Origin of the sequence: Dysgonomonas termitidis, assembly GCF_042654545.1 — a bacterium.
Lineage (GTDB): Bacteria > Bacteroidota > Bacteroidia > Bacteroidales > Dysgonomonadaceae > Dysgonomonas > Dysgonomonas termitidis.
In genome coordinates, this window is record NZ_JBHSGN010000058.1 from 1 (window position 1) to 54445 (window position 54445).

A 54445-nucleotide genomic window follows, 5' to 3' on the forward strand; every position below is an offset into this window, starting at 1 on the left:
ATGTTGTATGCCGGCTGTATCTTCATAATAGGAATCATTATTGGAGTATGTCCTTCGTCGCATATTTTTTACTGTTTACTGTTTACTGCTAACTGATTAATTCGGTTCTCCTACCCGTATGCTATACTTACCAGCCGTATAACACCAGAGGTTTATTTCCACAGCCTTCCCTGCCGGAATGCTCACCGATACATTGCCGTAGTCGTTAACATACACATCGCCTGTAGCCGGCAGCGTGACGGTTATTGCCGCCGCGCTGCCGTTATAGGCGCGTATGCACATCTCCGCCCCTGTAGGGATAACGCCCGTTACAGACAGTGTGCTGGCGGCGGCCAGCGTCGCATTTACATTGCCACCATTGGCCACCGGTATGCCGGCCAAAGTAGCCACATTCTGCGACGCGGATTCGAAAGCGTAGCGCGTGGTCATTGCCGATAAGGAGTTTATAAGCGCATCCCAGCCTATTACCTTCATCTGCCCGTTAGCCAGCACATTCACATAGCCTTTATTTGCTTCCTGGTCTTCCGTTCCCAGGACTATCCCGGCCAGTAGTTGCGTCGCGATGTCCACCACGTCGGCGCCGACATCCGCCCAGTCGAACACGGCAGGCTCCGTATCCTGCGTATTAGCAAGCACAAGGCGGTGATTATCGAAGTCGTTGCGCACCCATGTGGAATTAAATATTTCGGCTGCCGTGTGGTCGCCGCCATTAGCGTCCTTGAATGTCGAGGCGGCGGGGTCTGCGGCATTATACACGAGATCGGTATATCCGGGCCAGATATACGAGATCGCGTAAACTGTCAGCGTCTGTTTATCCGCATTCGTCAGCGGGCTGCCAAGCTGCCCGAAATCGTTGTGCGGCAACGCACCCCCGGTACCCTGTAGCTCAGCTATGCGGGCCGAGTTGTATTGTATCTGCGCCAGCAGGTCGGCGTCCGCCTGCTCGCGGGCCGCCTCTTCATCCTGCATAGTCTCCGTCAGCGACTGGTTGCGGTCATTGATATACTGGTTAAGGCCGTTGATATTATTAATATCCACGCCGTCCGACTTGTGGAAGAACGAATCCATCCAGTCCCAGAACTGCTCCTGTGTCGGGTAAGATCCTGTCGTAAACCACGACTTTAATGTTTCTAAAGGTCGAATCATGAAAGTGAAAAATTAAAAGTGAGAAGTGAGAAGTGAAAAATATTCTTCGTTCTTCGTTTTTCGTTTATAACTTAATAATGTATGCCAGCACATAATACGGCGGGCGGTTTTCGTGCGGCTGCCCCTCGCCGGAGGATGCCGTAGTACCGTAATCATCGAGAGAGTAGGCTGAATGTAGGGTACCCCTGTCCATGTCGGCCATTTTTCCCGGTACACCCTCGTGTACGTGCGGGCCGTTCTGTTCGGAGGTTAATGCTACCTGCTTGCTTCCGCCTGTTTTGCCGATGGCGTCATAATCCTCGTCGTTCGGGTTGTAGCCGACAACGAATCGGCCGGAGAGGTTTACCGGGCTCTGGACGCCGTCGCACAACGCCCAACCGGCGGGTACATTGGCCGGGGAACCCGACCACATAACGATAATCCCGGCGGGCAGGCCCTGCAATCCGGAGAGCGTCTGGTTAATGGCGTCGATAGCCGACGCCAATGCCTTGTTGGTAGCGATGGGTGCAAAGTCGGCCCAGTTCCGTTGCTCGTTACCCAGCCCGAACTTAACCGTGCGGGAAATATATACTTGCGGGAAGTGGTAGCCTGAGGCGTCCACATCGCGCCGTATTTCTTCCACATATACGGTATTTAATTTCGCGCCGCCGGCGAATGGCAGTATCTCGCCGTTAATAACTACATATCCCGGCGTTACATTCACGCCCTCCTCCTGGCAGCCGGAGAGTATATATATTCCGTCGCCGCCCAGCGCGGACAGTTGCGCCACCAGCATTATCATCTCCTGGCTGAATTGCATCGTGTCGCTCGATAGCGGGAATTGCGATTGTCCTAAGTAATTTACATTGTTCATTTTTTTAGTTACGAGTTACAGGTTACGAGTTACGAGTTGCTTGCGCAATTCTTCATTCTTCATTCTTCATTCTTAATTATTATCACATATCTCTTCCCCGCCATCTTATAATATCGTAGCAGCGAGTTCAGCCGGTTGTATTCGTCGCCGGTAAGGTTCAGCGAGGCGGGCAGGATCACCGCAAAGTCGATACCGTCCGCGCCGATGAACGCCTCACGATTTAATATAAATATACCCAGCATAATGGGCCTGTCTTCACTTTCGAGCCAAAGAAAGCGGCCCCATTCATTCTCCGGGGCGTCGGTGATCCGGATGCGCCGGAGGCTGTAATCGAAAGCATCGTTAAGCACGGCCTGCAAGTAACATACCTGCCCGTTGTGCCCCAAATTATAGGCTATATCGCCCCGGAAGCCAAGAAAGGAAATATATAGCAGCGACACAGGCTTTAACGCCCCGTTCAGGAAAGCCGCCAGCACGGGGTTGCGTAGCATCGGCGGCAGCAAGAGCAATGCCAGGCGGGAGTAGGATATTCTGTACCAGTTCATTTTTTTTTAGTTACGAGTTACAAGTTACGAGTTACGAGTTATTTTGACTGTTTACTGTTTACTGTTTACTGCTAACTGTCATACGCTATCATATTAATTACAATATCGCTTTCATTATATGCTCTCAGATACCCGGCTACGGGTGTCAGCTTCGCATTTATAATATCGAATGCGAAAGCCCCGCCGCCCGGATGGCTATACGCCGCTTTCAGTTCCGGGATCACTACCCCCTCGACGCCCTGCAAGGTGTCGACCAGCGCCATGTTCGAATATTCGCCGTTGAAGGGCAGGTTTTCGATATAGCCAACAATCGCGACGCGCACAGCATCCCGCACGCGGTCGGCCAGCAGCATAGCATTGTAATAGATATCCACCTCGCACCTGTACGCGTCGGGTGACAGGTTCACCAGGTCGATGCGCACGCCGGCGTCTTTTATCCAGTCGATATATTCCTTCACCTGGGCGGCTGTCGCATCAGGCAGTTTGTCGCGTAAAGCATCGCCCCCGGCTATCTTGATCAGGATTTTGGACGAGTCCGGCGGTTCCACGGCTGCCGCATATTTAACGACCTTTGCTGCCTCGTCGATCACCGGGTAAATGTCGCTGTCTTCAGGAAGCAGATAACCGTCCTGGAAGGCAAGCGTTTTGTTCCGGTACCATTTCAGGCGGTGCGGCTTTTGCGCCGACAAAGTATCTTCCACCTCGCGCCGGTGGATGTCAAACAGCGTCTCCAGTGTCCAGGTAGAAGCGGCCACGACGAAAAACAAAATGCTTTCGATGGAGACAACAGAAAACTGCTCCTCGAATGTCTTTGTAGCGTCCAGTTCGTATTTATCCCGGATGGCCGGATCGGATATCCAGGCGTCGGTCATTTCTTTTTTTATTTGTTGGATTGTACGGGCCATATATTTTAGTTATGAGTTATAAGTAATGAGTTATAAGTTACGAGTAGACGAGATACGAGTTATTTACTGCTTACTGTTTACTGTTTACTGCTAACTGTTAACTGACTGCGAAGTCGATTCCTATCCCCATATACCCGATACCTCCGGGCAGGTCTACCGCACCCGTGGCCGGTGTTAGTCCACGCACGTGGTAGTAGTTATACACCTGGCTGTCGCGCGGGGAGGCGGTGGCCAGTTCCGCCCCCGGCTCCAGCGCGTCGGTGATGCTCCGGTTATTGGCTACTGCCAGGTCGAAGACGCCTTCCAGTGTACCGCTCTCCTGGAGGGAGAGGTCGGGAAGGGATTGCGAGTTCAGGGCTTTAGTTTCCATTTCAGGAATAATGTGATTAAACCAATACCGATCACCGCCATAAATACCTTGCCGAACCAGCCGCACACAATCTGCCAGTTTGTTTGCCTGTACACTTCTACCGTTTTTAGTTCCTTGTCCTCCAGTTCGCTCACCCTATTTTGCAGATGGAATATCTCCGTTTCCTTCTCTACAATTAATTGGCTCAGGCTGTCGCAGTTGGCTGTCACCTTTATACTGTCCCCGCTGATGCGCTCTACCGTTACGGTGGCCTGCCCCTGCTTTCCGGTGTATTTCGCACCGATGGGCAGGTCTGCCAGGCTGCCGAAGTTCAGGTCGAGCGACGCAGCCGAGGCCGGAACCGTCAGCAGGCGGGCGCGCTCCCGCTCGACGCGGCTGGTACTGTCCGCCCGGCTGTTATTGGCAATAACCGAATGTTCGCTTTTAGGCTGCGGGGATTTGCAGGCAAATAATCCAATCAACATCACTACGAATGTTATTATAAGCCAAATTCTCTCTTTCATTGTCCGGAAAATTTAAAGTCATTCAACCTGTTCAGCCAGCCTTTCAGGAATACCCTTTGCGTCGGGTCTTTTTCCACGATATTTTCAAAATGCTGTTTCCGGCGCAGCCATAGTTTTTTAAACAGCTCCGACTGGTCGGGGTATTTGTTTATAGCGTCCAGTGTCTTAGGGCCTACAATACCATCTGCGACGACACCCAATACCTGTTGCGGATATTTGATACCATAAACGCCGGAACCCCAAAGCCAGTCTACAAGAAGATTCGCTATCGACTGGTTGTCTATCTCATCGGCCCGCCATTTATCCCAAAACATCGGCTTAAGGATATCGCCCCATTCTTCATCGGTCATGTTCTTAAGATCCTCGATAGTCGTTACCGGAAATCCTTTTTTCTTCCTGTAAGCCGTGTATGTTGCCAGAGTGACATCCCTGTTTGTAGGGCCGCCTTTATCGTTGGGATGATTTACATAACCGCCGCTCCAGCGGTTGATAATCGGAATCAGTAATTTAATTTTTGCCATCTTCTTTGTCTTTGTTTTCGTTATTAAATATTTTCGCCCGGTATGAATAATCTATACCGAACACTGTTCCTACGAATGTCAGTATCTCGCCGAACGCGATCAATACGGAATTATCGATCACGCCCCGCGGCGGCACGCAGAACCCGGCGATCAGTAATCCGCAGCCCACGATAATGAGAAATACCGAGATGCCTAGTTGCACTTTTAGTTTCATATTTCTTCCTTGTTAATCTTAGTAACTATCTGTTCTTTAATATCATCATATTGTATCCCGACACGTGCAAGGCTGATCTCGATTGTCTTGCGTATTTCCTCTGTATCCCGGCCTCCCCTTATCATAAGCAGCAGGTTTGCGCCGCATACAGGATCTTCTTTTATCTCGCCTTTATTTACCGACAGTACGATGTATGCATCCTGTATTTGCCGTTCGCCGACAACCAGCCCGCCGGTGATCCTGCCCCGGCTGTCATGTTTTACGTTTATCAGCAGATCGTTGCCCGTATCCAGTAATATACCCTTTTTCATCAGTGCGTTATTTTATTGTCCTCAATATCATCCTGTTTGGTAACTATTATCTGTTGCCCCGCCCATGCCGCTGCCGCCGTTTTCAGGGCTGCCCCGCCATCGTTAGGAGCCGGAAGCCATGCCGCGAATACCTGTTTAAGCATATTGTTATCGTTTTCGAGGGCATTGATCCGCTTTGTCAGTTCCGGCGCATTGACCAGGCCGTCGTTGCCGCCGCCGTTGAAAATTATCTTTCCGGCCTTGGTTTCCACAAGTTCCACATCCTCGGCGTTGATAAGGAATGTTACAACCTCCTGCCCGTCGATAATGCCAATAAGGCACGTAGAACCAACAGCCGGTTTTATGTCCGTATAACCAAATCCAAGGGCAACATCGCGATATTCCCCACCGTCGCCGGTTCCCCTGGCGTCCATGGTCTTGTTTTCCCAATCCACGGACACACACTCCACAAAGCGGATTTGCGCCTGCCTCGCTTCCTGTGTCTTACGGCCTATATTTTCAGCAAACTTGTCTATCTCACTCATAACGCGGCTTTGTTTCCTATCGTAATTTCCTGGCGGATGCCTCCGGGACTAAAATCTTTCACAACCTTGTCTATGTAGTAAAGGCCGTCCATGTTTTTATAAAAGAGGCTTTTCAAATCTATTTTCATGCCCTGCGTTGCGCGTGGTATACCAAAGAGTGTAATTGTACCGTCAAAGCCTTTTGTTTTCTGCAATTCGACGATACGTTTCGCCCTTACTTTTATTTCTTCCAGTGTGAGGTACGGCCAATTCCGTATTTGCACCGTCCCGGACTTGTCACCCTCCTCGTATGTAATGTACTTGCCGTTTCGTTGCAGGGACTTGAATTTTACCTGTATCTTTTCCTCGGCCTTGCTTTTCCTGTTCAGGTTTTCACTTACGGCGTTTTTCTCCAGCAATACGTTTATCGTGCCGCTTTCCTGTGAGTTGCCGTCGGTAGCGTGCAAAACCTTATCGACGAAATAGGTATAAATGCCAAGTTCCTTTTTTAGATTTTCGAGTATGGCAATAGGCGCAACGTCCGTATATTTTACCGTGCCCAGAGGAACGTCCGGGCAAACAACCTTATAGCCGGGCGCGATGGTTTCGAGCAGTTGTTTTAGTATAATGCCTTTTTTACTGACTGTTACCGACCCGCGTTTCAGCCTGAACATTTCATCCTCCAGCTTTATCCGGTACGGCACGCCGTCGGCTACGTCGGAAATATAGCCCTCAAACTCCACCGGTACTTCTCCCGCACCGTACCCGAACCTGACCGTTACCGGGTCGCCGATCTCAAAGAGCCTGTTTGCCTCAATCCTTTTAAAGTCGCGCACATTCCGGGGGAGGACAATTTCGGCCGTTCCTGTAAATTCCTTCCAGCTCTTTTCGGTGTGGATTTCAGAAACCCGGCGGATGCCAAAGCCCGCCCGCCCGCGCGACTCCCGGAACAATATCTCAGCCGCCATTATCAGTGTACTCATAGCAAAAACAGTTCAATCGGTTCATCACTCACGGCGTCGATCTGAAAGGGTATGGCGTTCCAGCGTCCGACAATAGGCCGGATAGAAATATTGGTAATCGTGATGTTATATATTTCTTTGTGCCGGAAGATGTCGCCAAGCACGGGGATAGAATCGCAAACGTTGTCCCACCGCACGAGCGCGTTTATTTGTTCCTGAGTCGTTTCTCCCGTACCGTCGCGCCGTTGCAAGGCTATGCCGCGTATGGTTATATCCCAGTCGCCTTTGCCGTATATCTCTTTCACTGTGCCGGTACTGCCCAAAACCGTCGTTTTGGTGATGTTGGCCTCGCGCGAAAATTCGACTATACACGAATGCGGCAAACGGTAGGTGCCGTAACGGCCCTTTACCACATTGCCGTCGTGTTTGTCGTACATATTGTACTCGCCGCCCTCAAACGTAATTGCGCCGAAAACAGGTGTGCCAAACTCGGACATTACCGTTTCGCTTTTGCTCTCCGGCAAAAAACGGATGTCCGGGAACTCATCGGAGACGTAAGGCGCACTTTTGCCCCACGGTATATAAATAGGGCTGTTAATGCCGAAGATATGCCGGATGGCGTCAGCGATAAATAAAGCGTTGTTTCTTTCCTGTCCTGTCATTTAAGTGAAAAGTTAAAAGTGATAAGTGAAAAATATTTTTCGTTTTTCATTCTTCGTTTTTCCTTTAAGACACGATTGCCAAACTATCGGATAGTTTGTTGTTAATCACCTTGCAGACCTCCTCCGCCATTTCCCTGGTACCTCTAAAGCCGGTGAAGTTGTTGGTAATATTCATCACGATGCTTTTACCACCGCCACTGCCGGAACCGCCAAGGGTGACGCCGTCTTTCGAGCCTTTGCCGCCTTTTTTCTTTCCTCCGGTCGCCAGTCCGTCTCCGGTTCCGGCGGGGGGTGCCCCCTGTTGCCCGCCAGTCTGGAACATTTCGAGAGGGCCGGCGACCTTGTCGGTTTCTTTGTCCTTCTGTGATTCTGCCCACGATGCCGCGCCTTTTGCCGCACCCTCGTCGTATAAGCCGGAAATACTCATGTTCGAGAAACTTTCTTTGGCTTTCATTGCAGCATCATATCCGGACAAATCCCTTGCGCCTTGCTTGGCCGACTCCCAGGCCCCGGAAAAATCACCCGTGAAAAGTTTATAGATAGCCTCACCCATGGCGCCAAGCCCGGAAATAATACCTTTGATACGGTCTATTACAAAATCCTTCAGGATGCCGCCAAAGCCTTTAACAACCTCCCAGACACCCATAACCACTTTGCGGAAGCCCTCAAACTTATTCCAGCATACCACAATAGTCGCTATAAGGGCCGCAATGCCGGCGACTATCCACACTACAGGGTTCGCCCAAAAGGCTGCATTTAACAGCCATTGCGCCGCCGTTTGCAGATGGGTGGCAATAGTCAGGCTTTTCACAAAGGTTATCAGTTTGGAGATACCGGTTGCCGCCGCCGCAACGTTGGCAATAGTGAAAGCGATAGTGCCAAGGCCGATGACAAAAGGCGTTATCCCGCCAATCGCATTAAAGAGGCCTATCTTCAGGTCGTTCACCCATGCCGTCATGCGCGAGATACTTTCCGTCTGCGAATCCATCACAATGGCGGCACTTTCGGAGGCCGCGTTTGTGCCGGTTATGGCTTGCGTCATTTCCTCCTGGGCGTCGATGCTGTTCAATAAAGCCATGGCGGACTTTTCGTTTTCTATACCGAAAATCTGAGCGATAAGAGTAGCGTCGCCCTGTGCCTTTTTCAGTTCTCGTAAGCGGGTTGCAAACGGCAATGTCTTATCCGAAACAATATCATAGTCAACGCCAAGCTGCTTCAACTTCTCTTGCGCCTTGCGTGGTATGATATCTATGCCGCCCATCTTGCCGAGAACGTTACGCAAGCCTACGCCAGCTTCCGAACCTTTGCTCCCGGCTTGCGCCAAAGCCTGCAACGCGGCGTTTGTTTCTTCAAATGAAAGGTTTGCATTTTTGGCCGCTATACCGGAATTTTTAAGAGCCTCGGATGTGTCCGCCACTTCCGATGCACCCTCATTGCCGGCCGCCGCCATTACGTTCATCATGCGTGTCATTTCGGCCGCCGCCTGTTTCGGGTTGGTGAGGTCAACGCCAAATTGCAGCATGGACGTTGTCAGGGCGTCCATTGCCCCTACCGCGTCGTTTTGCATCAGCTTGCTAAGGGTAGAAACGTCGTGCCCCATCGACGCCAAAGCGTCGTTATCTTTCGCGACGGCAGGCCCGAACTGTGCAATGATAGACCCGAAACTTTCCAACTGGGCAGAGGCGTCGCCGCCAAAGTCTTTTGCAAGCTGGCGGGCGCTGTCTCCCAGTCGCTCCATTTCCGCATCGGTTTGCCGGGTGATGGATTGCACGTTTTTCATCTGCACCTCAAAGCCCATACCCGGTTGCATCGCCTCCTCGAACTGGTTTGTCAAATCCCGTATCGAATCCGCCGTGGCCTTCAGGTCCATAGCCGACAGCTTCTTTATTTCTTCCCCCGCGTTGTTGGCCGCCTCTGTAATGCCGTCGATAGCCTCCGCCGCATGTTCCGCCGCGTCGGTCACTCCTTCTACCGGCGACGAAATGTTGTCGGTAAATTCAGCTATCCATTGTGTTACTATCTGGCTCATCTTTAAATATGATTGCGGCGGCCTCTAAAATGCCTTTTTTGATTGCGATCGATTGTATTTCTATTTCCGTTTCCTTCAGGAACTTATATTTAGCATAGCAGGTAAGCCATTCATCCTCGGACAACTCTTTTGCCTTTACGCCGAAAGTATGCTCTATGACTAAGTCTATTTGCGCAAAGGTGTTTCCCTTAAATGACTTGTAAGCCTCCTCTATGCTTTGGTAAAAAGCTGTTTACCCTGTCTTGATATGGCGGTTAAAGCCGTTAAAACATGCTGGTAAACGACGCCGTCTTCGAGTTCCTCCGGATTGAACCGGGAATGCCTGACAAGCATGTTTTTTATCATCGTGTCGGTTACCTCGTTAATATTGTCCTTGCACGCGGCCAAACTGTCTATAAGGTCTTTTGACGGTCGCCGGGCTATAAACTGGTAGCGTTCGTCGGCGTCTATGGCTACGTCTATTACATACAACTTCCTGTACTTCGCCTCCAGGTCGTCAAACTCCGGCTGGTCTATTATCCAAAGTTTTTCACGCGCTGTTTTTTCTTTTGCTTCGCCTTGCGCCTGCGTTTCCCCGCCTTTACCGGCTATTACGGCCGCGCCAAGCCCGGTGGCTAATATTGCCGTGCCGCAATCACCGGCAGAGGCCATTGTTACCTTTTCCTTTACCGCATGTGCAAAATCCGTGCTTGCCAGCATACCGGCGGCAAACAAAAACACCAGGCCCATAAGGGCAAAAACTATAAATCTTTTCATTTTCTTGTTATTTTTTTAGTTATGAGTTACATTTTTAGTTACGAGTTACGAGTTACGAGTTACAGGTTACGAGTAATGAGTTGCTTTTTTCTTGTAACTCGTAACTGCCTGAAAGGCGCAGTAACTCGTAACTGCTTACTGTTTACTGATGACTGTTTACTGTTAAATTATATTCCAGTCGATGTGGGAAATAATCAGTTTGAATTTTCGTGAGATGGTTTTGTCGCCTTGCTTCACCTCTACGCCGTTGTCCGTAAACTCACAGTTGCGGATGCGGTCTTTGTAGATAATGCCCTGGTACTTGTATGTAACGGCAATGTCGAACGGCGCGATGTCCTGTATGCGCTTGCCGGGGCCTAAAGATTGTTGCAGGGCGATAACCTCCTCCATGTATAGCGTGACGGAGCATTCCGCCTCGTAGTTGCCCTCGCCGCGTCCTATGGGCATGCCTCCCGCCCCGCGCGCGTTCTCCTTGTCTACGTTGTCGTTGTATGACAGTTCGGTTATACCCTCTGCGTCGCGGCCAAGCATGGTAAGGGTGACGTTGTTCCACCCCGCCATTTTCCCGAACCTGTTTATTAATAATCCTACTTGCATGATGCTAATTATTTAATGTGAAAATATGCCGATGTGCCAATATTTTCAGTTATCATTATTTTACCGCTTTGCGCCTCCATTGGCACATTTGCATATTGGCACATTTACTAATTGTTTACTGTTAACTGCTTACTGCTAACTGTTTAAACTGACCGGGTAAAACCGAGGTCGACCTCAAATTCATGCACAACACCATCGGCGACAAATTGCACTTTGATGTTAAAAGGCCTGGTAGATACGGCCGCCTGCTTCGGATTGATGTATATATCGAAGGCGGCAATGTCGCGTGCTCTTACCATTTCTTCCAGTGCCTTGCGCACGCGTCCGTCCCAGTCGGTTATGGTTGTATTCTTGATGTATCCGGTGCCCGGGTCGCTTTCCACCTTCGAGCGTATACGCGGGATAAGCGTGGCGCGGATAATGCGCGCGCCCTTGTTCCATATCGCGTTGCGTTCGGCATAGCAATAGTCGCTGTCTGCCTCGGTGCATGTATGGGAGTCGGAGAAGAAATAGCCGCCATAGCCCGCAAAGACTCCAACGTAGTTATAACCGAGTTCGTCGAGTTTCTTCTGGTCGGCTCCCGAAAGGGTTTCAAACTTTTTGCCGTTACTCAACGCGGCGGATAGCCAACGCCCGGTTTTTACGTCCGTCAGCGTGTAATCCTGTTCCGCCTTGCGGGCTTTTGGTTTTACCTCGATATCTACGGAACCGAGGTTCTCATGTATCGAGCGCACCAGGAGCATGCCCAGGGCGGAACCGACGGCCGCATGGTTTTCATACGCGTCGTCGAGCGCGACAATTGCCGGGTCTTGCGCCCAGACAGGCATAATTGTCTCGCTGTCATATTCGCGTAGCGCCGGATAATCCGCAACCGTCGCCCCGGTGAGATACGCACCTTTGCCCTCGATCACGGCTACATCTATGTAGATAAAATCTTTTTTGAGATCATCTGCGAGCAATTGCATACCCGTAACCGCAACACCTATGTCGGCGTCGTCCGTCAGTCCGGCAACCCCGATCGTGTTAACGTTCGGGATGGAACGCAAGGCCGCTATAAATTCCGTCAGGTTTTTCAGATCGCTTTCTTTGGTCGCTTTAGGTACTGCGATAACATGTACGGAGGTTTCCGGCGACAAACGGAATATTTCGGACAGGTGATAGTACGAAAGTTCCTGGTTTGCCGTGTCACTTTCGGCGGTTATGCCCCTGGCCTCCGCGTCTTCTATTTGCAGAAGCTCATAGGCCTTGTACAATTCCAGTTTATCGGGAATAGCACCGGCACCGATAACAAGAACCGCGACGCGGCCGGCGGGTTCTCCCCCGCCAAGCCCGCCGTCAAGTTTATTTATTTGTGCACCTGTAAAACTCATTTTGCAGTCTTTTTAGAAGTTGTTGTTTTTGCTTTTGCTGGTGCCGGCTTCTTTCCGGTTGCGTTTGCGATCATTGTCCGCAAATCTTCGTCAGGGGTTTCGGCGTAGAATGCTATATCAAGCTTATTATCCCTTATATAACCTTCGAGCCCGGCCCTGTCCATGTTGCCGATATCGGCGGCCCCGGCCTCCTTGCGGCGGAACGTCTCAACGTCCAACTCTTTTTTTGCCGCATGGTTTTTGGCGTGTACTTCGTCAAAAAACGGCTGTCCGTCTGTAGTTATATATACTTTGTCCACTTTCGGGTAACGTTTAAAAACGCTGTCCGCCGTCTTTTTCAATTCTGCTGTATCCATATTGTTAATTTGTATTTTAGTTACGAGTTACGAGTTACAGGTTACGAGTAATGAGTTGCTTTTTTCTTGTAACTCGTAACTGCCTGAAAGGCGCAGTAACTCGTAACTGTCTACTGTTTACTGCTTACTGTTAACTGCTTACGAATTCCCGGAAACAATAGCCCCGAAGCCATAGTCGACAACGCGGTCTACGAGTCCGTAAGTTTGTGTCCTGAACTCCGATGTAGGGTGTGCGTTACGTGTGTCGGTGTGCTCATCCTTATAGAGTATCTTCACGCTGTCGAGGTGATAGACTGCATTAGGCGCATAAAAGAATGTCGACGCATATTGGTCGCCGGCGATTTTTACGGAACCTTTCGGTTTCTTGTTTCCGTCGGCATCGAACAGCGGCGCGGCGTTATTGTCAAAGAATTTGAAGCCCATCACACTCTTTACTTTCCCTGTGCGGACATCAAAAAAGATTTCCTTGTTAGAGAAATACGGGGCCGCGTCGCGGTCGAGGATAAGGTCGGTCGAGTGCTTGGCGTTGAGAATTAAATTCAATTGGTCGACCAACGGCAGGTTCAAATCTTTTACCATTTCCAGATACTCGACAACATCGCGGAATGTACAACGCTTGCGGCCGGTTCCGTCATTATTACCGGTTGTACGCATTACCGGCATGTTCGGATTGTCCGAATCCTCCGGACAAAGTTTCCACATTGTGTGGTCACGGATACCGATCTTGAAAGCCTCGGTATGTTTTACCCGCACCTCCGCGCGCTTATCGTAAGGTAATGCGCGGATTTCGTCGTCGTCCACTTCAGTCGGGTCTGTGTCGTACCATTCCCACGGGACAATTACCTTTTCCCCGTTCATCTTCTGGGGATTGAAGGCTGTCACGTTATTCACATAAAAACCGACGTTGTTGATTAACTTGTTGTAGCGGAGGCCGTCGGCCGATATAGCCTTTTTCGGTGCTCCGGGAATAACGCCTATGAAGTCGTCTTTATAGTTGCGGAATTCCTGTAATAGTTGTGGCGCAACATACTGTGTCAGATGTTGCCCCGGTGATGAAGTTCCCATATATTATTAATTTGAAAATTTGAAAATTAGCATATTAGCAAATAAAAAAGCTATTGGCCATTAGCTAACAGCTATTAGCTAAATTGGCACATTGGCATATTTGCTCATTGACTCATTGACTCATTATTTCAGGTTGTTACGTACCAGATAATTGCTATACAATTCGTCGTATGTGTCGATGTCGTCTTCCATCAATGCCGCCAGGGCGTCCGGATCTTCTTCTTGCAGTTCCTCGAATGTTTTGCCCTGGTGCTTTACGGTTCCGGTAGCGGTTTTTCCACCACCTGTGTTTGTCGGAATTTTAGCCACCGGGGAAAGCGACGCCAGCAACTTGCTGTTTTTGTCGTAGTTCTCTGTTAATGCCTCCACCCACATTTTCTCGTTGTCGGCGGTGATGCGCTTGTCCTTTACGGCGGCCTCCACCTCCGCTTTGTTCCTCTTTTCGTCAGCCTCTTTTTGCTTTCTTGCGTTTTCGGCTTTCAGGGTCGCCAAGTCCGCCGCCGCGTTTTGCGCGGATGCAATGGCGGCCTGTATTTCCGCCTCTGTTGCATTCTCGGACAATCCAAGGGCTTTCGCCATTGCTTTTAAATCCATTGTTTCTTCGTTTTTATTATCGTTTATAATTGGAATTATAGACGCTGGACAACCGCAAGCCATTATCATGGCGTTTGTGTCCGCGTCTATTTTTGTATTTTCTTTTACGGAGGATATAAAGCCGTTCGCCTTTGCTTCCTTTGCAGTCATCCACCAGTCGCCGGCCTCCCATTGCTTTTCAAAGGTTGCCGCGTCCGTAGCTTTGGCCTTGAATATGTTAAAGTAGTTAGCCTCTATATCCGTTACAAGTTTCAGATATGAGCCTATTTGTTTTGCGGTTCCGTATGCCCCGCCCGATGGTTTGTGTATCATGAACATACCGTTTTCGGGCTGTTCGAAAGTCTCGCAAATAGCCGCTATACGTGTATAAGCGGAGGCAACGAGCGCGCCACCCTCGCCCGTTACCCTGCCTGTAAATACACTTTGTATAATATTGACTATTTCCTCCGCATCGAAGCAGGAACCGCCGGGGCCGTTAAGATATAAATGGGCGTCTGCAATGCCGTTTTTGGCTATCCCGTCTATCATAGTACGGAATTGCTCGCAATCAGTATCCCAACCTATTGTGCCGGTTATGCGTATTAAGGCCGTTTGGCCCTGCGCCGATGCGTTTATATTAAAAGGTATTTTTTTATCCATCTACATGCTGAATCTATTTTGTTATTTGTGCGCTGTTGACAATACAAAAGTGTATGCAAAAAAAGAGGCCCGCAAAGATGTTTGTAAGCCTTACAAACAATATTGTATACCTTACAAACTTCTTTTATTAAGGAGGTGCAAAAACACATCTTTGCCCTGTAATAGTTAGCAGTTAACAGTAAACAGTAAACAGTAAGCAGTAAACAGTAAGCAGTTACGAGTTACTGCGCCTTTCAGGCAGTCACGAGTTACAAGAAAAAAGCAACTCATTACTCGTAACTCGTAACTAAAAATGTAACTCATTACTAAAATATATGGGCAAAAAGAAGCAACCGGAAAAACCGGATTATATCAAGCTAAGGCGCACGGCTTATGAGTATGTCGTGGAGCAGGGCAAGACGCAAAAGGAGGCGGCGCAAATACTTGGCGTGTCTGAAAAGACAATGTCTGAGTGGGCAAACGAGGGCGGATGGCGTGAGCTGCGAAAAACAAGGCAATCGGCCGCAAGTACCGCCCGCGAGAATATCCAACGTATTATTAGTTTGCTTTCCGATAAGCGGCTCAATATTGAATATCAGATTACGGAGGCTATCGACGCCGGCGACGCCGACCTGGAAATACGGCTAAGAAAAGAGGCCGGGCGCATATCCAACGATATGGCATACCAAAATAAAGCCCTCGGAGAACTCAACAAGGAAAAGGGCGCAACACTCGGTATGTATGTAGATATTTTCGACGAGATATTCCGCGCGTTGAAATCATATAGCCCGGAATTATTCGAACAGACAATTGAGTTTCAAACCCTGTATTTGCGACGCAAAAGCAACGAATTAGGCTAAAATGGCAAAGTCTCAAAGGAAACGCGACCAGGAAAAGGTAGACGAATATATAAAACGGCTCGAACTTGCCCGGAGTGCGACAACGGTGGACGTGCACGAAACGTTGACCGACAAAATGAACCGCATCCAACGGGCCAAGACCGATGTTAAATATTTAGTCAAAACCTATTTGCCGCATTATGCAGAGGCCGAAAGCGCGGACTTTCAGATAGAGTTTGCCGGCCTTGTGGCACATAATCCGCTTTTTATGGGCTTTGCCGAATGGGGGCGCGGGCTTGCCAAGTCCGTGTGGTGTAATATTATTATTCCGCTTTGGCTATGGGTACGCGGCGAGGATGTTTTCTTTTGCCTGATGTCGGACAGCAAGGAACGGGCGGAGGAGTTGTTGTCGGATATACAGGCGGAACTGGATGGCAACCCGCTTTTGATAAATGACTTTGGCGAACAAAAAGCCGACGGCGATTGGACTATCGGCAACTTCAAAACCATAGACCAACGCTTTATTGGCATGGCGTTCGGTATCAAAAAGAAAGTGCGCGGGATACGCGTCGGCAAACGCCGCCCGAACTTGTGGAGTATCGACGACCTGGAAACGCCGGACACCATCGGCAACCCCAAGCGGATGCGCAAGCAGGCGGAGATCATCGAGCGCGATGTGATCCCCACAATGACAAACAAGCATCACCGCCGGTTATTGTATGCAAACAACCGCTTTGCGCGCGTTATGACGCAAACGATATTGCAGGAACGGCACCCGCACCCGAAATGGTTTGTACATCAAATCAAGGCTTACAATAAAGTAACGCACGAGCCGGCGTGGGACTATTACACCGCCGACTATTACAGGCAGCAGGAAGACAATATGGGCATCCCGGCGGCTTATGCTGAATATTTGCACGAAACAAAGCTGGAGGGTAAGATATTCAGCGAGGATAAAATACAATGGTGCAAACTCCCGGACTTGCGCGACTTTGAAATAATTATATCGCACTGGGACATAGCATATACCAACAACGAGGACAGCGACTATAACGCTGTGAGGGTTTGGGGGCTTAAAGACCGCAGATTCTACCTGATCGACTGCTTTGTAAAACAGGTGGAAATGAAAGACGCCTGTAACTGGATGTGCGAGTTTAAAAAGTCATTGCCCGGCGGTGTGAATATCCTGTTCCAATACGAGTCGCAATTCTGGAATAAGGAAGTACAGCGCAACATCGAGGAAGCAGAGGACGAACACGGCGTTTTCCTCAATATTATGGGTGTTGACATACCGCGCGGGACGAATAAGCTGGGGCGTATCATCAGGCTGGTGCCATACTTCCAGAACTCCCGCATTTATTACAATATAGAGCTAAAGAGCCAAAGCGACACGCAAATAGGTATTATCCAGCTTTGCGCCATCGAGGAGGGCAGCGACGAACACGACGACGCGCCCGACGCCGACCAGTACGCCATATCTACGCTCGATAAATACACCACATCATCGCGGCAGGAAAAGTCCGGCGGAAAACCGTTTAAAACCGGAAAAATGAAACATAGATACGAAATCCCATGAGATATGTAGAAAAAGAAGACCTGATCGAAGTTATCCAGGAGCGCATGCTCGACGACAGTGTCGAACTGGATGACGCCATACTGGACGGATTGGAGGAAAAAGCCATTTCGTTCACTATTACTTATATATCCGGGCGTTACAAGACGGATGAAATTTTCGGCACGCCTGTTATGCGGCACCCGGTGTTGGTACAGGCCATCGCCATGATAGTCGTGTACAGGGCTGTGCGTCGTAATGCCGCGCGCAAAGTGCCCGAAGACTACACCGATATATATAAGGAGGCAAAAGAGATTTTGAACAATATCCAAAGCGGTAGGCAGACATTGCCCGGCATGCCGGAGATAACAGGCGATGACGGCACAACGGCTACGCTCATGTACGGAAATACGACAAACGACGATTTTTTTATATAACAAGCTACTAGCCGTTAGCCATTAGCCATTAGCGGCTAACAGCTATCAGCTATCAGCTAAAAGCTGAAAATATGAATTTTATAGATAAGGCGGCGACATGGTTATTGGCAAAGGCAAGCAGGAACATTGTCGTTGCCGAATATTACAAACGGAGCGAAGGCAAGCGCGTAGACTATAAGCGGCAGGCTACCGTTATGTCGCGCAAGCAGATAAAAGACTGGACAAACGGCATGATCGCGGCCACCGACCCGGACAACCCGAAGCGCGGCGACCTGATGCGATTTTACGAAAACATGAAGTTGGACGGGCACTTAAAGAGTTGTGTCGAAAACCGCATCTTACCGGTGCAATGCGCGCCTTATAAACTGGTAGACAAAAGCGGCAACGAAGACACGGAGGCGAAGAAACTGCTCGAAAAACCATGGATGCTCGACCTTACAAAACTTGTCTGCTCCGAAACCTTCGAGGGTACAAAGCTTATCTGCATGTTCGACATCGACGTCAACGGCGAGCTGAAGCAAGTGGAGGAGGTACCGCAATCCAACTTCATACCGCAAAAAGGGGTTATCCTGATCGAGGAATACGACAGCGACGGGATCAGTTACCGGGAGGGCGCATATAAAAATTATTACTTCCAGGTGGGCGGCGATTGGAGCCTTGGCATTTTCGCCGGCCTGGCAACGGTTATTATTGCTAAAAAATTAGGGCTTGGCGCATGGATGTCGTATGTGGAAAAATACGGGGTGCCGCCGATCTTTGCCATCACCGACCGGATGGACGACAAACGCCGCGACGAACTGTTCGAAATGTTGCACGAGTTCCGCATGAATCATTTTGCGGTATTGCAGGGAAATGAAAAGATAGAGACGCCGCAAGGCTACAACGTGGATGCTTACAACACATTCAAGTCCCTGATGACGGACATTTGCGACCGGGAGATCGAGAAGGCGATACAGGGGAGCTCCGGGCTGAACAATGAAAAAGCATTCGTCGGCGCGGCCGAAGTACAGGAACGCATTTTAGGTTACAGGCACAAAGTCGACAAACTGAAATTCAAATACTACTTTAACACGGAGGTTAAGCCCCGGCTTGTAAAGTTAAGCCCTGCGTATGCTCCGCTGGCAAACCTCACATTTGAGTACGACGAAAGCGAGACGCTTACATTAAAAGAGATATTGGAGGCCGTCAAGGCATTGTCGCAATTCCTTGAGTTTGACATCGAGGAATTGAAGAAAATCACAGGCCTGCCAATTACAAAATTGCGCGCCGCCATAGGGCAACCCCCGGCAGATCCGGAACCGGAACCCGGCGGCACCGAAAAAAAAAAGAGTAAGGTAAGCGGTTTTTCGCTCTTAGCCCCTTACGCGCGCACGGCTTCCCCTTTGAGGGGCGGGGGGCTTACGGTAATACCGATCTATGCCGGCACATGGGACAAAGCGCAGGACGACCTGATAGAGAAAATCAGGAGTGGCGAAATCAAGCCGGAGGAGATAAACAAAGATTTCCTCCTGAAAACATACGACAGGCTGAACAAAGCTGCGCAAACCGGATACGGCAAAGAGTATTACAACGACGCCACCGCGCGCAAGCTGCGTGAAAACCTTTTGCGCTTTTCGGCCACAAAAACCCATGTGCAACAAAAGGAAGTGGAATTATACAGTAATTCCATCGACAACAAAAAGTTGTATGAGGCGGAGGCCGGGAAATATTTAAACCTCCAGAACGGGCACTATCTGGACGTGCAGGCGGCATGGGCGGCACGCAAGGCACAGGCCGCACGGCAGTTCCAGGACTGGATGCTGGGCAAAGACCTTTACCAGCGTGTAAAATTCCGCACGATGAGAGATAAGGACGTGCGTGCGCCGCATGCGGCGTTAGAGGGCATGGTTGTAAATATCGACGACCCGTTTCTGGACGACCACATGACGCCGCTAGACCCTAACTGCCGTTGCTGGTGGGAACAAACGCGCGAGGTATTAACCAACTTCACGCCCGATTATACACCCGATCCGCAATGGTCGGGCAACCCTGCCAAGACCGGCGAGATTTTCAACGACAACAACAGTTACAACCAAAAGGTCGAAAACAGCGAAACGCGTCTGGAGATACGCAGGCAGGCGGAACTTGCAAAGGAATATCTGCCGTATAACCGCGTGATAAAGGCCGGCGACAACAAAGTGTATGTTAATGACTTCGCCGATACAAAGGATTTGCCGCAAAATATTGAAGCCTCCAGGAAGTTAGCTGAAGGGTTGAATAAAGACATCTACATTCGTCCGCATATCAATGTCGACGGCGTAAAAAATCCGGAATTATCTGTCGGGAATAAAAACAGGAAAGCAGACCTGAAAACAATGTCTGAGGGAGCGAGTGTTAAAAATTTCGTTCAGAATCAGATAAAAAAAGCAAGCAAGCAAAATGCCAGTATTGCTGTTCTCGACATATCGGCCTACGATGGTTCGGTAAGTCAGGTTATTTCCGAGATATACGGCGCAATGAGGGGCGGACGCAATAAAAATATAAAAAGCATTGTGTTGATCAACGGCAACGAAGTGATACCGGTCGCCCTGAAAAAGCAATAAGGTAACAGCCGAAACCATTACCTTATTGTACAGATTCTTGACCCGGAAGCCGCGAATCGTTACAAAGATACAATTATTATGGCAAAAAAAAATAAAATACCCGATTTTTCACGTAAGGCTCAGAGGCTTATAAAAGCGCGGCCGCGTATGGTCGCCATAGAATCGGCAAAGTTTTTCAAGGATAGTTTTGTTAATGCCGGTTTTACGGACGAGTCGCTCCGCCCATGGATGAAACACGCGGGGCCGCTTGGAGGCAAAAAGATACTGATAGGCGGCGGAGGCGGCAACACCATGAACCTGATGCAAAGTATCAGGCCCCTGGAGGAGAACGAACAGCGCGTGCGCACCGGTACCGATGTGCCATACTCCGGAATACACAACGACGGCGGCGTTATAACCGTCACCCGCAAAATGAAAAAGTTTTGGTGGGCTAAGTATTACGAGTTTGCCGGGATGACAACCAAAACGAAAGGTGGCAAGGTTTCCAACTCCGCCAGGAACCGGGCAATAAATGCCAAGGCCGAATTTTGCCGCAATATGGCGCTCATGAGGATAGGTGCAAAAATAACTATTCCCAAACGCCAGTATCTGGGGGAAAGCAAAACGCTGTTCCGGCAATTCGAGGATTGGTGGAAAAGTGAAGTGGAAAGGGAGGAGTAATCAGTTAGCAGTCAACAGTCAACAGTTAACAGTGAAATTCATTGGCATATTTGCTAATTGGCACATTGAATTATCACATTGGCATATTAAATAATTAGCATTATGCAATATTGGAACGATATTTATACAGAGATCGCCGAAAAGATAACCGGGCTTAACGAGCGAGGCAAGGTTGATGATATAACCGAACTGGCAACGGTAAAGAGGCCGCAGGACGGTGACGCGGTGCGGGTGATGAGCGAAAAGGACACGGCCGGCAATAGTTTGATTTTTCGCTACACAGTGAAAAAGAACGAGTACGGCATTGTTGTATTCGAGGGCTGGGTAAACACCGGGCGTATATCTTTCGAAGGCAAACTTCCGGAAATACAATTCGTCGACCTTTGGCACGAGCAGGTAAGTTTTCTGACGGAGGAGTTGCCGTTTGCCACGCCCGCCGTATTTATCGGATTCTCCTCTGTGAACATCGAAGACCGGGGGCAACTTGTACAGGACTGCGACATGCAGGTAGATATGTATTTGTTTTTTGAGACATTCTCGGATACATACCAGGGCAGCAAAACACAAAGCCGGGCGCTCGACTACCTGAACAGCCTGACGCGCCTGCACGCGCTCTTTCACGGCAAAGACGGCGAAACATACAGCACCATGCGCCGTGTATATATGGGACGGGAGGAAAGCGGAGGCGCGGGCAACCTGTACCGCGTTTCTTTCCAGTGCAACGTAGTGGACTATTCAGCGCAACATATATACACCGAAAGCGAGAACCCGGACGCGGAGCTGGAGATAGAAGAAGGCGGCGTCCCCGTAATCGAAGAAACACCGCCTTTGTATGATGTTGGTTAATTTATCAGTTCAACAAAAAAAAGGCGAGCAGATCTGCCAGGAGTGATCGCCTTTTTTGTCCTTATTCCGGGAAAAACAGTTCTAATTGCGCTCTCGCTTCTGCCTCTCTCCTTGCTGCCTTTGCCGCTTTTCCGGCGGTCTTTTCTGCCTCTTCTTTGTCCAGTACTGCTAATTCATGTTTGGCATTTCGCGCAAGATATTTATTGAATGCAGGTTCGGAAACAAAGAAAACATCTTCAATGAGGTTTTTAAATATCCACCGTTGAGTGGCGCCTCTTTTCTGCTCTTTTATCACAATTTCCTGTATTGCAATGATTTTGAGTAATAAATTACGCTTGTTATATGCCATATCCGAAATATTTTGTACTTTTGCCTTTGCCGCCGGCCTTTTGCAAAATCTTTCGGGATATGTGAGAGGCTTTTTATTTTCCCGGCACTCCCGGTTTTTTATGAAAACGCTTACAATATTCGTCGTTATCAATGTTTTGTCCCGGTATTATTACCTTTCCTTTTTCGTCTACTATTGGTCTGTTAAAATTATGCAATGGAATTTCACCTGCCTTTAATTTCATATACAGGTCACCTTCAGAAACGCTCATCACGCGGGCTGCATTACCAAACTCCTTTAGCTTTTTACTTGCCTGCCTGAAAGAATATGGGAGTTCCCCCCATAGTTCCCGGCGCAGGTTCATTATCTCAATATCTTTATACAACAGTCGCTTTTTTAGCCCGTACACCTGATGCGCAAGGCTTATGTTCGCCATCAGGCTCAACACGACTATTACAACCAACACTATTATTATATCCATACTTTTATTACTCATTACTTATAAAATATCGTTCAATGTCACTTATACCCTTCTCCCGGCCATCGGGTGTGTTTACATCTATTTCTGTAATAAATCTATCTTCGATACCGTCAGCATCTTTATAGACTAATACATTCGCTATCGAAAGCAGGTCGCAACTCCACGTCCAGAATAAAGAATACTTATTCTTTAGCTCGTTGAATCGTTGTGTAAATTCTTCTTTGCTCATAATTTGCTAATCAATATATTAAACTATCTCCGCCTGCCTCACAAACCCAAATTCTTTACACAGGCGTTCAACCGCCTTCCGGTGCATCTTATTCATATCGACCTCGTTCTGGTACTCATAATAGATTGTCCGCGTCTTGGTGTTGATTTTCACCCCCCCCGATTTTCGAAGCCGGTAGATTATATCGCGTACTTTCCTTTCCATGCAGTATTTTATTAAGATTCTTTAAACATAATTCGTCATATCTGACCAGTTCATCAATAGAAGTAATATTCGGCCTGTCATCCCTGGGTAACGGCTGATTCTCGAGGGCTTTGGCCAGTTTCCTTATATCCTCTATTGTTACTTTCTTACGTTCCATGTTGCAACTGTTTATAATCTGCTTCTAGTTTTTCCACATAATCCAATATATCCGGCCAGGATGGCAACCCGCCGACCTGCTTGTCATCGATATACAGATGTGCCGATATTTTGCGGGAGTTAGTATTGTATATCTCCGTTTGCGCAGGGTTATTATCGTTCACCCTGTCGAAAGGGATATTATTTTCCAGCAGCCAGTTAACGGCGTCGCGTTGCGCGTCACCCTCGCGGCACGTCCAGACGATAAGGTAATGCCCTTTATCTTTCAGCGCCTGCATCACATCAGCCGCACAAGGAGCGGGCGCGCCGATACCCGGCCATTCCCCTGTGTGCAGCGTTCCGTCAAAATCTATTGCGATAATCATCCGTTGTCCTCCTCTTTTTCGGCGTCCTTCGCAATAACAAACAGGGTGAATGCCATTGTCATACCCATTTCCGACTCTTTGTCGCCGTCGCTCATCTCACTAACGTCTACCGCCAGAGGTTCATCGCGGTTGTAAAACTTCTTATCCTGTTCCTCCGGGCTAAGCGTTAAGCCCAGCATCGAAGCCGCCATATTTACGTGGCACTCGTCCACGATCAGCCGCACACATAATTCTTTCTTTGCCATAGTCAATCGTTTATAAAATCATTAATATTATTAACTATACAGACGCCTTCCATAATTTCCACGCTATCGACAGACACTATCGCTATCGCATGCGGGTGATGTTTCTCATTCAGGAACTTAATAAGGGGCAAAGCCGCCTCCCGTAATTCCTGATCAGCTTCGGTCCGGGCCTTTTCCCTGTCCGCTTTCATCTTCGCCTTAATATGTTCCGGCAGGGCTTCCTGTGCCTCCCGGTCGAATGTGATACATTTGATACTACTCATCACTCGTCCTCCTCTGCTTTACTTTCCGCCTCATACGGAAATACGTCCATGATTGCCGTTTCGCTCAATGATGCGATAGTATAATCCGCGAGGGTTCCCGCCATACCTTTTTTCACAACAGATAAAGCCTCCCCTATATCGCTCGCCTGCGCATATATTGTAACCGGTGTTTTCTTTTCTGTTCCGCTTTTTTCGTCCAGGGTGATAAAATTCACCTTAGCCTTAAACCAACGGTCGCCATTGCCATTAAAGAACATTTCGTTAATTTTTGCGGGCTTTATACCGACAACTTCAAACTCACCACTTATATAGGGCTTTATCTCCTTGATAAATCGCGCCTCCGCCTCTGTATGTGAGAGGGCATCCACCAGATACGGCTCGGTAACTTTTTTTTGCATTCCATTATCGAGCGTCTTTTCATACCGCGCCCGGCATTCAAACCAATTGTACATAATAGTCAATATTTTAAAAGTGAATAATTATTTAAGCCTCAGTCATTCCAAGCGGAATATTAACCCACTCGTTATTGTTGCCCCGTTTCTCAGCCCTTACATACTGTTTCGAGAGTACAGGACGGTACGCTGCCTCTATGATCTTCACCCCGTCGATAAACTCCTCGTTTCCGCTTTCGTCTGCCATCTTGCGGAGTTGCATCACGCGGGAGGCTTTCAGGGTTCCGGTCTTTGTGTTGGTGCTCAACAGCCGCAAAATACCGCTGACAAGCATTTGCGAGTCGCTGTCCTTCGCCAGCGATTCAATAAACTTTTGCACTTTCGCAATGCCGTCGTTTACCGTATCATCGTATGCGTCCGTCTCATGGTAACCCAAAATGATACGGCGTTTTCCATCCTGCGATGTGAAGGTGTGCGAGCGTTGGCCGTCCTTTATTCCAAAGGCGTCGGCTTTTAGTTCAACGGCTTCATCGAATTGCCTGTAAATACTTTCCTTTTTACTTGCGAGCATTTCCGACAATTCCTCTATCTGGGGAAAGACGCCGTTTATTGTTTCATCCACAAGTATTTTGTACGCTTCGCGGTTCTCCGCTGTTTTAACTTCTTTTTCTTTCCGGGCCTGTTCCTTCTTGAACTCCTCGAATTGCGCCATTTCGGCGGCTGTCATTTCTACTGTTTTTGTATTCATAATTTTATATTATATAAATTCATACACCCTCTGCCGCTTTATTCAATACCGACGACACCCACGCCCCGGCCTCGTTATTTTCAAATGCTTTGATAGCTGCTATTAACTTATGTTCCGGTGCATCGTTCAACCGTTGAACGCCACACGCCTTACAGGCTATTTTCTTGCCTTTGGCCGCATCGTATTCATACCCGGCATGTTTGAAAAATTGCCGGATAAGGAAGAACAACTTTTTACGCTGGGCGTCGTTCCGGTCGGCCGTTGTCCTGGCTTCTTTTTTCATCGCGTTAAGCATGGAGAAATAAGCGGAGCGACTCATATTGTATAACTCGTTCAGGCTTTCCGTTTTTCCGTCAGGGGAATACTGGCACACCCATGCCGCCTTTATATCCTCTTTGTAGGCTTCGTTATAATTGGCCGTCTTTTTCAGTAGGCCCCAAAAGGAACCATGGGAAACTTTGTTTTGTGCTTTTGTTGTCATATTATCAATGTTTTATTAATTGTCACCCCAAAAAATCGCGCTTTTCTCATCGTCCATCACCAGCTCGCCTCCGGGAGCGTACCGGCTTGTAATAAATGCCGTTAAGCCTTTCACATGAAGTATGACCTTTGCTATTTTCCTTGCCATCCTTGCAAGCGCGCCGTATGGCTCTTTTCTTTCTTCATGCGCAAGGAGGATAAACAGCTTGTCCGGGAATGCGTCAATTAGTTTTTTCTTTAGTTCCGAAGGGGTTATTTCATCCAAATACATTGTCAGGTTGTCGATTATTACAACTCCCATCCGTTTCTTTGTACCCTCGCCAAGTTCTTTTATAATATCCTCCATTGGCAGGTATTCATCCCATTGCACTTTTACCGAGGTTGTTACACCGGAGCGGCGCATACCGGCTTTAAAACTTTCGTCCGTGCCCTCCTCCGCCGATATATACCAAACCTTTTCATCCTTAGCCAGGTCTTTGGTCAGGAATCCGGCGAGCAATGTCTTGCCGTTCTTTTCCGGGCCGTATATGAGCCAGCAACCCTTTCTCTCGGCCGGGCCGATAGCTTCCTTCAGTATGGGGCTATACAGTTTTACCAGCCGTTTGGGTTTCTTGTCAAATAGGTTTTGTGTCGATAAACTCCGCGCCATGCCTCCTTAGTTGCTATGTAGTAAAAGAATGGATTGCGCGCGCCTCAGGCCGGAAATAGTGCCCGTTTCCTTGTCTACTATCAGGCACTGGTTAACCAGGCGGTCAAGGTCTTTTTTGTCCTCCATGTTGGCAGACAGCACGTCTCGGATAAGTTTTTTGTAAAAAGCTATCCTGCTGGCCTCGTCTTTAGGCACAATCTTTGAGAATTTCTCGGAAAAGCGGGAGAACAACTCGGCATAGTATGTATGGTCGTGCGACACACCTCTTTCTATTTTCGAGCGCAAAGCGTTTGCCCCCATAAGGTACCATCCGCAAAAGTCCTCTGTCGCGTTCCAGTATTCCTGTATAATGCCCAGGGCGTCTTTATCCAGTGCGCCGGCCTCGTCTATTATCATAACCGGGCGGTCGAGCACCGAGGAGAGGTAATATTTTGTATCTTCCTTGAGGTCTTTCAGCTTGCTTCTGCATCGCACCTCCAAACCGACGGCGCGCGCCAGGGCTTTTATCAGTTCTATTTTCGTACTGCATTGCGTCGCGTCGATATAGAACACATTCTTTTCTTTCTTGGCTATATACTTGGCAGCAAATGTTTTGCCTATCCCGCAGTTATCTACGAAAATGCGGCTTTTAGAATAGTCTTTGCAGAACATGATGTCCTCCCTTATCATTACAAAGACATCCGTTTCCACAGGCACCCAGTTTGTTTCGCGCAACGTTACGCCCACTTTCCGGCCGAGGGCAACCCACTGCGAGTTGCTTACCAGCTTGTCCAATTCGTCTACACCCTCTTTTATCTGTGTTTTTATACGGGAGAACACCGATACGTTCAAGTCCATCAGCCGGGCGTATGCGGCGTCTGTTCCGCCATAGTTGGCGCGTTGTTCTATCAGTGCGTTTGCAACCTTTTCTTTATATCCTTTCGGTAAGTTCATAAGTCAATATTTTTTAGTTATTATTAAAATCTTTCTTTCATCGAGGGCACAAACGATTGTGTTTGCGCTTCACCCATAAACATTTCTTCGTTGTCGTTTATATCTTCCAATGTGCGCGCCGTTTCGTCGCTGATTACAGGGTTATGCAGGCCGGGCATTACAAAGGAGTTGCCGACCGTTACCGGGCGGTTGTCCACGATTGTTACATTGTCTATTTGCTTTGCCCTGTTTTTCCCGTATGCCTCTGTCGTTGCCACATACTTGCTCATTAGTTCGCGATTGATCAGATCCTCGTCGGTTTGCTCTATCCGGGCTTTATTGTAGCGTGGTTTTTCAACGGCTTCACAGATAAACTGGTTTCCGATGTAGATATGGGCTTTCAGCACGCCGCCGAAATTGTTGTTAAGCCAATAAATATCTATGTCGCGGTTCTCGGCTTGCTTCATCAGGTTTATTAATTTATTGCCCACGGCAATCACCCCGTCCATACCTAAAAGGAACTCCGAGTTTCTAAAGCGGATTATTCCGGCATGTACCGACGTTTCCGTCTTATACCCTAAGTAGGGCAATATTCCGTGATAGTTCGTCGGGCGGACTTTAGGGTTTTGCATCGACAGGAACACGTCCCAACGGCTCATACCTTTTATTTTTGAGTGTTCCGAGTTGTTCCACGTCTGGATGTCGCGCAAACAACCTTCCACTATTTCATCGTATGGTATTATCTTTTCGGCACCGGGGCCGGCCTGGTTGGCTTCACTAAGCGCGAACGGGCGGGCCAGCCAACCGGCGCGGCGTTTCTCATACTTATACCTCAATGGCCTGTAATATGCTTCTATGCGCTTTCCGCGTGCGTTGTTCGCTTCTATGCGCACATACTGGAACATATTGCCCTCTTTCAGGAATGTATCTTTAAAACTCGCGTTCAGGTTAAGTTCGCCCTCCAGTTCCGCCGGGAGGTTAAGCCCCCATTGTGCATAGTTGCGCACCATCTGTCTGTAAAACTCGCTTATTATGCCGGCTTTTTCTTTTCCATATACCCAGCAGGTAAAGGCCTCGCTTCCCAGGTCAATACCGTTGTAAAACCACATGCGCTTGTTTTCGGCATACTTGAACACCGGTTGGCGGTCGTCAATGGATATGATAGAGCCGGCAAAGCCGGGTTGGTTGAGTGAGTGGTACGGCTTGAATCGTTGCATATATTTTTGTCTGTCGCCGCTTCTTTTCTTGTGCGTGCCTATTTCGTTCTCCCACTTGGTCAGATAAGTACGGATGGTGCTTTCGCTTATTTGCTTGTATTCTTTAGGGTTGTAGAGTTCCCCGGTTTCGTTGTTTATCACTTCCACATACCCGCTCAGGAAACCGTCGTATTGCCCGGCAACCTCCGCCGCCGTTGGCTTTTGTTCCACTCCGGCAAATAGGTTGTTGAGCAATTGTTCTGTGTGGTCGAATACTTTGCGTGCGTTGATGTTCTTGTGCTTGCCGGAAATGATCGCTTTGTAACTTCCGGTTTTATACTTGTTGTACACCCGGCGCAAGTATTGTTCGTTCTCCGGGAGCGTGTGCCCCGATTCTGTTTTGAAGCGGTTTATCTCAGTTGTGATAATGCCCCAGATATCGCGTACCTCTCCGCGTAATTCCTTGCGCAGCTTGTAGCGCATATCATAAATGCGGCCTGCTGTATTCAGCACCGACGCGTTAAGCGTATATTCATCTATTTTGTCTTTATCCAGGCCCGTGCCGTCGTCAAACCTGAATGTCCACGAGTAAAAATCAAAGGCCGCCATGTCGCGCACAAAGTGTTTTTCAAACAACGATTGTTGTACCAGCCTGGGAGGATTGCCCCACATGACCGCAACTGCTTCCTGCCACTTTTGCGGCAATGTATCGAGTTGCACAAGCATAGGGCTATTAGGGGCATTTATCCGCAATTTTATAACCTGCCCGCGTTCTACCTTCATTTGTAGCCCGCGTTCCCCGATCAAGCATAAACTTTCCGGGTGAGCGTTCTTGCCGCTAAATATCGCGCGGCCTTGTATGCCCGGCTTCCCGTTTATATATTCGTATGGATTATATTTTTGCATATCGTTATTGTTTCTTTTGTGGAGGAGGGATTCGAACCCCCGCTTTGCCTCATTTACTGCTAACTGTTTAACTGTTGACTGTTAACTGTAATCTCCCCCGGTTGCCCGTCTTTCCGGGCCGTCTTTATGATTCTATATACGCATCCACCTCCTTAGCGCTCAGGCTATGCGTCTCGCCTTTCCTGCCCCTTTCCGTGAAGGAATGCCCCTCTTTACAATTCCCATTGTACCTTACCTTTACCAGCACGCTGTTGCCGTTATACAGGTAATCCTTTCCCGGCTTTAAGTCTTTCGTTTTCATAGCCATCTATTTTGATTGTCAATAATATGCATCTTCAGGTCTGCTATACCTGCCTCCAACGCTGCCAGCTTGTCGAGTGCCTCGCGAACTCCGGACGCAGTGCTCAGGTCGTTATGCAACCTGATCGAGTTGTTACAGTCGTGGATAGTCAGCTTCATCTTGCCGTCAGCGTCTATCTTGGCATGGTAACACGCCATGCTGTTAGGGCTTTCAGGTAGTAAAAATTGTTTCTCGTTGTACATAATATCAATTATTTAGTTGTCAATTTCTTGCAGATCGCCATCACCCGTCGCTCCATCCTTATCACCTCCCTGGCTACTTCCCACCAGTACCTGTTCATCAGGTATGTCATTACACCCATCAGGGCGATAATACCCCCCCATATCAGCAGGCTTACGCCTGTATATGTCGTCAGCATTAATGCCAGCATCCAGCCGGCTATGATCAGTTTAGCCCTCATATTCTTCTATGTATGATTTAACCATGTTAGTACTCAACTCTTTCTTCACACCTCCGGCAGAAAATATATATCCGTTAATCGTTTCATACAGGTATACCACGGGAATATCTGTACGGTTTGCGGTATAGCGATACAGCCGGCCTTTTATCAGATCATTAGCTTTCATAGCCTACAGGTATTATGGTTATTATCGTATAGTCCCCGTTGGCGTTGCGTATATGCAGGGCGTCATATTTGGCCCATTCGCAGGCAGCCCGGTAGCTTGTATAGATGCCGTTAGCCTTGCTGTGTATCTCAGGGTTCAGGGCGTCGTAGATTTCCTTCAGGGTCTTTCCTTCTTCCAGCATCGACACGGCCTCGTCCTTCAGGCGTTGTACGAACTTGGTTATATTCTTCCTGTGCTGGCTTACATAGTGGCCGTTAACTATCGTTCTTTCCATGTCTTTCAGGCATTAATTTTGTTTTTCCGCTTCGTTTCTCCGGAGCCTTCCGACTCCAGGGCACGGCTGTATTCATATTGCAGGGCGTTGTATTTGTTCACAAGCCCGCTCCAGTGCTCCATATCCACGCCTGTGGCTATGCATCGCTCCATCTGCGCAAGGTCACGCTCGATGTCCTTCACGCTCCGGCGCTTAGGGTTATACAGGCAACCTTCACCCTTCAGCCGGTGATGATCCCCGCCGCGGGCTCCCTTGTTAACTGCTAACTGATCACTGTTACCTGTCGTCAGTCCCAGTTCCGCAACTTTCTTGTTTATTTTATAGGCTGACTTATTCAGCAGCTTTACCAGCACACCCATGTCAGGGTAATACTTGCGCAGGATATTGATCTCCTTTCTGTTCCAGATTGTCATTACTGCCATGATTTTACTGTTTTAAGGTTATACTTCTTGGTTTTTGTAGTTGGTGCGGTACATCTTCCGCACAAAATCGGCTTTCTCGCCTTTGGCATTTTCAAACAGCGCTTTGCTTACCGTCTGCCGGCAGCACCCGCATAGCCGCGCCAGGTCATTGATATACCCGTGACGCGGTACTTTCTTTGTCGCTACTTTCTGATCGTATCTTTCCATATGTATAAAAATTTAAAAATTCTTTGCTCCAGCCGGTGGCTCGAACACCGGTGCTTGCCTATCTGGAAAAATGATTAATTTTGAGGTCTAACTTTTAATCATTAATCATTATGGAGAATGAACTCTGGGAAAAATGCCAAATGTTGGTTGATGCTGGTTCGGGAGATTTAGTCATACATCTTTATGAAGAAGAATTGAGAACTAACCTGACCGACGAACAACTCCAAAAACTTGGCGACGTACATTCATTTCTTGAAAAAATGATGGAAAAAGATATTAAGATGAAGAATGTTATTTCTGCGCTTATAGATATGTCCCGAAAGGGAGTTATACTTGGCCCGAAGAAATAACCGCATGGCCTTTTTCCATCCGAGCATATCTCGCAAAATCTTGTAATCCAATGCATAGTACTGCGAGATTTGCTCTATTGCTTTGTGGTCAATTTGCATATTGCCAGTGCTACCGCCCTCGGCCTGTTCTCCTAACAGCCATAATTCAAATTCGCGCAAAGGGTGATTGCTTTTTACCCATACATCAGGCGCGGATTTAATATGGCAAACCTCTTTACCATCTACATTTACAGTATATTCTACATACTGTAGGCGCTTTATTATCCCCGGTATTTCCTTGTAATGGAGAGTCATTTCAATAGTCACTATACTTTTCATACCATCATCAGCTTTTTTTGAATAGCCCAAACTCCGGCACTTCTTCCCCGAAAAATTCAGGGAACGCGTCTACCAGCTTGCGCCGGTTCTGATCGCCCGCTTTGTAAAATAAATCTCTCAGGGCCACGTTAAACGAGCCTTCCCCCGTCCGTGTGCCGTTGTGCATTTGCATGAATACGCTTTGTGTTTTTTCTTTCATCCTTTCTTTATTTTTTTATTATATTTACAGCCACATAACATTTGTTATTCGAATACAAATATAAATGACAATATTCATTTATCAAAATAATCAATGACAATTTTCATTATTTAATATGAAATCTATTGACCGTCTATATGAATATATTGAGTATAAAGGCACAAAGCCTACTGTTTTCGAAAAAGAAATTGGTTTTTCTTCTGGCTATTTAAGTGTTCAGAAAAAGAGAAATGCCGATTTAGGAGAGAGTATATTAAAGAAAATAAATGACTATTGTCATGATCTGGATATCTCTTGGCTCCTCACAGGTGAGGGAGAGATGCTCAAGCAGGAAATAAAAAAATACAATATAGATAATGCCCCCCCTTTAATAGTTGCTGAACCTGAAAATAAAATTGAAGGGGAAACGGTTATACCTCTTTACGATATCAATGCGGCCGCGGGTATGCGCCTGCTATTCGAGAGTGGGAAGCAGAATATAATCGACACGATCAAGATTCCGTATATTACAAAGAGCGACGGCGCTATTTTTATTACAGGGGATAGTATGTACCCGTTGATGAAGTCGGGCGACATCGCAGTATATAGGCAGATTCATAGTCTCGATTACTTGCATTACGGCGACATTTACATCGTATCATATTCAGTAGAGGGTGACGAGTATGTCGTAATTAAGTATGTCCAGCGATCGGATAAGAAGGATCACCTGAAACTGGTATCTTACAACGAGCACTACAACCCGGTCGATATTCCGATATCCTCCGTTATGGCAATAGCCATTGTTCAGGCCAACATTAGATATAATACAATGACATAATAGATTTAACTAAAACATAAACTTTAAAAAAATGGAAGTGGTTATTTTGATCCTAATTGCCATAGGGTCTTTTTCTTTATCAATTCTTCTTCGAAAAAAGAAAAAAACAAATTCGCGAGCAATCAAATTTGAAGTAATGCGGGTATCAGGGCTAATCATGCAGTTTTTTGAAAGTTATGATATTATTTACTCAACATTGAATTTACAAACCCTGGAGAGTAGAGTTCGTTTTGTAGATAATTTTTACAATCAACTAATAACACTCCATACAGAAGATTATTATCAGTCGGCAATCAATAATGCAATACTTAATTATAAAAAATTATATCCAAATAGATACTTGAAAAAGTTACAGCTAAGTCTGATTCAAAACCCGGATATAACTCAATTAAAGGAGTTTTATGCGCGTTGTGTTGTTGTTAGTTTTAGCGGATATGCGGATAAGCAATTAAATGAAATCCAAGAATTAAAACGACAACACGCAATCAATAAACGGCGGGAACAGGTAATAGAGGTTGGCGATCAAGCAAAATATTTATTTAAAATACTAGAATTAGATACATCTGGCATACATCTGGATGAAATAGAGAAGATACGAGAATTATTTTATAATACCCGCGAGGCATAATTGCGCACACGTTTTATAAATCCATTAACAAAGTAATTTCGTCATAAACAAATAACTATCAGTTATTTATATATGCTCTATTATTTAAAAATATAATGTTATAAAGGGGGGGTAGAAACGCAATATTTTATCATATTTTTATATGTTTTATGTTATATACCCCCCTTTACAGTGGTATTTTTTATATATGTTTTGTTCGTCCGCTGTTCGTCCGCTTATTCGTCCATCCTGTTTTTCGGGTATTTTTTACCATCTCCGGGAGCATCAAAACAGGGCGCAAGTATAGCGGCATATACTTGCCGTTTATATGGCATTTATAGCGCGTTTAAATATAATTTAAGCACATGGGTAGCGGCACAAAAAAAGAGGCTCAACAGGCCTCTAAAAAATGCACCTACAATGCACCCGGAATATAAGCAAAATATCTTTCGTTTGTCGGCGCGTTCGGGGGTGTGTCTCTCTCAATCCCTTTATACAAAAGGCGTTTGCGCCTGTCCTCTCTTACTATCTAATATATATAAATCGTTTGGGGGGTATTACCTCTCTGCAAGTCCCCCTCCGGGGGATTAGGGGGCTAATTTATACCTTCGGTATCAACATCGCTTCCTCGAGAAGAATATCCGGATAGTAAGACATCTTGGCTTTGCGCAGATTGTCCAGTCCCATATCTTCCTCTCTGTTGATATACATAAAATCCGAGGCTTCGTGCTCTATAAACTGCTGATTGATGATGGTATAAGCACCATTCATATCCCCGAATGCTTTTTCCACATGCACCACAAAAGAGTCTTCAGTCAATGGTTCCCCTATTGTAAAAGCCACTATCTTTCCATTCACCCGGACAGCTCCCCCACGCAGTTGCAGGTATTCGAAATGTTCGAGCATCAGTCTTGTCGCAATATAATCGTAACGCTGCGTTATATTGATAGCTGATGTAGACTTCTCTTCCCACTCATCAAGCATCCTCACACATTCGTCCAGCTCTTTCTTAGTGGTCAGGGGGAAGTATTCCCAATCAGGATTATCCGCTTTAAAGCGGTTGATGTGATTCCGCTTGCTTTGCAGTTTTTTACCGGAAAGCTTTATTAGTTTTTCCGACAGATAAATATATTCATCATTATTCCTGTCGGGAAGGTAGCGGAATTTATCCGGCATCTCCTTCTGTATATTTTCCCACATCCGGAGTGTGATACCTTTCATCTGGAACGGGATTTTATTGTCTTCCGCATCTTTCATTATTAGCTCAAATGCGTCTCTCAGCGGCATTTTACCGATAGGCATCATGTAATAAAGCTGCCCGTCGGAATCCTGAAAACGGAGAAAAATAGTGCGGTGCTCTATGGCATACATTGTTTTAAACTTGGCATTCCAGGCAAACAGGTTGGCAAAGCAAAAGTCACAGGCTCTATAAATATTTCCGGAAAAACAGGCATCTATTTCCTTTTTATCAGTTAGTGTAATTTGTTTAAAGTTGATCATAAATAATGGGTTACATGTTTTAGATACAAGCAGACGGGAAAACAAGAAACGAGTTCCTGACCCTCAATCCAGATACCGGCATGTTATTTCATTTGCAAATCTATTCCTGTTCTACTTGTATTTCATTCGCTAAACAAAACTAATACAAATATTGTTCTCGAATATACAGATAAAGATATTATCTTTTATTGACATTCTTTATGTCCAATAACATTTGTTAATAACATAATTTATAACGTAATTTGCACATTATAAAGAATGATTCTATATAAGAAACTATCGTAAAAGATGTCGAATACAAAGAAAGTATTAGCAGTAGCCGAAACATCATATATTATACGCAAAGGACTGGTCTATGTTCTTTCCCAGTTATCCAGTGTGGGAAAGGTCGTGGAACTGAAGGAAATGGAGGATATCAATTACCAGCTCGACATACTTCATCCCGACGCAGTACTTATCAATCCTATGCTTCTGGGGCATACCTCGAAGCAGGATATACGCCAGCAACTGAACCTGAATAAAAACATTGCGATCATTGCGCTGGTATATAATATCATTGATGAGCAGTTCTACAAATCGTATGATGCGGTTATCAAAATAAACGATTCGGAGTCAAGGATTGAAGAAACATTGCTCAATTGCCTGAATAAGGAACAAGCCGGGCAAAATGACCAGGAAGAGCTCAGTGACAGGGAGAAAGAGATCCTGATCAGCGTTGTAAAAGGAATGAGCAATAAAGAGATTGCCGAACATCATAACATATCCATACACACGGCTATAACACATCGCCGGAACATTACCCGTAAACTTAAAGTGCACAGCATCTCGGGACTGACCATATACGCGATAATAAACAAACTTGTGGATATATCCGAAATAAAGTATCAGGACGAATAAAACTTCAACATCATGCAAAATATCACCATCATATTTAAAAAGTCAATGAAGATGTCGGAACTGATAGATGCCGACTACCGGCTTCTTCTGTTACTCAACCGCCTGAATATATCTCTGGGATTTGGCGAAAAGAGTGTAGACGCTGTCTGCAAGGAAAACGGATTCGATACCGATTGCTTCCTGTTCCTTGCCAGCTATCAATCCAATAAATCCATTATCAATATAGAAGAGGCTTTCGGAGCCCTTCCACTGGAACCATTTCTCCGCTACCTGAAAAGCTCCCACAGCTATTTTCTGGAAAAAAGGCTACCTAACATCCGCCGTAAACTGGAACTTGTTTTCGACACCTCCGAAAAAAGACTGAAGGACGTTGTACTTAACTTCTTCGACAACTATACAAAGGAAGTAGAGGAACATATGCTGTATGAAGATGAGGTCGTTTTTCCTTATGTATATTCCCTTATTAACGAGTCGGGAGAAAAGAAATATTCCATCAATATATTTGAGCAAAGGCACAATGACATAGAAGGTAAAATGAATGACCTGAAACAGATACTGATGAAATACCTGCCCGGCACTATAGACCAGATGCTAATGGTGAATATCCTTACCGAACTGTATATGTCCGAGGAAGAACTTGAAGCCCACACTTTTATAGAGGACAGCCTGGTGATACCCCGGGTAAAAGAAATAGAAAAGGGTAAAATCTGACACGGTCATTTCTTCCTGAACCAGTCCTGTAATTCACTTATACTGAATACCTTTTTCAATTTAACATACGCGTACACAAGCGATATCGCCAAGATTCCCGCACCTGACAGTAAGCCATGTTCTCCCGCGTAATATTGCGCTATATAAAAAGCGGCCACGACAAGCAGCAGGTTTATAGCTGTCATCTTTATAATATTGCTGTCCCAGGTAAACCCAGAAATAGTTTTACCTGCCAGGAAGACCACCGGAAGATAAACAATATAGGCTATCAGATAACCGATACCTGTAGCCTCAAGCCCGTATTTTGGGAATAATAAATAACCGGACAGCAGGTAAACCAGATAAAATATGATCTCGGTGGCTAAAAAGGCAACCCCTTTGTTTTTCGCCAACATAATGAAGGCTACAGGCCAGCAGAGTACCTTAAAAAAAGTTCCCAGCACCTGCCACCTCAGCACGGCATCAGCATACCCGAATTCGGAGGTGTAAAGAACAGACAGGGCAAAGTCGGCAAATAACAGCATCCCTATTATGATGGGTGAAGCTACTATCAGAATGATATAACTTTGCTCATTCACCAGCTTCCTTACTTTCTCTCCTTCATTTGCAATAGCTGACAGGCGGGGGAAGAAATCCGACCCCATAGAACGGAGTATAAGGCTCAGGTATATATTTGTAATCACCCACGCCGACTGGAACAAGCCTGCGGCATCCATATCTATACTCCGCGCGACAAAGGTCTTAATGAAAAACATACTTGCTGTACCTATAAATCCGGCTACAACGATGAAAAGTCCTAATTTCAGGGTTTTCAATCCCGACTCGAAAGCCTCTTTATTTGATATATCACTTTTTCCGAGATGTAGTTTACGGTAATAGAATTCCACACACAGGAACGAAAGCAGCGATGAAAATACAAAAGCAGGAAGAATCCCATCCAGGCCGAAAAGTAAATAAGCAGGTATAGATATAAGCAACCCGGATAAACTTCCCAGAATAGCGGATTTTGCCATTTCGGGTATCCTGCGCATTCCCTGCAATATGGAAGACCTGCCCATAGTCAGTATCGCAAGGAACACACAAACCGATAAGCAGGCTATATAAAGGGTAAAACTACCATCTTCAAAAGCCCAGATACTAATCGGATAAGAGAAAATAAGGCAGGCCAGCGCTCCGCTGAAAGCCATTGTCCTGAACCATTTATTGAACCGGGTAGCAGTTTTATAAAGTATCTCCCTGTCTCCGGAACTTTCCGCCTCCGCAATCTCCTTCACTCCCGTGGTATCCATCCCCAACCCTCCGGCTGAGCGTATCATCTCTATGACCGAGTTGTATATGCCGATAATACCGACACCGGCCGGCCCCAATAAAACCGCTATCATCTTATTGCGGATAACTCCGATCAGGATAACGAGAATTTGCGACCCACCAAAAATAGATGTAGACTTTAGGATTTGATTATATGACGAGCTTTTCTTTTCCAATGCAAAGGCTTATACTGTTGTTATACATACAAATGTAGTAAATAAGTAAAAGAAAGTATTTAATGCAACATCATTTAATCGTAAGCAGTTATTATTGCAGATATAAAAGTAATCAACAGGCCTACGGCCAGGTTATCACCTTATTATCAATCCGTCACTTTTGTAGCCTTTACGGTATCAATAAAGATCTGCCACTTTTCAATTTTTTGGGCAAGGGTCATCCGTGCATTAGCCGGACTGGGAGAAGGCAAGGTGATATATATCCTGCTTTCATCGAAGCCTACATATTTTCTATAAAATTCTTCGGCCTTTTTGCTTGTAAAAAAGATATGTCTGATTTGAGGATATTTCCTGAAAAACTTTTTGAAATCGTTCGGCTTTTCATTCTTAATACTGCTATCGAGGCTTCCTGTTCCTTCACATGATTCGAGCACATCCCAAATGGCGATGTTATTTTCTTCCAGCAGGGCGTTTTTCTCTGCATAGCCATCCGGCAACGGCTTGTCAAATAAAGTGAAAATAATTTTCCAGAACTGGTTGCTTTTATGCCCGTATCGTTCCTGCTTACGTAAAGATTCTTCGCTGGGCATTGTTCCGAGGATCAGAATCCGGGATTTTTCGTTAGCTATCGGTTCAAAAGCAATTTTTCTCATCTTTTTCGTTGCAAGTTGAATATTTTAATTTAATTATGCTAATTAATGACCGAAATATTTTTGATTGGCATAAATGAGAGGAAAGTCCATCCATACACCGGTATGTTATTTCCATTAAACTTCAGTATTTTTTTGTCCGGTTTAAGATTTATTATATCTTTACACCACTATTAAAACAATTTATGTCTTTTACTCGTAAGAATATATTGGTGCTGTAAATAGCCTGTAATCTGTAATACAACTTACTTTACCGGCTATTCCTCCGTCTCATCCCGAATACTTCGTTTTTTCGGGTGATTTTTTTATTGCATTTTATTAAAACATTTTGTGACTATCATCCATGGAGGTTTATCATTTCCCCATACCATGATATGCACAAACTAAAAGCATCAATTATCATGAGTAAAGAAATAAAAACAACGAAAAAAGAAATAAAACTGGTAGAAGATTTTGATTTGATATTCGACTTTTACAAATTAGTCAGCAGACAAGGTCCCGGCAGTATAGAAATAACCAAAAGAGCCCTGGATTTTATACCAGGCACCTCTGTAAATTCGAAAATTGCAGATATAGGCTGCGGTACCGGGGGGCAAACGATCACGCTTGCAAAAAACACCCTGGGACATATCACAGCCATCGACTTATCGGAAAAATTTATAGAAATATTGGATAAGAATGTCAAACAGGCAGGATTTGAAGACAGGTTCACTACCCTGGCAGGCTCTATGGAGAACCTTCCGTTTTCAGATAATGAACTTGATCTTATCTGGGCCGAAGGCTCTATTTATCATCTAGGTTTCGAAAGAGGATTGCGCGAATGGCGCCAATATATCAGGGAAGAAGGATACATCGCAGTGTCGGAAGTATCATGGATTACAAAAGAGCGCCCACTGGAAATAGATGAATTCTGGGAACAGAACTATAACGGTATCGATACCATACCTAATAAGATAGCCGTGATGCAGGAAGCAGGATATATACCTGTCTCTCACTTTGTATTACCTGTGAATTGCTGGCTCGAAAACTTTTACGATCTGGTGGAAGCGGCAGTAGACCCGTTTTTGGAAGAGCAAAATGACAGCGAAGAAGCGAAACAGTTTATTGATAGCCAGCTGACAGAAATCAATCTGTATAAGAAATACAAAGATTACTACAGTTATGTGTTCTATATCGGACAAAAAATCTGATAAATAATGATTATAGAAACAGCAAGATTGAGGATTGTTCCGCTAACGGCGGAGCAATTCCGTCTGCTCGTGCTCGGAGTAGACAGAATGGAAACGGAAATGGGACTGATATCGTCCGGAGAACGACCCGATAAACACACCCGACAAGCAATAGAGTACCAATACCAAAAAACATTGTCCGATACAGACAATCTTATCTGGCTCACCAACAGGCAGATCATATTAAAATCGGAGAATAAGGCTATCGCAGGTGCCAACTTCAAAAATTCTCCACTGGAAAATGAATATATTGAGATAGGGTATGGCACACATGCGGGTTACCGCAATATGGGTTATATGACCGAAGCAGTACAGGCAATGTGCGAATGGGCACTAAGTCAACCGGGGGTGAAAGCCGTAACAGCAGAGACCGAAAGAGGCAATTTCGCATCGCACAGGGTATTACAGAAATGCGGTTTTACAAACTATAAGGAGGATGAGAACGGCTTATGGTGGAAACTCGACCGAATCAAAAACAGCAATAATCAATCAAAAAAAACAAGAATATGAATAATATAAGAATAAGAGAAATTGCAAAAGAAGAACAACCCGAAGTGTACAACCTGATAAAGACAGCTTTTGAAACAGCAAAAGTAAGGGACGGGGACGAACAGGACTACGCCGGAAAACTAAGACAAGGGGATGGTTATATCCCCGGACTGGATTTGGTCGCAGAGGTGAATAATAAACTGGTAGGGCAGGCCATGTTTACCAAAACATATGTTGCAAGAGCCGGCAACAGCAACGTGGAAAGCCTCCTGCTGTCGCCTATATCCGTCCTTCCGGAATACAGGGATTCAGGAATAGGTTCGTCCCTGATCCGGGAAGGATTCAGGCTTGCCCGTGAGATGGGCTATAAGTTGATCTTCCTCTGTGGTGATCCCGCATATTACCACCGGTTTGGATTTAAACCCGCATCGGCATATGGGATCAGGCATGCATCGGGATTTCCGGAAGAGAACGTAATGGTATGCACTCTGACCGGCTCTGCCCTTGAAGGTGTTACCGGAATAGTCGATTTTTGTTAAAATTTATACCTGTATTCCAGTGTAAAATGGACGATATCTATTACTTTTACAACTATTTTAAAGACATACTATGGTTATAAATAAAAGATATTGGTATCATATAATCGCCGTCTTAACAGTGATAGTATGGGGGACGACATTCGTATCCACAAAGATACTGATAGGATGCGGGCTCTCCCCCGTTGAGATATTTCTCTACCGTTTTGTCCTGGCTTATGCAGGAATATGGATTATCTGTCCCCGGACTCTTTTTGCAAACAGCAAGAAAGATGAACTGCTGTGCGCGGCGGCAGGGCTGACCGGAGGGGCGCTGTATTTTGTATTCGAGAACACGGCGCTGGGAATAACACTGGCTTCCAATGTTTCGCTTATAGTATGTACTTCTCCTATTTTCACGGCTTTGCTAACATTTCTTTTCTACAAGAAAGAACCATTGAGGCCGCGTCTTATAACCGGCTCGTTGGTTGCCCTTGTGGGTATGGCTTTAGTTGTTTTCAATGGTAGCTTCATATTGCAGATCAATCCGCTTGGCGATATGCTGACTGTGTTGGCTGCCTTGTCATGGGCTTTCTATGGTATTATACTCAAACAGTTGAACGGAAGATATTCTACACTGTTTATCACCCGGAAGGTTTTCTTTTACGGAATCGTTACCATGTTGCCTTTTTCCCTTATGGATTCGGCGACATTTACCCCCTCTTTACTCATTGATCCCCTGATAGCATCAAACCTCATATTCCTCGGATTAATAGCGTCGCTGTTGTGTTTTATTGCATGGAACAGCGCTGTGAAAGAATTAGGAGTGGTGCAAACATCCAATTACATCTATTTCGTACCACTTGTTACTTTGCTCACATCGGCAATTGTGATAAACGAACATATTACGGTTGTTGCGCTTTTTGGTTCCATATTTATCTTATTAGGGGTATATGTGGCCGAAAACGGCTTTAAGTTTAGATTCAGATCCAGATAGAAGGCTTGCTTTTACACGAAATATTCTTGTTTTCTATACGCTTATATTCCGATTTTTGTTATTACCTTTACTATATACTAATATATATTTATATAAAATTAACGATATGACAAAAAAAGTATTAGCCGTAACTTTAGTAGCTGCCGTAGCCAGTGTTGCGGTATATGCTTATGTTCAGAATAACAAGAAAAAGAAACGCAGAAACCTGCCTTTAAACTTTATCTAATCGAGTTCGCTTACATCTGCAATCCCATTGCGGTTGAATAACACACGGTATTTTCTGTAGTATTCGTCTTTATCGGATATGCATTGTACTATAAAGTACAGTGAATATATTTTATTGCCCTCCAGAGCCACAAACCCTTTCTCCTCATCGGACATATAAAGCGGAATAGAAGGATTATCCATTTTCTGGGTAAAATTCATCAGGTTGAAACGGGTGATGTCATTGATCCCCGATAAACGGTATTCTTTATACTTCTCTATATCTTCCCTGGACAGGCTTACCCATTTACGATAAAGTACGATCTTTTCGTCATAGAATTGGTTTTCGGCCTCCACCAGCGGCGAACGGGCCCTTAAATTACGAACCGCTTCCGGCAACTTACTCTCTTCTATATAATCGAAGGCCTCTTTTATCCATCCTATTTCCTGTTTACGGATACTAAGCTTCAATTTGGTGTCGAAATATTTTTTGCCCAGCTTGGACGAAAAATAGTAACGCATCATATCTTTTATCCGGTCTTTGAACATATAACTGAAGACCAGTATAATAAACAGGTCGGTCGTAAAATTACCAAACCGTAACGTAGCAAAAAAGGACACGACAGTGGCAAACACCATAGCGATACCCGCAGCGATACTATAGTAAAACTGTTCGGCCAGCAGCCCGTCTTTTTTCCGTACTATTTGTAGAAACAGGTCGCTTTCCACCAGTTTTTTCAATATATTACGCTGGGAAATAACAAGGCTGTTATGCTTTTCGTCATCCTTTTCCAACAACCTGAATCCACGCTTTTTACGATGAGCGATTTCGTCTTCCACCAATCGGTGTAATTCGGGCTTCAAACGTGCATATACAGGCCGTCCTTCCAGAAATCTCATGATCTGGAATGTGTATTGCTCGGTGATATTCCCAAGGAAGTCATCTCCATAAAGAAAAAACTCCCTCTGCTGCTGAGTGATATCGGGCTTGGTCAGTTCATCCCACATCTCCCGGTATTGCAGCGCTATATCCCTGATGTCACGTATATAGTTTTCGACATGAACGGTAATTTTCTCGTCGGTGGCCGTATTTTTTATTATCTGTACATGGCGGCGCAATGCACTTTTGAGGATACAGACGAACATCTTCACCTGATAGACGAAACTCTCCGATTTTACCTCATCGGCAGAATTCACAGCCAAATCGTCCAGTGCTTTCTGTAAACGCGGTAAAGGCCCCCGTCCCGCTTTAAGTATTTCGGCCAGAGAATATATGGGTGTAATAAGGCGGATATTATTCTTTACATCCCTGTAAAAGTCACTTTTCTTATAGGTAGAACGATTGATATCGAGACTATTGGGCAAAAACAACCACGTGTTGATCTTGAAATCATTCACATCCTTAGTGTTTTTATTGGTAATAAAGCCAATCTTAAATTCTAACGAAAAGTTGTCATGTACTTTTACTTCAGTATCGATCATATTTTATGTGAGTAGTAAGTAATGAGTAATAAGTTCTTAGCTTACCGGTGTATCAGATGCTGATACACTACTTTCTCTTTCTTAATTTTTCATTCTTCATTCATTCTTCCATTCCCTGTAAGGATATTTTACTAAAGATGAGTTATAGTAACGGCTGTCTCCTGTCACTTCGGTCCCCAGCCAGTCAGGCCTGTCAAACTCTTCTTCTTTATCGGCCAGTTCTATCTCGGCCATTATAAGCCCTTCATTTTCACCATGAAATTCATCCACTTCAAATTTGCGATCTCCATTCTCAATATAATAACGTACTTTATCTATAATGCCCGGCTCACATAGCTTCATCAATTCCCGGGCTTCCTCTCCGGGTATTTCTTTTTCCCATTCGTAACGCGACATCCCCGACTCATCGCCTGCGCCTTTGATGGTAATATAAGCCTTATCCCCTTTTATACGGATACGAACCGTACGTTCAGTGACAGAGGACAGGTAGCCCTGCACGATCTCCTCATGTGCATAGGCGTACTGTTTAAAGTCCCCTTTGACTAAAAATTTCCGTTCTGTTTCTAAAGCCATAATTTCAATCAGTAAATTTGAAAATAAGCATATCAGCAAATGCTTTGGGCAGACCATCCCAATACCCCCGCGGAAAACAATATGCCAATGGATAGAGTACTTTACACTTTACCTCATTGGCATACCGGTCATATACCCGCGGTTTATTGTATGATCTGTTTTATCGCTCCCATGTCTGGATAAAAGATGACCTTTACAGGTAATTTATTGTTATCAAACATCTTTGGAACGAGTACATCCTGTACGCCATATTGTACAATGTCACAATCTTTCTGCACATAGTTTCGTCCATTATATGATATTTGCAAAGCGGCTTTTCCCGGAATATTATAAATTATTCCCGCAGAGAATTTCTTTTCCAGCTCTTTCTCCTCCTTAGGGGTAAGTACCTGCGCTTCCCTTGGCTCTTTATTCTTTAGCGTCAGGGCCACAGGAGAACCCGAAAGATCGTCCGCGCCCACAATACCCAGCTTGGAGGAAAAACGGAAGATAATACGGTTGTCTATATTCTTATCATCAGGGATAACGGTAAATTCCCTTGTCCCGGTTTCTATCGTTTCCATGCCTGCAAACATGGCTGTCAGTGCTTTCTCCTGCTCTTCCAGCTGGGTCATCACCAGTTTATAAGCGTTGCCATCAGGCGGCATATTATCGGCATCTCCGGTAAGAATATTGTTACGGCTTTCGCGCAACCGGTAAATCTGTTTAGCGATCAGTTCTGCCTGCTTCGCAGTGGAGCCGGCCCTTAATATTTCTTCCGACAAGAAGCTGCGCGGATTTGGAAGGACGGCTGAAGCCACAGGAGCATCTCCCCTGATTTCTTCTTTAGGGAATGTATAATCATCGTTAATAGCGCATATCAGGCCGTCCTTTGTCAGTGTTACAAACGGAGAAGTCGTGTTTGACCTGAATTCTACCAGATATGATTTATCTTTATCCACCACACCTTTTGTTGTTGCGTCTATTTTATCCAATGTATAAGATACCGCGTCTTCCGTTATAGGATTGGAAATGCTCAGATAACGCTCGGCATACTGAAAAAACTCTCCGGCTTTACGCGTCTTTTTTGTATAATCTACGGTGATCACCAGCGATGTTTTGGGCAGTGAATAAGCGACACCATAGTTATTCGCTTTCACAGCGCTCATTTTTACTGTTGTCTGGGCTGTTCCGTAATTTGCCCCGATAAAGAGGAACAATAATAAACTTATATAATATCTCATAAGTCTTTCATTTAAAAATATTAGAGTCTGTTTAAAATTTACAGCTGAATTTTTTGATAATTATTTCAAGATGGATTTTTTGATTTTTACTTGCGGGTTTAGCTGACTAAATCAAAAGTAAAAAGTAAAAAAGACGCTCAAAAGAATATAAAAAAAGCAGCTAAGATTTATTTTAAAGAGCCTTAAGAAAACATTTCGCTAAAATTTAAACAGGCTCTTAGTCTCACAAAGCTAATTATTTTTTTGTGAAATACTTAGAAACGGTTTGTATTTTACCGGTCCGGGTTCTCATTTAAAAGAATAAAATAATCAGGTTAAGGAATCCACTCCACAACGTTTTTCACCGGATTTTTTTCTCTCCATTCAATAAAATCCTGAACATTGTCTATCCCATCCCTGATAACAGCCTGATAATATTCTACCCCTATTATCTTTCCCATTCCGCGGGTTTCATATTTCAGTCTCAGTATCGTCTCCTTCTGACCGGGAGTCATAACTTCATTTATTCTTTTTGCCATTTGTTCAAAATACCCATCATACCTGGAACCTTTCAATATATGAATGACATCGATTTTCCATACTGATCCATCATCATCCTGATACCATACATGCCACTCGATACACTGTTCTTCCGTTTCTATACCGTTTATATATTCCAGCCGCATAATACCGGGATTTTCCGCCAGCTTACCCATTGCCAGAAAACTGTCGGATATGAGCAGCGGGGAAGAATAGACATGGAAATCGATGTCGTTGTTGGTCATTAGCAATCCCGTTTTGAGAGAGCCAACAAGGTTGACTTCTGCTCCTACCGACTCCCAGATAAGGATGATGCCGGTTTTTTCTATTATCTCATATGCTTTTTCCTGATTCTTTACCGCAATGTTAATAATACTCTCCATCGTCATCGTTTTTTTAAAGGCTCTAAGATATTTATTTTTTTATATAATTCATACGGAAAACACCTGTCTTGCCGTACCTGAATCATTTTATCCAATCTATTTTCTACATAAAGGATTCGCCATCTCCATTTTTTTTGTAAGTTTGTTAATGTCATCTTTTTATAAATTTTCAACAACTCAGCCTAATGTCAATATTCGGTTACGCGATTCTTATCTTTATTATTATCCGGTTTGTAAATCATTTTATAAAACAAAGCCGGGACCAGAAACAAACCTCCTCAAGCGGGTTCAACTGGTCTGATTCCTATTCCCTAAGGCTTCGTTCTGTACTTAAGACCTGTGAGGAATTCAACGATGATGAAATAATAGACAGTGCTGTAGGTTTCTATTTATTCAGCTACGATAATACAGCCCGGGAATTCATCTTCATAGAAGATGACGATGTCATTCACCGGCTGTCTTACAGTAATCTTATAGAATATAAAGTAAGGGAGAACAAGGACTATAAAATCATGATCGACCTCAAGGCCTCTTTTTCCGGAAAACCGTATATTTCGCTTGCCTGCTTTGACAGGGAGAAGCTTTTGCGGAAAATGCCTCAATTACAATATAAGCTGTATGAAATAGACAACCTGTATGAGTTGGAGCGGAACAAGATCGATGAGATTGAGGATATCCTGTCGGGAATTATAGAAGAAAATAAGATGCTTACCGGCACTCCGCCTCCTTACAAGAAAGAAGTGATCGTAAAAGAACCCAATGTAATCAAAATTGAGATTCCTCCTGTTACGGCAAATGTAGCCGATATAGTTACGGCAATAAAAGAAGAGAAGGAAGATGCTGTTACATTTTTGGAAGAAAGGCCTGTAATAGAGCCTGCAGAGGAAAATTCCGGTGTTTCCGAAATAGTAGCGGAAACAAAGGTGGAACAACCCGGGCCGGTTCCGGAGAAGGAAGAGGCAACAGATATTGAGCCTGAGGTGGAAGAAGAAGTGCCTGTAATAGATGGGAACATACAAATCTCACTTGCGGAAATAGAAGAATATTCACGTGGAAAATTTCTTGAATATGAAGTCCGGTCGGCGGTAAGCGATGCCAAAATGAAGGGGCAGAAATACATCTGTCTTTCTAAAGAGCAACTGGAGAAGCTGAAGTCATAAAAAGGCTATAAGGTTGAACCTGTATTGGATTTTTTTGGAAAACTTTATCTATATAATAAGAGCTAATAGCTTTTAGCGGATAACTCTTTGACAGATTGATTAAAGCAGTTACAAGTTACTGCGCCCTTCGGGCAATTACGGGTTACAAGTAAACAAGATACGAGTAAACGAGATACGAGATACAAGTTGTTAACTGATGACTGTTTACTGTTCACTGAAACAAGTGTTACCTTTGTAACCTTTTCCAAGATATGATTAACAAGTAAAAATCAAAATATAAACTAAACAATGACAAACAGAATAACATCTTTATTTGGAATAAAATATCCCATTATTTCGGGAGGAATGGTATGGTGTAGTGGCTGGAAGCTGGCTTCGGCTGTGAGTAATGCAGGCGGATTAGGGCTCATCGGGGCCGGTTCGATGCATCCCGAAACACTTCGCGAACATATCCAAAAATGTAAAGCTGCAACAGATAAACCATTTGGAGTCAACGTGCCGTTGATGTACCCTGAAATAGACACGATAATGGACATCATTATTTCCGAAGGGGTGAAAATTGTATTTACATCGGCAGGTAATCCAAAGCTTTGGACTAAAAAATTACAGGATAACAGTATCATTGTAACCCATGTTGTATCCAGTTCCAGGTTTGCCCTGAAATGCCAGGAAGCAGGTGTGGATGCGGTTGTAGCCGAAGGGTTCGAAGCCGGAGGACACAACGGCCGAGAGGAGACATCTACGATGGTACTTATACCACAGGTGAGACAGAGCATACATATTCCGCTCATTGCAGCAGGAGGGATCGGCACAGGCAACGGAATGCTGGCAGCCTTTGCGCTAGGTGCGGAAGGAATACAAATGGGTACGCGCTTTGCCCTGACACAGGAAAGTTCGGCGTCTCAGGAATTTAAGGAATTATGTATTAACCTGAAAGAAGGCGATACTATCCTCTCTCTGAAAAAACTCAGTCCTACCCGCATGATAAAGAATGACTTCTATAATGCTGTGCAGTCTGCCGAAGACAGGGGTGCATCGGTAGAAGAAATGCGCGAGTTGCTCGGACGCGGCCGTTCTAAAAGGGGAATATTCGAAGGAGACCTTGTGGAAGGTGAGCTGGAAATAGGCCAGGTCAGCTCATTAATAGATAGCTTACCTGCAGCCGGAGATGTGATAAATCATATCGTTGCGGAATATAATATCAAAGTGGAAGATATAATCACTGGCGATTTTAAATTATAATATACTGATTATCTTTGGTCTGTAAAGATTAAGAAAATCAGAACAAGCGAATCACAATGTATTAAAACAGGGGCACACTATGAAATATAACCTTATTATCTACCTGTTGCTTTCATCCTGCTTTTTTTTCTCTTGTAAGAAAAAGCAGGAGCAGCCTGTTTACGACTTTGAACAAATAAAGGAGAAAGGCGAACTGACTATTATAACACTTAATAGCTCGACCTCGTACTTTATTTACAGGGAAGAACAAATGGGATACGACTACGATCTTGCCCAGGACTTTTGCGATCATTACGGGTTGAAGCTGAATGTAAAAGTGGCGGAGAATACCACCCGGCTGATAGAAATGCTAAAAAGGGGGGAGGGAGATCTGATTGCCTATGCAGTGCCCATACAAAATGAGTTGAAAGATTCCATTTCATATTGTGGATTACAGCAAATTACTCATCAGGTACTTGTTCAGAGGGCGAATAAAGGAGATACCATAATAAAGGATGTGACAGGCCTTATAGGTAAAGAAGTATATGTAGAGGGAGATACCAAATATCACCAGCGTCTTCTCAATCTCGATTCTGAATTAGGAGGAGGAATCAAGATACATACAGTTGGTGAGGATACTATCACGAGTGAAGATCTGATAGAAATGGTGTCCTTGGGGAAAATCAGATACACGGCTTGTGATGAATATATTGCCCGGCTAAACCGTACTTATTTCAGGAATATCGATATCTCGTTGCCTATAAGCTTCGAACAACGGGCTTCATGGGCAGTGCGGAAAGATATGCCTCATCTGGCGAATGCTCTTAATGAATGGTTTGCCGAGAATGACAATACACCTGTATATAAAAGTATCATAAAGAAATATTTCGAGCTGAGCAAACAGCTTTTCGAAGGAGAGTATGTGGCTCCGAAAAATCTGCCTAAAGGCGCGGTTTCGGTCTATGATGACTTATTCAAAAAGCATACTAAGAATACAAAGTATGAATGGCAGTTTCTGGCTTCAATTTGCTATCATGAGTCGCGCTTTCAGAACAACCTCACTTCGTGGGCAGGGGCTGCCGGCATTATGGGTCTGATGCCCCGTACTGCTGCCTCGTTGGGCTTGACGAGTGAAGACCGTATGAATCCTGACCTGAGCATCGGTGCAGCGGTAGAATTACTGGACAGACTGGATAAGATTTTCCGGAAAGTAGAAAGTATCAGTGAACGTGAAAAATTCATCCTGGCTGCCTACAATGCGGGGAACGGGCACATAAATGACGCACAGGCCCTTGCCCTGAAATACGGAGCCAATCCCTATATATGGGAAGGAAATGTACAGAAGTATCTGGAGCTGAAAAGCAATCCGGAATACTATAACGATCCGGTGTGTAAAAGCGGCTATTTCAGAGGTGGGGAAACAATGAAGTACGTGAATAATGTACTCGCTACTATGGAACGGTTTAAGCGGATAAGCGGGGGATAAAAAGAGGAGGATAGCCCTTCTGAGCCATCCCCCCCATTCTTCATATAGTAGATAGATTAGTTGTTTCCATCATTATTTTTCTGCACCGGCTTCTCAGGTCTCGGAGGACGAGGAAGAAGTACCTTGCGGGACAGTTTGAATTTCCCGGTTTTAGGGTCGATGTCAATCAGTTTCACTTCTATTTCATCACCTTCTTTCAACCCGGCTTTTTCCATGTCCTCTATGCGATCCCAGGAGATCTCGGAGATGTGAAGCAAACCATCTTTGCCCGGCAGGAATTCACAGAATGCACCGTAAGGCATTACCGAACGGACTTTAGCTGTGTACACCTCGCCTACTTCGGGAACGGCTACAATGCCTTTGATTTTCGCAACGGCGGCTTCGATCGAAGTTCTGCTTGTAGCTGATATTTCCACGCGGCCATAACCGTCAATTTCCTCAATAGTAACGATAGCGCCTGTCTCTTCCTGAATACCCTGAATTATCTTACCACCAGGGCCGATAACTGCACCGATAAACTCTTTGTTGATGATAATAACCTCGATACGCGGAGCATTTTCTTTGAAGTCCGCACGTGGTTCAGGCAATGTTTCAAGGATTTTACCCATAATGTGTAAACGTCCTTCACGAGCCTGATTCAGTGCTTTTTCAAGTATTTCGTATGATAATCCGTCCACTTTAATATCCATCTGGGTAGCAGTGATACCGTCTTTTGTACCACATACCTTAAAGTCCATATCTCCCAGGTGGTCTTCATCTCCGAGTATGTCGGAAAGTACAGCGAAGTTCGTACCTTTTTTCTCTGAAATAAGTCCCATCGCTATACCCGTTACAGGTTTCTTGATCTGTACACCGGCATCCATCAGGGCCAGTGTACCGGCACAAACGGTTGCCATAGAAGATGAACCGTTCGATTCAAGAATGTCCGATACTACACGGATAACATACGGATAGTTAGCCGGAATCATTGGCTTCAAAGCTCTGTGGGCAAGATTACCGTGTCCTATCTCACGACGGCCTACTCCGCGTTGCGGACGGGCATCTCCGGTAGAGAACGGAGGGAAATTATAATGTAAAAGGAACCTTTCTTTTCCATTGTTCAGTACATCATCGATGATTTTCTCATCCAGTTTGGTACCTAAAGTAACTGTTGTCAGTGACTGTGTTTCTCCACGAGTAAAGATAGCAGAACCATGTGCTCCCGGCAGGTAATCCACTTCGCTCCATATAGGGCGGATTTCTGTCGTGGAACGTCCGTCGAGGCGTTTGCCTTCATCAAGGATAGAACGGCGCATTGCCTCTTTTTCCACATCGTGGTAATAACGGGATATCAAAGAACCCTTTTCTGCCAGTTCTTCTTCTGTCAGGCCTGCTTTATATTCATCTACGATAGCTGCGAAGTTATCCCCGCGCTCGTGCTTGTTTGTATTGGCTGATGCAGCTACAGCATAAGCTTTATCGTAGCATTTTGCCCATACGTCTTTACGAAGCTCTTCATCATTTACTTCGTGGCAGTATTCGCGTTTAACCGTTTTGCCCAAAGCTTCCATCAGTTCTATCTGAGCCTGGCATTGTACTTTGATAGCTTCGTGTGCTACTTTAATAGCTTCCAGCATTTCTGCTTCCGAAACTTCCTTAAACTCGCCTTCTACCATCATGATATTGTCGATAGTAGCACCTACCATAATATCCATATCGGCTTGCTCCAGTTGAGCGAAAGTCGGGTTAAGGATAAATTGTCCGTCTACACGTGCAACTCTTACTTCCGAGATTGGCCCGTTGAAAGGCACATCGGATACTGCCAGTGCAGCAGAGGCTGCAAGTCCGGCCAATGCGTCCGGCATATCTACACCGTCGGAAGAGAACAGTATAACATTCACGAATACTTCCGCATGATAATCATCCGGAAATAACGGGCGAAGCGCACGGTCTACCAAACGGCAAACCAATATCTCATAGTCTGAAGCACGCCCTTCCCTGCGAAGAAAACCTCCGGGGAAACGGCCGAATGCAGCAAATTTTTCTTTATACTCTACCTGTAAAGGCATAAAATCAACGTCCGGTTTAGCGTCTTTGGCTGCGCAAACTGTAGCCAGCATCATGGTATTACCCATGCGCAGCATTACAGATCCATCCGCTTGTTTTGCTAATTTTCCGGTTTCAAGGGTGATAGTCCTTCCATCACCTAAATCGATACTCTTTGTAATCGGATTCATCATAAATATTTTTTTCTAAACTTCTTAAAATCGGACAAAGGTACGCAAAGTTTTTGAGAATTAAGGGGATGGAGACTGAAAAGACAATATACATGAGTTGCGTACCCTTCATTCTTAAATATTAAATGCTCAATAGATATAAAAAAGCAAGTTATTTTACTTATTGGCTGATCGTTGTTATCCAATAGTTTATAGGAAAAACTTTACAAAGTTGACACTTTTTACAGTAAACAGTTAACAACTTGTATCTCGTATCATGTTTACTTGTAACTCATAACTGCCCAAAGGGCGAAGTAACTTGTAACTGCTTTAATCAATCTGTCAAAGAGCTCCGGCTATCAGCTATATATAGATAAAGTTTTCTGAAAGTGTTTAAGTGGGTAGTAAGGCATTGTATATAAAAAAACAAGCCCCGGAACCCGGGGCTTGTTCTATATATTGAACTGTTATTCAGAATTTATATCCTACTGTCAGGTAAGCGTTCATATTTCTCACTTTACCGGCGTTACTCGGAGCTATGTTAGCCAATCCAAAGTCATAACCCAGGCTAACACCTATTTTGCCAAACTCTGCCCCTACGCCGAGTCCCAGGCCGACATCAAACCGTTTAGCCTTATCTTTTCCGAAAAAGTTAACGTCAGTGTCTAGATCTATTATTATGTCATCAACAGTGGCTTTTCCTTCTATTTTGCTTTTTCCGCCCACACCATAGGCAATATATGGCCCAGCTCTGAAAATTATATCTGTAGCGTCTGTCACCGCTAATTTATAACCGAGATGGACTGGGATCTGGAGGTACATCGGATTATCGTTCTCTTTCCCGGTAAAAGAAATTTGACCATAGGTAGGATCTGTCATCGAGAAAGAACCTTCGTCTTTCCCCCCTTTCATCGTAAACTCTAATCCGGTTAATAAATATAAGTCTTGAGTTAGCGCATAATCAACTGTCAATCCGACATTAAAACCGATTTTAGCATCCATTCCATCCGCGCCGTCTCCACCAAAGTTAGAAAGGTTCATCCCTGCCTTCACGCCGAAAGTAAGAGGTTTATCCTGAGCATTAATACTCACGGCTAATAAAAATGTAACAACAACTAAACTTGATTTTAGAATTGTTTTCATAATCGTTTTTTTAAGTTAAAAAATATTATCCGGGAACAAATATATACTCTTTTCCTGATATTCTTTAGCAACTCGTAAGAAATAATATAAAAAGATGTCTTATAGATTATATTTTAATAACCGCTTAACAGAATACTTTTTTTCAGGGAAGATAAATGTGTGTGCCTGAGTTTTTCCCAATCTCATCCGCACTCGTTATCACTACTTCCTTAACGCCTGCTTCGACAGATTCGAATGCATTATCAAGTTTTGGGATCATGCCTCCCTGTATAATGCCTTTCTGTACCAAATCCTTAAACTCTGCCTTATTCAGAGAAGGGATTACACTATTATCATCATTTTCGTCCATCAGCACCCCCTTCTTCTCGAAGCAATACACAAGGTTCACATCAAATACTTTAGCAAGGGCTTTTGCCGTTTCTCCGGCTATTGTATCGGCGTTGGTATTTAATATACGGCCTTGCTTATCATGGGTGAGGGGAGCCAGTATAGGTACTATTCCCTGGGATATAAGGGATGATAATATCCCTGTATTCACCTCCTTCACATCTCCTGCAAATCCGTAATCTATATCTTTTACAGGCCTTTTTTCGGAGCGGATCAGATTCATATCCGCACCCGTGAGTCCAAGAGCATTCACTCCCAAGGCTTGCAATCCGGCGACAATATTTTTATTTACCAATCCTCCGTATACCATAGTTACCACTTGCAATGTTTCCATATCGGTGATACGGCGGCCGTTTATCATACGGCTTTCAATGCCCAGGCGCTCGGCCAGCTTTGTCGCCGACCGGCCTCCGCCATGAACGAGTATTTTGTGCCCATCTATCTGGGCGAAATCTTTTAGTAATCGCTTCAGCGATTGTTCTTCTTCCACGATCTTGCCGCCGACTTTTATTATGGTTAGCTTCTC

General features: G+C 45.3%; 69 protein-coding genes (1 of these 69 cut by a window edge). 18 read left to right on the forward strand and 51 right to left on the reverse strand.

Going from position 1 to position 54445, the window contains the following annotated elements; all coding sequences use genetic code 11:
- Positions 1 to 96: 96 nt before the first annotated feature.
- The 13 genes from ACFO6W_RS07310 to ACFO6W_RS07370 all read right to left on the reverse strand — a co-directional run bounded on the left by ACFO6W_RS07310 (position 97) and on the right by ACFO6W_RS07370 (position 9365).
- Positions 97 to 1146, reverse strand: a complete 1050-nt coding sequence (locus tag ACFO6W_RS07310) for a hypothetical protein (protein ID WP_379994830.1) — start codon at positions 1144 to 1146, stop codon at positions 97 to 99.
- A gap of 64 nt (positions 1147 to 1210) precedes the next feature.
- A complete protein-coding gene (locus tag ACFO6W_RS07315) occupies positions 1211 to 1999 on the reverse strand; it encodes a hypothetical protein (protein WP_379994832.1) in 789 nt (262 codons plus the stop codon).
- 59 nt (positions 2000 to 2058) lie between these two features.
- On the reverse strand, positions 2059 to 2544 hold the full coding sequence (locus ACFO6W_RS07320; protein ID WP_379994834.1) for a hypothetical protein: 486 nt from the start codon (positions 2542 to 2544) through the stop codon (positions 2059 to 2061).
- Between the two features lie 71 nt (positions 2545 to 2615).
- Entirely contained in the window at positions 2616 to 3449 is an 834-nt protein-coding gene (locus ACFO6W_RS07325) for a hypothetical protein (RefSeq protein WP_379994836.1), read from the reverse strand.
- Between the two features lie 97 nt (positions 3450 to 3546).
- Entirely contained in the window at positions 3547 to 3819 is a 273-nt protein-coding gene (locus tag ACFO6W_RS07330; protein ID WP_379994838.1) for a hypothetical protein, read from the reverse strand.
- Positions 3801 to 4322 carry a hypothetical protein gene (locus tag ACFO6W_RS07335; RefSeq protein ID WP_379994840.1) on the reverse strand — a complete coding sequence of 174 codons (522 nt, stop codon included), beginning with the start codon at positions 4320 to 4322 and terminating at the stop codon, positions 3801 to 3803. Before ACFO6W_RS07335 ends, ACFO6W_RS07330 begins: the two co-directional genes overlap by 19 nt.
- Positions 4319 to 4843 (reverse strand): glycoside hydrolase family 108 protein, encoded by a 525-nt coding sequence (locus tag ACFO6W_RS07340; protein WP_379994842.1) that lies wholly within the window; start codon positions 4841 to 4843, stop codon positions 4319 to 4321. The genes ACFO6W_RS07335 and ACFO6W_RS07340 overlap by 4 nt, the downstream gene beginning before the upstream one ends.
- A complete protein-coding gene (locus tag ACFO6W_RS07345) occupies positions 4830 to 5057 on the reverse strand; it encodes a hypothetical protein (RefSeq protein ID WP_379994844.1) in 228 nt (75 codons plus the stop codon). The genes ACFO6W_RS07340 and ACFO6W_RS07345 overlap by 14 nt, the downstream gene beginning before the upstream one ends.
- Positions 5054 to 5368: a hypothetical protein gene (locus ACFO6W_RS07350; RefSeq protein ID WP_379994846.1), complete on the reverse strand. Its 315-nt coding sequence runs from the start codon at positions 5366 to 5368 to the stop codon at positions 5054 to 5056. The genes ACFO6W_RS07345 and ACFO6W_RS07350 overlap by 4 nt, the downstream gene beginning before the upstream one ends.
- Positions 5368 to 5892, reverse strand: coding sequence for a hypothetical protein (locus tag ACFO6W_RS07355; protein WP_379994848.1), 525 nt, complete (start codon positions 5890 to 5892; stop codon positions 5368 to 5370). The genes ACFO6W_RS07350 and ACFO6W_RS07355 overlap by 1 nt, the downstream gene beginning before the upstream one ends.
- Entirely contained in the window at positions 5889 to 6854 is a 966-nt protein-coding gene (locus tag ACFO6W_RS07360) for a hypothetical protein (protein ID WP_379994850.1), read from the reverse strand. The genes ACFO6W_RS07355 and ACFO6W_RS07360 overlap by 4 nt, the downstream gene beginning before the upstream one ends.
- Complete coding sequence (locus tag ACFO6W_RS07365) at positions 6851 to 7330, reverse strand: DUF6046 domain-containing protein (RefSeq protein ID WP_379994852.1); 480 nt, start codon at positions 7328 to 7330, stop codon at positions 6851 to 6853. The genes ACFO6W_RS07360 and ACFO6W_RS07365 overlap by 4 nt, the downstream gene beginning before the upstream one ends.
- Positions 7331 to 7559: 229 nt before the next feature.
- Positions 7560 to 9365, reverse strand: a complete 1806-nt coding sequence (locus ACFO6W_RS07370; protein WP_379994984.1) for a phage tail tape measure protein — start codon at positions 9363 to 9365, stop codon at positions 7560 to 7562.
- Here ACFO6W_RS07370 and ACFO6W_RS07375 point away from each other — a divergent pair.
- On the forward strand, positions 9349 to 9552 hold the full coding sequence (locus ACFO6W_RS07375) for a hypothetical protein (protein ID WP_379994986.1): 204 nt from the start codon (positions 9349 to 9351) through the stop codon (positions 9550 to 9552). The two genes, ACFO6W_RS07370 and ACFO6W_RS07375, sit on opposite strands and share 17 nt — an antisense overlap.
- 182 nt (positions 9553 to 9734) lie before the next feature.
- Here ACFO6W_RS07375 and ACFO6W_RS07380 read toward each other — a convergent pair whose 3' ends face one another.
- From ACFO6W_RS07380 to ACFO6W_RS07405, 6 genes are all read right to left on the reverse strand, one after another.
- The gene (locus tag ACFO6W_RS07380) at positions 9735 to 10280 is read right to left on the reverse strand and encodes a hypothetical protein (RefSeq protein ID WP_379994854.1); all 546 of its coding nucleotides are present in this window, start codon (positions 10278 to 10280) and stop codon (positions 9735 to 9737) included.
- Positions 10281 to 10442: 162 nt separating this feature from the next.
- Entirely contained in the window at positions 10443 to 10877 is a 435-nt protein-coding gene (locus ACFO6W_RS07385; RefSeq protein WP_379994856.1) for a hypothetical protein, read from the reverse strand.
- Positions 10878 to 11020: 143 nt separating this feature from the next.
- Positions 11021 to 12247 carry a DUF2586 family protein gene (locus ACFO6W_RS07390; protein WP_379994858.1) on the reverse strand — a complete coding sequence of 409 codons (1227 nt, stop codon included), beginning with the start codon at positions 12245 to 12247 and terminating at the stop codon, positions 11021 to 11023.
- Entirely contained in the window at positions 12244 to 12603 is a 360-nt protein-coding gene (locus ACFO6W_RS07395) for a hypothetical protein (RefSeq protein ID WP_379994860.1), read from the reverse strand. Before ACFO6W_RS07395 ends, ACFO6W_RS07390 begins: the two co-directional genes overlap by 4 nt.
- A gap of 138 nt (positions 12604 to 12741) precedes the next feature.
- Complete coding sequence (locus ACFO6W_RS07400) at positions 12742 to 13668, reverse strand: hypothetical protein (protein ID WP_379994862.1); 927 nt, start codon at positions 13666 to 13668, stop codon at positions 12742 to 12744.
- Between the two features lie 123 nt (positions 13669 to 13791).
- Complete coding sequence (locus ACFO6W_RS07405) at positions 13792 to 14901, reverse strand: ATP-dependent Clp protease proteolytic subunit (protein WP_379994864.1); 1110 nt, start codon at positions 14899 to 14901, stop codon at positions 13792 to 13794.
- Between the two features lie 314 nt (positions 14902 to 15215).
- Here ACFO6W_RS07405 and ACFO6W_RS07410 point away from each other — a divergent pair, with 314 nt between their 5' ends.
- From ACFO6W_RS07410 to ACFO6W_RS07435, 6 genes are all read left to right on the forward strand, one after another.
- Entirely contained in the window at positions 15216 to 15740 is a 525-nt protein-coding gene (locus ACFO6W_RS07410; RefSeq protein ID WP_379994866.1) for a hypothetical protein, read from the forward strand.
- A 1-nt stretch (position 15741) separates the two neighbouring features.
- Positions 15742 to 17295, forward strand: coding sequence for a hypothetical protein (locus ACFO6W_RS07415; protein WP_379994869.1), 1554 nt, complete (start codon positions 15742 to 15744; stop codon positions 17293 to 17295).
- A complete protein-coding gene (locus ACFO6W_RS07420) occupies positions 17292 to 17708 on the forward strand; it encodes a phage protein Gp36 family protein (RefSeq protein ID WP_379994871.1) in 417 nt (138 codons plus the stop codon). Before ACFO6W_RS07415 ends, ACFO6W_RS07420 begins: the two co-directional genes overlap by 4 nt.
- A 71-nt stretch (positions 17709 to 17779) precedes the next feature.
- Entirely contained in the window at positions 17780 to 20290 is a 2511-nt protein-coding gene (locus ACFO6W_RS07425; protein WP_379994873.1) for a phage portal protein family protein, read from the forward strand.
- Between the two features lie 78 nt (positions 20291 to 20368).
- Positions 20369 to 20950 carry a hypothetical protein gene (locus tag ACFO6W_RS07430; RefSeq protein ID WP_379994874.1) on the forward strand — a complete coding sequence of 194 codons (582 nt, stop codon included), beginning with the start codon at positions 20369 to 20371 and terminating at the stop codon, positions 20948 to 20950.
- 102 nt (positions 20951 to 21052) lie between these two features.
- Positions 21053 to 21796, forward strand: coding sequence for a hypothetical protein (locus tag ACFO6W_RS07435; RefSeq protein ID WP_379994876.1), 744 nt, complete (start codon positions 21053 to 21055; stop codon positions 21794 to 21796).
- 61 nt (positions 21797 to 21857) lie between these two features.
- On the opposite strand, the gene ACFO6W_RS07440 is transcribed toward ACFO6W_RS07435, so the two are convergent.
- The 22 genes from ACFO6W_RS07440 to ACFO6W_RS07545 all read right to left on the reverse strand — a co-directional run bounded on the left by ACFO6W_RS07440 (position 21858) and on the right by ACFO6W_RS07545 (position 32047).
- On the reverse strand, positions 21858 to 22145 hold the full coding sequence (locus tag ACFO6W_RS07440) for a hypothetical protein (RefSeq protein ID WP_379994878.1): 288 nt from the start codon (positions 22143 to 22145) through the stop codon (positions 21858 to 21860).
- A gap of 73 nt (positions 22146 to 22218) precedes the next feature.
- On the reverse strand, positions 22219 to 22605 hold the full coding sequence (locus ACFO6W_RS07445) for a hypothetical protein (RefSeq protein WP_379994880.1): 387 nt from the start codon (positions 22603 to 22605) through the stop codon (positions 22219 to 22221).
- 7 nt (positions 22606 to 22612) lie between these two features.
- The gene (locus ACFO6W_RS07450; RefSeq protein WP_379994882.1) at positions 22613 to 22834 is read right to left on the reverse strand and encodes a hypothetical protein; all 222 of its coding nucleotides are present in this window, start codon (positions 22832 to 22834) and stop codon (positions 22613 to 22615) included.
- A 115-nt stretch (positions 22835 to 22949) separates the two neighbouring features.
- The gene (locus ACFO6W_RS07455; protein WP_379994884.1) at positions 22950 to 23195 is read right to left on the reverse strand and encodes a hypothetical protein; all 246 of its coding nucleotides are present in this window, start codon (positions 23193 to 23195) and stop codon (positions 22950 to 22952) included.
- Positions 23185 to 23559 carry a hypothetical protein gene (locus ACFO6W_RS07460; RefSeq protein WP_379994886.1) on the reverse strand — a complete coding sequence of 125 codons (375 nt, stop codon included), beginning with the start codon at positions 23557 to 23559 and terminating at the stop codon, positions 23185 to 23187. The genes ACFO6W_RS07455 and ACFO6W_RS07460 overlap by 11 nt, the downstream gene beginning before the upstream one ends.
- Entirely contained in the window at positions 23556 to 23810 is a 255-nt protein-coding gene (locus tag ACFO6W_RS07465) for a hypothetical protein (RefSeq protein ID WP_379994889.1), read from the reverse strand. Before ACFO6W_RS07465 ends, ACFO6W_RS07460 begins: the two co-directional genes overlap by 4 nt.
- On the reverse strand, positions 23807 to 24067 hold the full coding sequence (locus ACFO6W_RS07470) for a hypothetical protein (protein ID WP_379994891.1): 261 nt from the start codon (positions 24065 to 24067) through the stop codon (positions 23807 to 23809). The genes ACFO6W_RS07465 and ACFO6W_RS07470 overlap by 4 nt, the downstream gene beginning before the upstream one ends.
- Positions 24067 to 24519, reverse strand: a complete 453-nt coding sequence (locus ACFO6W_RS07475) for a DUF4494 domain-containing protein (protein ID WP_379994893.1) — start codon at positions 24517 to 24519, stop codon at positions 24067 to 24069. Before ACFO6W_RS07475 ends, ACFO6W_RS07470 begins: the two co-directional genes overlap by 1 nt.
- A 31-nt stretch (positions 24520 to 24550) precedes the next feature.
- The gene (locus tag ACFO6W_RS07480) at positions 24551 to 25207 is read right to left on the reverse strand and encodes a DUF3164 family protein (protein ID WP_379994895.1); all 657 of its coding nucleotides are present in this window, start codon (positions 25205 to 25207) and stop codon (positions 24551 to 24553) included.
- 19 nt (positions 25208 to 25226) lie between these two features.
- Entirely contained in the window at positions 25227 to 25688 is a 462-nt protein-coding gene (locus tag ACFO6W_RS07485; RefSeq protein WP_379994897.1) for a hypothetical protein, read from the reverse strand.
- Positions 25689 to 25703: 15 nt separating this feature from the next.
- On the reverse strand, positions 25704 to 26336 hold the full coding sequence (locus ACFO6W_RS07490; RefSeq protein WP_379994900.1) for a hypothetical protein: 633 nt from the start codon (positions 26334 to 26336) through the stop codon (positions 25704 to 25706).
- A gap of 6 nt (positions 26337 to 26342) precedes the next feature.
- A complete protein-coding gene (locus tag ACFO6W_RS07495) occupies positions 26343 to 27269 on the reverse strand; it encodes an AAA family ATPase (protein ID WP_379994903.1) in 927 nt (308 codons plus the stop codon).
- A 23-nt stretch (positions 27270 to 27292) separates the two neighbouring features.
- Complete coding sequence (locus ACFO6W_RS07500) at positions 27293 to 29350, reverse strand: hypothetical protein (RefSeq protein ID WP_379994905.1); 2058 nt, start codon at positions 29348 to 29350, stop codon at positions 27293 to 27295.
- Positions 29351 to 29474: 124 nt separating this feature from the next.
- Complete coding sequence (locus tag ACFO6W_RS07505; protein ID WP_379994908.1) at positions 29475 to 29651, reverse strand: hypothetical protein; 177 nt, start codon at positions 29649 to 29651, stop codon at positions 29475 to 29477.
- Positions 29648 to 29893 (reverse strand): hypothetical protein, encoded by a 246-nt coding sequence (locus tag ACFO6W_RS07510; protein WP_379994910.1) that lies wholly within the window; start codon positions 29891 to 29893, stop codon positions 29648 to 29650. Before ACFO6W_RS07510 ends, ACFO6W_RS07505 begins: the two co-directional genes overlap by 4 nt.
- A gap of 8 nt (positions 29894 to 29901) precedes the next feature.
- Complete coding sequence (locus ACFO6W_RS07515) at positions 29902 to 30111, reverse strand: hypothetical protein (protein WP_379994912.1); 210 nt, start codon at positions 30109 to 30111, stop codon at positions 29902 to 29904.
- Positions 30101 to 30277 (reverse strand): hypothetical protein, encoded by a 177-nt coding sequence (locus tag ACFO6W_RS07520; protein ID WP_379994914.1) that lies wholly within the window; start codon positions 30275 to 30277, stop codon positions 30101 to 30103. The genes ACFO6W_RS07515 and ACFO6W_RS07520 overlap by 11 nt, the downstream gene beginning before the upstream one ends.
- Positions 30267 to 30551, reverse strand: a complete 285-nt coding sequence (locus tag ACFO6W_RS07525) for a hypothetical protein (protein WP_379994917.1) — start codon at positions 30549 to 30551, stop codon at positions 30267 to 30269. The genes ACFO6W_RS07520 and ACFO6W_RS07525 overlap by 11 nt, the downstream gene beginning before the upstream one ends.
- Positions 30552 to 30556: 5 nt before the next feature.
- On the reverse strand, positions 30557 to 30973 hold the full coding sequence (locus ACFO6W_RS07530; protein WP_379994919.1) for a hypothetical protein: 417 nt from the start codon (positions 30971 to 30973) through the stop codon (positions 30557 to 30559).
- Between the two features lie 18 nt (positions 30974 to 30991).
- The gene (locus ACFO6W_RS07535; protein WP_379994921.1) at positions 30992 to 31180 is read right to left on the reverse strand and encodes a hypothetical protein; all 189 of its coding nucleotides are present in this window, start codon (positions 31178 to 31180) and stop codon (positions 30992 to 30994) included.
- A 245-nt stretch (positions 31181 to 31425) separates the two neighbouring features.
- Entirely contained in the window at positions 31426 to 31848 is a 423-nt protein-coding gene (locus ACFO6W_RS07540) for a hypothetical protein (RefSeq protein WP_379994923.1), read from the reverse strand.
- 7 nt (positions 31849 to 31855) lie between these two features.
- A complete protein-coding gene (locus ACFO6W_RS07545; protein ID WP_379994925.1) occupies positions 31856 to 32047 on the reverse strand; it encodes a hypothetical protein in 192 nt (63 codons plus the stop codon).
- Between the two features lie 115 nt (positions 32048 to 32162).
- Here ACFO6W_RS07545 and ACFO6W_RS07550 point away from each other — a divergent pair, with 115 nt between their 5' ends.
- Positions 32163 to 32864, forward strand: a complete 702-nt coding sequence (locus ACFO6W_RS07550; RefSeq protein ID WP_379994928.1) for a S24 family peptidase — start codon at positions 32163 to 32165, stop codon at positions 32862 to 32864.
- A gap of 31 nt (positions 32865 to 32895) precedes the next feature.
- Positions 32896 to 33492, forward strand: coding sequence for a hypothetical protein (locus tag ACFO6W_RS07555; RefSeq protein ID WP_379994930.1), 597 nt, complete (start codon positions 32896 to 32898; stop codon positions 33490 to 33492).
- Positions 33493 to 34071: 579 nt separating this feature from the next.
- Here ACFO6W_RS07555 and ACFO6W_RS07560 read toward each other — a convergent pair.
- Positions 34072 to 34971 (reverse strand): DUF2156 domain-containing protein, encoded by a 900-nt coding sequence (locus ACFO6W_RS07560; RefSeq protein WP_379994932.1) that lies wholly within the window; start codon positions 34969 to 34971, stop codon positions 34072 to 34074.
- Between the two features lie 288 nt (positions 34972 to 35259).
- Here ACFO6W_RS07560 and ACFO6W_RS07565 point away from each other — a divergent pair, with 288 nt between their 5' ends.
- On the forward strand, positions 35260 to 35868 hold the full coding sequence (locus ACFO6W_RS07565) for a helix-turn-helix transcriptional regulator (protein WP_379994934.1): 609 nt from the start codon (positions 35260 to 35262) through the stop codon (positions 35866 to 35868).
- A 12-nt stretch (positions 35869 to 35880) separates the two neighbouring features.
- Positions 35881 to 36579, forward strand: coding sequence for a hemerythrin domain-containing protein (locus ACFO6W_RS07570; protein WP_379994936.1), 699 nt, complete (start codon positions 35881 to 35883; stop codon positions 36577 to 36579).
- Positions 36580 to 36584: 5 nt separating this feature from the next.
- Here the strand turns inward: ACFO6W_RS07570 and ACFO6W_RS07575 are convergent, their stop codons facing one another.
- Positions 36585 to 38063: an O-antigen translocase gene (locus ACFO6W_RS07575; protein WP_379994938.1), complete on the reverse strand. Its 1479-nt coding sequence runs from the start codon at positions 38061 to 38063 to the stop codon at positions 36585 to 36587.
- A gap of 146 nt (positions 38064 to 38209) precedes the next feature.
- Positions 38210 to 38716 carry a DNA-deoxyinosine glycosylase gene (locus ACFO6W_RS07580; RefSeq protein ID WP_379994940.1) on the reverse strand — a complete coding sequence of 169 codons (507 nt, stop codon included), beginning with the start codon at positions 38714 to 38716 and terminating at the stop codon, positions 38210 to 38212.
- 398 nt (positions 38717 to 39114) lie between these two features.
- Here ACFO6W_RS07580 and ACFO6W_RS07585 point away from each other — a divergent pair, with 398 nt between their 5' ends.
- From ACFO6W_RS07585 to ACFO6W_RS07600, 4 genes are all read left to right on the forward strand, one after another.
- Positions 39115 to 39903: a class I SAM-dependent methyltransferase gene (locus tag ACFO6W_RS07585; RefSeq protein ID WP_379994942.1), complete on the forward strand. Its 789-nt coding sequence runs from the start codon at positions 39115 to 39117 to the stop codon at positions 39901 to 39903.
- A gap of 6 nt (positions 39904 to 39909) precedes the next feature.
- Entirely contained in the window at positions 39910 to 40452 is a 543-nt protein-coding gene (locus ACFO6W_RS07590) for a GNAT family N-acetyltransferase (protein WP_379994944.1), read from the forward strand.
- Positions 40449 to 40970 carry a GNAT family N-acetyltransferase gene (locus ACFO6W_RS07595; protein ID WP_379994946.1) on the forward strand — a complete coding sequence of 174 codons (522 nt, stop codon included), beginning with the start codon at positions 40449 to 40451 and terminating at the stop codon, positions 40968 to 40970. The genes ACFO6W_RS07590 and ACFO6W_RS07595 overlap by 4 nt, the downstream gene beginning before the upstream one ends.
- A gap of 70 nt (positions 40971 to 41040) precedes the next feature.
- Positions 41041 to 41943 carry a DMT family transporter gene (locus ACFO6W_RS07600; RefSeq protein WP_379994948.1) on the forward strand — a complete coding sequence of 301 codons (903 nt, stop codon included), beginning with the start codon at positions 41041 to 41043 and terminating at the stop codon, positions 41941 to 41943.
- 222 nt (positions 41944 to 42165) lie between these two features.
- On the opposite strand, the gene ACFO6W_RS07605 is transcribed toward ACFO6W_RS07600, so the two are convergent.
- The 4 genes from ACFO6W_RS07605 to ACFO6W_RS07620 form a co-directional block, all read right to left on the reverse strand.
- Entirely contained in the window at positions 42166 to 43629 is a 1464-nt protein-coding gene (locus ACFO6W_RS07605) for a hypothetical protein (protein WP_379994951.1), read from the reverse strand.
- A 96-nt stretch (positions 43630 to 43725) separates the two neighbouring features.
- Entirely contained in the window at positions 43726 to 44202 is a 477-nt protein-coding gene (locus ACFO6W_RS07610) for a CYTH domain-containing protein (RefSeq protein ID WP_379994953.1), read from the reverse strand.
- Positions 44203 to 44345: 143 nt separating this feature from the next.
- Entirely contained in the window at positions 44346 to 45425 is a 1080-nt protein-coding gene (locus tag ACFO6W_RS07615; protein ID WP_379994956.1) for a DUF4831 family protein, read from the reverse strand.
- 314 nt (positions 45426 to 45739) lie between these two features.
- Positions 45740 to 46327, reverse strand: a complete 588-nt coding sequence (locus ACFO6W_RS07620) for a phosphoglycerate mutase family protein (RefSeq protein WP_379994958.1) — start codon at positions 46325 to 46327, stop codon at positions 45740 to 45742.
- 185 nt (positions 46328 to 46512) lie between these two features.
- On the opposite strand from ACFO6W_RS07620, the gene ACFO6W_RS07625 reads away from it, so the two are divergent.
- From ACFO6W_RS07625 to ACFO6W_RS07635, 3 genes are all read left to right on the forward strand, one after another.
- A complete protein-coding gene (locus tag ACFO6W_RS07625) occupies positions 46513 to 47487 on the forward strand; it encodes a hypothetical protein (RefSeq protein ID WP_379994961.1) in 975 nt (324 codons plus the stop codon).
- Between the two features lie 288 nt (positions 47488 to 47775).
- Positions 47776 to 48729 carry an NAD(P)H-dependent flavin oxidoreductase gene (locus ACFO6W_RS07630; RefSeq protein ID WP_379994963.1) on the forward strand — a complete coding sequence of 318 codons (954 nt, stop codon included), beginning with the start codon at positions 47776 to 47778 and terminating at the stop codon, positions 48727 to 48729.
- 79 nt (positions 48730 to 48808) lie between these two features.
- On the forward strand, positions 48809 to 50194 hold the full coding sequence (locus tag ACFO6W_RS07635) for an MltF family protein (protein ID WP_379994965.1): 1386 nt from the start codon (positions 48809 to 48811) through the stop codon (positions 50192 to 50194).
- Between the two features lie 56 nt (positions 50195 to 50250).
- On the opposite strand, the gene pnp is transcribed toward ACFO6W_RS07635, so the two are convergent.
- The 3 genes from pnp to argB form a co-directional block, all read right to left on the reverse strand.
- Positions 50251 to 52413, reverse strand: coding sequence for a polyribonucleotide nucleotidyltransferase (gene pnp / locus ACFO6W_RS07640; RefSeq protein ID WP_379994966.1), 2163 nt, complete (start codon positions 52411 to 52413; stop codon positions 50251 to 50253).
- Positions 52414 to 52860: 447 nt separating this feature from the next.
- Positions 52861 to 53532 (reverse strand): porin family protein, encoded by a 672-nt coding sequence (locus tag ACFO6W_RS07645; RefSeq protein ID WP_379994968.1) that lies wholly within the window; start codon positions 53530 to 53532, stop codon positions 52861 to 52863.
- Positions 53533 to 53674: 142 nt separating this feature from the next.
- A protein-coding gene (gene argB, locus ACFO6W_RS07650) for an acetylglutamate kinase (RefSeq protein ID WP_379994969.1) crosses the window boundary here: on the reverse strand, positions 53675 to 54445 show its 3' portion. The gene runs 3 nt beyond the window's last position; the window shows 771 of its 774 coding nt (coding positions 4-774); the start codon falls outside the window, past its right edge — the gene reads right to left on this strand; it ends in the stop codon at positions 53675 to 53677.

Bases quoted from the DNA above. Each gene is read 5' to 3' on its own strand.
- ACFO6W_RS07370 (WP_379994984.1), bottom strand. From the start codon at position 9,365: ATGGACCTGAAGGCCACGGCGGATTCGATACGGGATTTGACAAACCAG.
- ACFO6W_RS07430 (WP_379994874.1), top strand. From the start codon at position 20,369: ATGGCAAAAAAAAATAAAATACCCGATTTTTCACGTAAGGCTCAGAGG.
- ACFO6W_RS07340 (WP_379994842.1), bottom strand. From the start codon at position 4,843: ATGGCAAAAATTAAATTACTGATTCCGATTATCAACCGCTGGAGCGGC.
- ACFO6W_RS07540 (WP_379994923.1), bottom strand. From the start codon at position 31,848: ATGAAAAGTATAGTGACTATTGAAATGACTCTCCATTACAAGGAAATA.
- ACFO6W_RS07545 (WP_379994925.1), bottom strand. From the start codon at position 32,047: ATGAAAGAAAAAACACAAAGCGTATTCATGCAAATGCACAACGGCACA.
- ACFO6W_RS07310 (WP_379994830.1), bottom strand. From the start codon at position 1,146: ATGATTCGACCTTTAGAAACATTAAAGTCGTGGTTTACGACAGGATCT.
- ACFO6W_RS07535 (WP_379994921.1), bottom strand. From the start codon at position 31,180: ATGGAAAGATACGATCAGAAAGTAGCGACAAAGAAAGTACCGCGTCAC.
- ACFO6W_RS07550 (WP_379994928.1), top strand. From the start codon at position 32,163: ATGAAATCTATTGACCGTCTATATGAATATATTGAGTATAAAGGCACA.
- ACFO6W_RS07605 (WP_379994951.1), bottom strand. From the start codon at position 43,629: ATGATCGATACTGAAGTAAAAGTACATGACAACTTTTCGTTAGAATTT.
- ACFO6W_RS07615 (WP_379994956.1), bottom strand. From the start codon at position 45,425: ATGAGATATTATATAAGTTTATTATTGTTCCTCTTTATCGGGGCAAAT.
- ACFO6W_RS07510 (WP_379994910.1), bottom strand. From the start codon at position 29,893: ATGTACAACGAGAAACAATTTTTACTACCTGAAAGCCCTAACAGCATG.
- ACFO6W_RS07365 (WP_379994852.1), bottom strand. From the start codon at position 7,330: ATGTCCGAGTTTGGCACACCTGTTTTCGGCGCAATTACGTTTGAGGGC.
- ACFO6W_RS07570 (WP_379994936.1), top strand. From the start codon at position 35,881: ATGCAAAATATCACCATCATATTTAAAAAGTCAATGAAGATGTCGGAA.
- ACFO6W_RS07645 (WP_379994968.1), bottom strand. From the start codon at position 53,532: ATGAAAACAATTCTAAAATCAAGTTTAGTTGTTGTTACATTTTTATTA.
- ACFO6W_RS07560 (WP_379994932.1), bottom strand. From the start codon at position 34,971: ATGATCAACTTTAAACAAATTACACTAACTGATAAAAAGGAAATAGAT.
- ACFO6W_RS07590 (WP_379994944.1), top strand. From the start codon at position 39,910: ATGATTATAGAAACAGCAAGATTGAGGATTGTTCCGCTAACGGCGGAG.
- ACFO6W_RS07345 (WP_379994844.1), bottom strand. From the start codon at position 5,057: ATGAAACTAAAAGTGCAACTAGGCATCTCGGTATTTCTCATTATCGTG.
- ACFO6W_RS07525 (WP_379994917.1), bottom strand. From the start codon at position 30,551: ATGGAAAGAACGATAGTTAACGGCCACTATGTAAGCCAGCACAGGAAG.
- ACFO6W_RS07425 (WP_379994873.1), top strand. From the start codon at position 17,780: ATGAATTTTATAGATAAGGCGGCGACATGGTTATTGGCAAAGGCAAGC.
- ACFO6W_RS07580 (WP_379994940.1), bottom strand. From the start codon at position 38,716: ATGAGAAAAATTGCTTTTGAACCGATAGCTAACGAAAAATCCCGGATT.
- ACFO6W_RS07480 (WP_379994895.1), bottom strand. From the start codon at position 25,207: ATGAATACAAAAACAGTAGAAATGACAGCCGCCGAAATGGCGCAATTC.
- ACFO6W_RS07520 (WP_379994914.1), bottom strand. From the start codon at position 30,277: ATGAAAGCTAATGATCTGATAAAAGGCCGGCTGTATCGCTATACCGCA.
- ACFO6W_RS07350 (WP_379994846.1), bottom strand. From the start codon at position 5,368: ATGAAAAAGGGTATATTACTGGATACGGGCAACGATCTGCTGATAAAC.
- ACFO6W_RS07440 (WP_379994878.1), bottom strand. From the start codon at position 22,145: ATGGCATATAACAAGCGTAATTTATTACTCAAAATCATTGCAATACAG.
- ACFO6W_RS07595 (WP_379994946.1), top strand. From the start codon at position 40,449: ATGAATAATATAAGAATAAGAGAAATTGCAAAAGAAGAACAACCCGAA.
- ACFO6W_RS07455 (WP_379994884.1), bottom strand. From the start codon at position 23,195: ATGGAACGTAAGAAAGTAACAATAGAGGATATAAGGAAACTGGCCAAA.
- ACFO6W_RS07330 (WP_379994838.1), bottom strand. From the start codon at position 3,819: ATGGAAACTAAAGCCCTGAACTCGCAATCCCTTCCCGACCTCTCCCTC.
- ACFO6W_RS07515 (WP_379994912.1), bottom strand. From the start codon at position 30,111: ATGAGGGCTAAACTGATCATAGCCGGCTGGATGCTGGCATTAATGCTG.
- ACFO6W_RS07315 (WP_379994832.1), bottom strand. From the start codon at position 1,999: ATGAACAATGTAAATTACTTAGGACAATCGCAATTCCCGCTATCGAGC.
- ACFO6W_RS07620 (WP_379994958.1), bottom strand. From the start codon at position 46,327: ATGGAGAGTATTATTAACATTGCGGTAAAGAATCAGGAAAAAGCATAT.
- ACFO6W_RS07410 (WP_379994866.1), top strand. From the start codon at position 15,216: ATGGGCAAAAAGAAGCAACCGGAAAAACCGGATTATATCAAGCTAAGG.
- ACFO6W_RS07355 (WP_379994848.1), bottom strand. From the start codon at position 5,892: ATGAGTGAGATAGACAAGTTTGCTGAAAATATAGGCCGTAAGACACAG.
- ACFO6W_RS07470 (WP_379994891.1), bottom strand. From the start codon at position 24,067: ATGAGTAGTATCAAATGTATCACATTCGACCGGGAGGCACAGGAAGCC.
- ACFO6W_RS07445 (WP_379994880.1), bottom strand. From the start codon at position 22,605: ATGGATATAATAATAGTGTTGGTTGTAATAGTCGTGTTGAGCCTGATG.
- ACFO6W_RS07635 (WP_379994965.1), top strand. From the start codon at position 48,809: ATGAAATATAACCTTATTATCTACCTGTTGCTTTCATCCTGCTTTTTT.
- ACFO6W_RS07485 (WP_379994897.1), bottom strand. From the start codon at position 25,688: ATGACAACAAAAGCACAAAACAAAGTTTCCCATGGTTCCTTTTGGGGC.
- ACFO6W_RS07555 (WP_379994930.1), top strand. From the start codon at position 32,896: ATGGAAGTGGTTATTTTGATCCTAATTGCCATAGGGTCTTTTTCTTTA.
- ACFO6W_RS07630 (WP_379994963.1), top strand. From the start codon at position 47,776: ATGACAAACAGAATAACATCTTTATTTGGAATAAAATATCCCATTATT.
- ACFO6W_RS07565 (WP_379994934.1), top strand. From the start codon at position 35,260: ATGTCGAATACAAAGAAAGTATTAGCAGTAGCCGAAACATCATATATT.
- ACFO6W_RS07415 (WP_379994869.1), top strand. From the start codon at position 15,742: ATGGCAAAGTCTCAAAGGAAACGCGACCAGGAAAAGGTAGACGAATAT.
- ACFO6W_RS07335 (WP_379994840.1), bottom strand. From the start codon at position 4,322: ATGAAAGAGAGAATTTGGCTTATAATAACATTCGTAGTGATGTTGATT.
- ACFO6W_RS07500 (WP_379994905.1), bottom strand. From the start codon at position 29,350: ATGCAAAAATATAATCCATACGAATATATAAACGGGAAGCCGGGCATA.
- ACFO6W_RS07460 (WP_379994886.1), bottom strand. From the start codon at position 23,559: ATGATTATCGCAATAGATTTTGACGGAACGCTGCACACAGGGGAATGG.
- ACFO6W_RS07385 (WP_379994856.1), bottom strand. From the start codon at position 10,877: ATGCAAGTAGGATTATTAATAAACAGGTTCGGGAAAATGGCGGGGTGG.
- ACFO6W_RS07435 (WP_379994876.1), top strand. From the start codon at position 21,053: ATGCAATATTGGAACGATATTTATACAGAGATCGCCGAAAAGATAACC.
- ACFO6W_RS07360 (WP_379994850.1), bottom strand. From the start codon at position 6,854: ATGAGTACACTGATAATGGCGGCTGAGATATTGTTCCGGGAGTCGCGC.
- ACFO6W_RS07395 (WP_379994860.1), bottom strand. From the start codon at position 12,603: ATGGATACAGCAGAATTGAAAAAGACGGCGGACAGCGTTTTTAAACGT.
- ACFO6W_RS07625 (WP_379994961.1), top strand. From the start codon at position 46,513: ATGTCAATATTCGGTTACGCGATTCTTATCTTTATTATTATCCGGTTT.
- ACFO6W_RS07380 (WP_379994854.1), bottom strand. From the start codon at position 10,280: ATGAAAAGATTTATAGTTTTTGCCCTTATGGGCCTGGTGTTTTTGTTT.
- ACFO6W_RS07325 (WP_379994836.1), bottom strand. From the start codon at position 3,449: ATGGCCCGTACAATCCAACAAATAAAAAAAGAAATGACCGACGCCTGG.
- ACFO6W_RS07505 (WP_379994908.1), bottom strand. From the start codon at position 29,651: ATGAAAACGAAAGACTTAAAGCCGGGAAAGGATTACCTGTATAACGGC.
- ACFO6W_RS07490 (WP_379994900.1), bottom strand. From the start codon at position 26,336: ATGGCGCGGAGTTTATCGACACAAAACCTATTTGACAAGAAACCCAAA.
- ACFO6W_RS07495 (WP_379994903.1), bottom strand. From the start codon at position 27,269: ATGAACTTACCGAAAGGATATAAAGAAAAGGTTGCAAACGCACTGATA.
- ACFO6W_RS07585 (WP_379994942.1), top strand. From the start codon at position 39,115: ATGAGTAAAGAAATAAAAACAACGAAAAAAGAAATAAAACTGGTAGAA.
- ACFO6W_RS07420 (WP_379994871.1), top strand. From the start codon at position 17,292: ATGAGATATGTAGAAAAAGAAGACCTGATCGAAGTTATCCAGGAGCGC.
- ACFO6W_RS07530 (WP_379994919.1), bottom strand. From the start codon at position 30,973: ATGGCAGTAATGACAATCTGGAACAGAAAGGAGATCAATATCCTGCGC.
- ACFO6W_RS07475 (WP_379994893.1), bottom strand. From the start codon at position 24,519: ATGTACAATTGGTTTGAATGCCGGGCGCGGTATGAAAAGACGCTCGAT.
- ACFO6W_RS07405 (WP_379994864.1), bottom strand. From the start codon at position 14,901: ATGGATAAAAAAATACCTTTTAATATAAACGCATCGGCGCAGGGCCAA.
- ACFO6W_RS07450 (WP_379994882.1), bottom strand. From the start codon at position 22,834: ATGAGCAAAGAAGAATTTACACAACGATTCAACGAGCTAAAGAATAAG.
- ACFO6W_RS07400 (WP_379994862.1), bottom strand. From the start codon at position 13,668: ATGGGAACTTCATCACCGGGGCAACATCTGACACAGTATGTTGCGCCA.
- ACFO6W_RS07610 (WP_379994953.1), bottom strand. From the start codon at position 44,202: ATGGCTTTAGAAACAGAACGGAAATTTTTAGTCAAAGGGGACTTTAAA.
- ACFO6W_RS07600 (WP_379994948.1), top strand. From the start codon at position 41,041: ATGGTTATAAATAAAAGATATTGGTATCATATAATCGCCGTCTTAACA.
- ACFO6W_RS07390 (WP_379994858.1), bottom strand. From the start codon at position 12,247: ATGAGTTTTACAGGTGCACAAATAAATAAACTTGACGGCGGGCTTGGC.
- pnp (WP_379994966.1), bottom strand. From the start codon at position 52,413: ATGATGAATCCGATTACAAAGAGTATCGATTTAGGTGATGGAAGGACT.
- ACFO6W_RS07320 (WP_379994834.1), bottom strand. From the start codon at position 2,544: ATGAACTGGTACAGAATATCCTACTCCCGCCTGGCATTGCTCTTGCTG.